Source organism: Erythrobacter sp. MTPC3 (assembly GCF_042854385.1).
Classification (GTDB): domain Bacteria; phylum Pseudomonadota; class Alphaproteobacteria; order Sphingomonadales; family Sphingomonadaceae; genus Erythrobacter.
This window is the reverse complement of record NZ_BTGP01000013.1, coordinates 1-55,304: the sequence shown is the minus strand read 5'-3', so window position 1 is coordinate 55,304 and position 55,304 is coordinate 1. Positions and strand designations below refer to the sequence as shown.

The 55,304-nt window shown below is 60.0% G+C and carries 63 protein-coding genes; 29 read left to right on the top strand and 34 right to left on the bottom strand.

What is annotated here, in order from left to right; genetic code table 11:
- Positions 1-219 precede the first annotated feature (219 nt).
- From ACGHU1_RS15705 to ACGHU1_RS15650, 12 genes are all read left to right on the top strand, one after another.
- A complete protein-coding gene (locus ACGHU1_RS15705) occupies positions 220-2,271 on the top strand; it encodes a hypothetical protein (RefSeq protein WP_390478100.1) in 2,052 nt (683 codons plus the stop codon).
- Positions 2,272-2,428: 157 nt separating this feature from the next.
- Positions 2,429-2,833, top strand: a complete 405-nt coding sequence (locus tag ACGHU1_RS15700; protein WP_390478097.1) for a YybH family protein — start codon at positions 2,429-2,431, stop codon at positions 2,831-2,833.
- The gene (locus ACGHU1_RS15695) at positions 2,830-3,411 is read left to right on the top strand and encodes a VOC family protein (protein ID WP_390478094.1); all 582 of its coding nucleotides are present in this window, start codon (positions 2,830-2,832) and stop codon (positions 3,409-3,411) included. The genes ACGHU1_RS15700 and ACGHU1_RS15695 overlap by 4 nt, the downstream gene beginning before the upstream one ends.
- 57 nt (positions 3,412-3,468) lie before the next feature.
- The gene (locus ACGHU1_RS15690) at positions 3,469-4,440 is read left to right on the top strand and encodes a sulfotransferase domain-containing protein (protein WP_390478091.1); all 972 of its coding nucleotides are present in this window, start codon (positions 3,469-3,471) and stop codon (positions 4,438-4,440) included.
- Complete coding sequence (locus ACGHU1_RS15685; RefSeq protein ID WP_390478088.1) at positions 4,437-7,118, top strand: SMP-30/gluconolactonase/LRE family protein; 2,682 nt, start codon at positions 4,437-4,439, stop codon at positions 7,116-7,118. Before ACGHU1_RS15690 ends, ACGHU1_RS15685 begins: the two co-directional genes overlap by 4 nt.
- Entirely contained in the window at positions 7,115-7,897 is a 783-nt protein-coding gene (locus tag ACGHU1_RS15680; RefSeq protein WP_390478085.1) for an SDR family NAD(P)-dependent oxidoreductase, read from the top strand. The genes ACGHU1_RS15685 and ACGHU1_RS15680 overlap by 4 nt, the downstream gene beginning before the upstream one ends.
- Before the next feature lie 13 nt (positions 7,898-7,910).
- Positions 7,911-8,315, top strand: a complete 405-nt coding sequence (locus tag ACGHU1_RS15675; protein ID WP_390478082.1) for a nuclear transport factor 2 family protein — start codon at positions 7,911-7,913, stop codon at positions 8,313-8,315.
- On the top strand, positions 8,312-9,139 hold the full coding sequence (locus ACGHU1_RS15670) for a GNAT family N-acetyltransferase (RefSeq protein ID WP_390478079.1): 828 nt from the start codon (positions 8,312-8,314) through the stop codon (positions 9,137-9,139). Before ACGHU1_RS15675 ends, ACGHU1_RS15670 begins: the two co-directional genes overlap by 4 nt.
- Positions 9,136-10,530 carry a peptide MFS transporter gene (locus ACGHU1_RS15665; RefSeq protein ID WP_390478076.1) on the top strand — a complete coding sequence of 465 codons (1,395 nt, stop codon included), beginning with the start codon at positions 9,136-9,138 and terminating at the stop codon, positions 10,528-10,530. The genes ACGHU1_RS15670 and ACGHU1_RS15665 overlap by 4 nt, the downstream gene beginning before the upstream one ends.
- Complete coding sequence (locus ACGHU1_RS15660) at positions 10,527-11,849, top strand: MFS transporter (protein WP_390478073.1); 1,323 nt, start codon at positions 10,527-10,529, stop codon at positions 11,847-11,849. The genes ACGHU1_RS15665 and ACGHU1_RS15660 overlap by 4 nt, the downstream gene beginning before the upstream one ends.
- Positions 11,846-13,186: an APC family permease gene (locus ACGHU1_RS15655; protein ID WP_390478070.1), complete on the top strand. Its 1,341-nt coding sequence runs from the start codon at positions 11,846-11,848 to the stop codon at positions 13,184-13,186. Before ACGHU1_RS15660 ends, ACGHU1_RS15655 begins: the two co-directional genes overlap by 4 nt.
- A complete protein-coding gene (locus tag ACGHU1_RS15650; protein ID WP_390478067.1) occupies positions 13,183-13,965 on the top strand; it encodes a hypothetical protein in 783 nt (260 codons plus the stop codon). Before ACGHU1_RS15655 ends, ACGHU1_RS15650 begins: the two co-directional genes overlap by 4 nt.
- A 165-nt stretch (positions 13,966-14,130) precedes the next feature.
- On the opposite strand, the gene ACGHU1_RS15645 is transcribed toward ACGHU1_RS15650, so the two are convergent.
- From ACGHU1_RS15645 to ACGHU1_RS15615, 7 genes are all read right to left on the bottom strand, one after another.
- Positions 14,131-15,054 carry a HEPN domain-containing protein gene (locus ACGHU1_RS15645; RefSeq protein WP_390478065.1) on the bottom strand — a complete coding sequence of 308 codons (924 nt, stop codon included), beginning with the start codon at positions 15,052-15,054 and terminating at the stop codon, positions 14,131-14,133.
- A 128-nt stretch (positions 15,055-15,182) separates the two neighbouring features.
- Positions 15,183-15,659 carry a CopG family transcriptional regulator gene (locus ACGHU1_RS15640; protein WP_390588417.1) on the bottom strand — a complete coding sequence of 159 codons (477 nt, stop codon included), beginning with the start codon at positions 15,657-15,659 and terminating at the stop codon, positions 15,183-15,185.
- Positions 15,656-17,650, bottom strand: a complete 1,995-nt coding sequence (locus tag ACGHU1_RS15635) for a conjugal transfer protein TraG (protein ID WP_390588415.1) — start codon at positions 17,648-17,650, stop codon at positions 15,656-15,658. The genes ACGHU1_RS15640 and ACGHU1_RS15635 overlap by 4 nt, the downstream gene beginning before the upstream one ends.
- Positions 17,651-17,750: 100 nt before the next feature.
- Positions 17,751-18,452: an RES family NAD+ phosphorylase gene (locus tag ACGHU1_RS15630; protein WP_390478058.1), complete on the bottom strand. Its 702-nt coding sequence runs from the start codon at positions 18,450-18,452 to the stop codon at positions 17,751-17,753.
- Positions 18,439-18,870, bottom strand: a complete 432-nt coding sequence (locus tag ACGHU1_RS15625) for an antitoxin Xre-like helix-turn-helix domain-containing protein (RefSeq protein WP_390478169.1) — start codon at positions 18,868-18,870, stop codon at positions 18,439-18,441. The genes ACGHU1_RS15630 and ACGHU1_RS15625 overlap by 14 nt, the downstream gene beginning before the upstream one ends.
- A gap of 169 nt (positions 18,871-19,039) precedes the next feature.
- Positions 19,040-19,816, bottom strand: a complete 777-nt coding sequence (locus ACGHU1_RS15620; RefSeq protein WP_390588412.1) for a sulfite exporter TauE/SafE family protein — start codon at positions 19,814-19,816, stop codon at positions 19,040-19,042.
- Between the two features lie 23 nt (positions 19,817-19,839).
- Complete coding sequence (locus ACGHU1_RS15615) at positions 19,840-20,178, bottom strand: ArsR/SmtB family transcription factor (RefSeq protein ID WP_390478053.1); 339 nt, start codon at positions 20,176-20,178, stop codon at positions 19,840-19,842.
- Between the two features lie 80 nt (positions 20,179-20,258).
- Between ACGHU1_RS15615 and ACGHU1_RS15610 the strand changes: the two genes are divergently transcribed.
- From ACGHU1_RS15610 to ACGHU1_RS15600, 3 genes are read left to right on the top strand one after another with little or no spacing between them, the layout of a single operon-like run.
- Positions 20,259-20,711, top strand: a complete 453-nt coding sequence (locus tag ACGHU1_RS15610; RefSeq protein WP_390478050.1) for a beta-lactamase hydrolase domain-containing protein — start codon at positions 20,259-20,261, stop codon at positions 20,709-20,711.
- Positions 20,712-20,753: 42 nt separating this feature from the next.
- On the top strand, positions 20,754-21,659 hold the full coding sequence (locus ACGHU1_RS15605) for an MBL fold metallo-hydrolase (RefSeq protein ID WP_390588411.1): 906 nt from the start codon (positions 20,754-20,756) through the stop codon (positions 21,657-21,659).
- 58 nt (positions 21,660-21,717) lie between these two features.
- Positions 21,718-22,176: a DoxX family protein gene (locus ACGHU1_RS15600; protein ID WP_390478044.1), complete on the top strand. Its 459-nt coding sequence runs from the start codon at positions 21,718-21,720 to the stop codon at positions 22,174-22,176.
- A 100-nt stretch (positions 22,177-22,276) separates the two neighbouring features.
- On the opposite strand, the gene ACGHU1_RS15595 is transcribed toward ACGHU1_RS15600, so the two are convergent.
- The 20 genes from ACGHU1_RS15595 to ACGHU1_RS15500 form a co-directional block, all read right to left on the bottom strand.
- Complete coding sequence (locus tag ACGHU1_RS15595) at positions 22,277-24,025, bottom strand: relaxase/mobilization nuclease domain-containing protein (RefSeq protein ID WP_390588452.1); 1,749 nt, start codon at positions 24,023-24,025, stop codon at positions 22,277-22,279.
- Between the two features lie 234 nt (positions 24,026-24,259).
- Positions 24,260-24,940 carry a lytic transglycosylase domain-containing protein gene (locus tag ACGHU1_RS15590; RefSeq protein WP_390588409.1) on the bottom strand — a complete coding sequence of 227 codons (681 nt, stop codon included), beginning with the start codon at positions 24,938-24,940 and terminating at the stop codon, positions 24,260-24,262.
- A 4-nt stretch (positions 24,941-24,944) separates the two neighbouring features.
- Positions 24,945-25,277 carry a DUF736 domain-containing protein gene (locus tag ACGHU1_RS15585; RefSeq protein WP_047822807.1) on the bottom strand — a complete coding sequence of 111 codons (333 nt, stop codon included), beginning with the start codon at positions 25,275-25,277 and terminating at the stop codon, positions 24,945-24,947.
- Complete coding sequence (locus ACGHU1_RS15580; protein ID WP_047822804.1) at positions 25,274-25,855, bottom strand: S26 family signal peptidase; 582 nt, start codon at positions 25,853-25,855, stop codon at positions 25,274-25,276. Before ACGHU1_RS15580 ends, ACGHU1_RS15585 begins: the two co-directional genes overlap by 4 nt.
- A complete protein-coding gene (locus ACGHU1_RS15575) occupies positions 25,852-26,541 on the bottom strand; it encodes a DUF2840 domain-containing protein (protein WP_390588408.1) in 690 nt (229 codons plus the stop codon). Before ACGHU1_RS15575 ends, ACGHU1_RS15580 begins: the two co-directional genes overlap by 4 nt.
- On the bottom strand, positions 26,541-27,422 hold the full coding sequence (locus ACGHU1_RS15570) for a replication initiator protein A (protein ID WP_088712515.1): 882 nt from the start codon (positions 27,420-27,422) through the stop codon (positions 26,541-26,543). Before ACGHU1_RS15570 ends, ACGHU1_RS15575 begins: the two co-directional genes overlap by 1 nt.
- Positions 27,423-27,431: 9 nt before the next feature.
- The gene (locus ACGHU1_RS15565) at positions 27,432-27,704 is read right to left on the bottom strand and encodes an AlpA family transcriptional regulator (protein ID WP_010240237.1); all 273 of its coding nucleotides are present in this window, start codon (positions 27,702-27,704) and stop codon (positions 27,432-27,434) included.
- 571 nt (positions 27,705-28,275) lie between these two features.
- On the bottom strand, positions 28,276-28,497 hold the full coding sequence (locus tag ACGHU1_RS15560; RefSeq protein WP_010240235.1) for a hypothetical protein: 222 nt from the start codon (positions 28,495-28,497) through the stop codon (positions 28,276-28,278).
- A 400-nt stretch (positions 28,498-28,897) separates the two neighbouring features.
- The gene (locus ACGHU1_RS15555) at positions 28,898-29,284 is read right to left on the bottom strand and encodes a single-stranded DNA-binding protein (RefSeq protein ID WP_390588406.1); all 387 of its coding nucleotides are present in this window, start codon (positions 29,282-29,284) and stop codon (positions 28,898-28,900) included.
- A 269-nt stretch (positions 29,285-29,553) separates the two neighbouring features.
- Positions 29,554-29,823: a hypothetical protein gene (locus tag ACGHU1_RS15550; RefSeq protein WP_390478023.1), complete on the bottom strand. Its 270-nt coding sequence runs from the start codon at positions 29,821-29,823 to the stop codon at positions 29,554-29,556.
- 71 nt (positions 29,824-29,894) lie between these two features.
- Positions 29,895-30,248, bottom strand: coding sequence for a hypothetical protein (locus ACGHU1_RS15545; RefSeq protein ID WP_010240464.1), 354 nt, complete (start codon positions 30,246-30,248; stop codon positions 29,895-29,897).
- 283 nt (positions 30,249-30,531) lie between these two features.
- Complete coding sequence (locus ACGHU1_RS15540; protein WP_390588404.1) at positions 30,532-30,939, bottom strand: hypothetical protein; 408 nt, start codon at positions 30,937-30,939, stop codon at positions 30,532-30,534.
- Positions 30,940-30,953: 14 nt separating this feature from the next.
- On the bottom strand, positions 30,954-31,625 hold the full coding sequence (locus tag ACGHU1_RS15535; protein ID WP_390588402.1) for a DUF2231 domain-containing protein: 672 nt from the start codon (positions 31,623-31,625) through the stop codon (positions 30,954-30,956).
- Positions 31,626-31,855: 230 nt separating this feature from the next.
- Positions 31,856-32,587, bottom strand: coding sequence for a PepSY domain-containing protein (locus ACGHU1_RS15530; protein WP_390588400.1), 732 nt, complete (start codon positions 32,585-32,587; stop codon positions 31,856-31,858).
- A gap of 27 nt (positions 32,588-32,614) precedes the next feature.
- A complete protein-coding gene (locus ACGHU1_RS15525) occupies positions 32,615-33,133 on the bottom strand; it encodes a YybH family protein (protein WP_390588398.1) in 519 nt (172 codons plus the stop codon).
- A 25-nt stretch (positions 33,134-33,158) separates the two neighbouring features.
- Entirely contained in the window at positions 33,159-34,475 is a 1,317-nt protein-coding gene (locus ACGHU1_RS15520; RefSeq protein ID WP_390588396.1) for a copper resistance protein B, read from the bottom strand.
- A complete protein-coding gene (locus ACGHU1_RS15515) occupies positions 34,472-36,280 on the bottom strand; it encodes a copper resistance system multicopper oxidase (RefSeq protein WP_390588394.1) in 1,809 nt (602 codons plus the stop codon). Before ACGHU1_RS15515 ends, ACGHU1_RS15520 begins: the two co-directional genes overlap by 4 nt.
- 45 nt (positions 36,281-36,325) lie before the next feature.
- Positions 36,326-36,898: an RNA polymerase sigma factor gene (locus tag ACGHU1_RS15510; RefSeq protein WP_390588392.1), complete on the bottom strand. Its 573-nt coding sequence runs from the start codon at positions 36,896-36,898 to the stop codon at positions 36,326-36,328.
- A 6-nt stretch (positions 36,899-36,904) separates the two neighbouring features.
- Positions 36,905-37,339 carry a periplasmic heavy metal sensor gene (locus ACGHU1_RS15505; protein WP_390588390.1) on the bottom strand — a complete coding sequence of 145 codons (435 nt, stop codon included), beginning with the start codon at positions 37,337-37,339 and terminating at the stop codon, positions 36,905-36,907.
- Positions 37,340-37,342: 3 nt separating this feature from the next.
- Positions 37,343-37,639, bottom strand: coding sequence for a hypothetical protein (locus ACGHU1_RS15500; RefSeq protein WP_290845728.1), 297 nt, complete (start codon positions 37,637-37,639; stop codon positions 37,343-37,345).
- 149 nt (positions 37,640-37,788) lie between these two features.
- On the opposite strand from ACGHU1_RS15500, the gene ACGHU1_RS15495 reads away from it, so the two are divergent.
- The 11 genes from ACGHU1_RS15495 (at position 37,789) to ACGHU1_RS15445 (ending at position 46,173) form a co-directional block, all read left to right on the top strand.
- Positions 37,789-38,475 carry a class I SAM-dependent methyltransferase gene (locus ACGHU1_RS15495; RefSeq protein WP_390477998.1) on the top strand — a complete coding sequence of 229 codons (687 nt, stop codon included), beginning with the start codon at positions 37,789-37,791 and terminating at the stop codon, positions 38,473-38,475.
- Positions 38,472-38,939 carry a DUF411 domain-containing protein gene (locus ACGHU1_RS15490; protein WP_022674325.1) on the top strand — a complete coding sequence of 156 codons (468 nt, stop codon included), beginning with the start codon at positions 38,472-38,474 and terminating at the stop codon, positions 38,937-38,939. The genes ACGHU1_RS15495 and ACGHU1_RS15490 overlap by 4 nt, the downstream gene beginning before the upstream one ends.
- Positions 38,940-38,983: 44 nt before the next feature.
- Entirely contained in the window at positions 38,984-39,244 is a 261-nt protein-coding gene (locus ACGHU1_RS15485; protein WP_022674324.1) for a DUF5676 family membrane protein, read from the top strand.
- A 201-nt stretch (positions 39,245-39,445) separates the two neighbouring features.
- A complete protein-coding gene (locus ACGHU1_RS15480; protein WP_390477995.1) occupies positions 39,446-40,192 on the top strand; it encodes a helix-turn-helix domain-containing protein in 747 nt (248 codons plus the stop codon).
- 170 nt (positions 40,193-40,362) lie between these two features.
- Positions 40,363-41,670, top strand: a complete 1,308-nt coding sequence (locus ACGHU1_RS15475) for an APC family permease (protein WP_390478163.1) — start codon at positions 40,363-40,365, stop codon at positions 41,668-41,670.
- 112 nt (positions 41,671-41,782) lie between these two features.
- Entirely contained in the window at positions 41,783-42,532 is a 750-nt protein-coding gene (locus ACGHU1_RS15470; RefSeq protein WP_390588387.1) for a MauE/DoxX family redox-associated membrane protein, read from the top strand.
- Positions 42,529-42,942, top strand: a complete 414-nt coding sequence (locus ACGHU1_RS15465) for a potassium channel family protein (protein WP_390477990.1) — start codon at positions 42,529-42,531, stop codon at positions 42,940-42,942. Before ACGHU1_RS15470 ends, ACGHU1_RS15465 begins: the two co-directional genes overlap by 4 nt.
- The gene (locus tag ACGHU1_RS15460) at positions 42,939-43,466 is read left to right on the top strand and encodes a DUF305 domain-containing protein (protein ID WP_390477988.1); all 528 of its coding nucleotides are present in this window, start codon (positions 42,939-42,941) and stop codon (positions 43,464-43,466) included. The genes ACGHU1_RS15465 and ACGHU1_RS15460 overlap by 4 nt, the downstream gene beginning before the upstream one ends.
- Positions 43,463-43,951 carry a DUF6692 family protein gene (locus tag ACGHU1_RS15455; RefSeq protein ID WP_390477985.1) on the top strand — a complete coding sequence of 163 codons (489 nt, stop codon included), beginning with the start codon at positions 43,463-43,465 and terminating at the stop codon, positions 43,949-43,951. The genes ACGHU1_RS15460 and ACGHU1_RS15455 overlap by 4 nt, the downstream gene beginning before the upstream one ends.
- Before the next feature lie 94 nt (positions 43,952-44,045).
- On the top strand, positions 44,046-44,750 hold the full coding sequence (locus tag ACGHU1_RS15450; RefSeq protein WP_390477983.1) for an NAD(P)-dependent oxidoreductase: 705 nt from the start codon (positions 44,046-44,048) through the stop codon (positions 44,748-44,750).
- A 70-nt stretch (positions 44,751-44,820) separates the two neighbouring features.
- Positions 44,821-46,173: a rhodanese-like domain-containing protein gene (locus ACGHU1_RS15445; RefSeq protein ID WP_390477981.1), complete on the top strand. Its 1,353-nt coding sequence runs from the start codon at positions 44,821-44,823 to the stop codon at positions 46,171-46,173.
- Positions 46,174-46,249: 76 nt separating this feature from the next.
- On the opposite strand, the gene ACGHU1_RS15440 is transcribed toward ACGHU1_RS15445, so the two are convergent.
- Genes ACGHU1_RS15440 through ACGHU1_RS15430 form a run of 3 tightly spaced genes read right to left on the bottom strand, consistent with a single transcriptional unit; the run spans position 46,250 to position 48,157 of the window.
- Positions 46,250-46,711: a DoxX family protein gene (locus tag ACGHU1_RS15440; RefSeq protein ID WP_390477978.1), complete on the bottom strand. Its 462-nt coding sequence runs from the start codon at positions 46,709-46,711 to the stop codon at positions 46,250-46,252.
- Between the two features lie 41 nt (positions 46,712-46,752).
- A complete protein-coding gene (locus ACGHU1_RS15435; RefSeq protein WP_063505479.1) occupies positions 46,753-47,661 on the bottom strand; it encodes an MBL fold metallo-hydrolase in 909 nt (302 codons plus the stop codon).
- A gap of 43 nt (positions 47,662-47,704) precedes the next feature.
- Positions 47,705-48,157, bottom strand: a complete 453-nt coding sequence (locus tag ACGHU1_RS15430) for a beta-lactamase hydrolase domain-containing protein (protein WP_063511301.1) — start codon at positions 48,155-48,157, stop codon at positions 47,705-47,707.
- Between the two features lie 98 nt (positions 48,158-48,255).
- Between ACGHU1_RS15430 and ACGHU1_RS15425 the strand changes: the two genes are divergently transcribed.
- From ACGHU1_RS15425 to ACGHU1_RS15415, 3 genes are all read left to right on the top strand, one after another.
- On the top strand, positions 48,256-48,588 hold the full coding sequence (locus tag ACGHU1_RS15425; protein ID WP_063505481.1) for a helix-turn-helix transcriptional regulator: 333 nt from the start codon (positions 48,256-48,258) through the stop codon (positions 48,586-48,588).
- Between the two features lie 19 nt (positions 48,589-48,607).
- The gene (locus ACGHU1_RS15420; RefSeq protein WP_390477973.1) at positions 48,608-49,408 is read left to right on the top strand and encodes a TSUP family transporter; all 801 of its coding nucleotides are present in this window, start codon (positions 48,608-48,610) and stop codon (positions 49,406-49,408) included.
- 104 nt (positions 49,409-49,512) lie between these two features.
- Positions 49,513-49,992, top strand: coding sequence for an MBL fold metallo-hydrolase (locus tag ACGHU1_RS15415; protein ID WP_390588386.1), 480 nt, complete (start codon positions 49,513-49,515; stop codon positions 49,990-49,992).
- Positions 49,993-50,354: 362 nt separating this feature from the next.
- Here the strand turns inward: ACGHU1_RS15415 and ACGHU1_RS15410 are convergent, their stop codons facing one another.
- The 4 genes from ACGHU1_RS15410 to ACGHU1_RS15395 form a co-directional block, all read right to left on the bottom strand.
- Positions 50,355-50,756, bottom strand: coding sequence for a hypothetical protein (locus tag ACGHU1_RS15410; RefSeq protein WP_390588384.1), 402 nt, complete (start codon positions 50,754-50,756; stop codon positions 50,355-50,357).
- Positions 50,757-51,306: 550 nt separating this feature from the next.
- A complete protein-coding gene (locus ACGHU1_RS15405; RefSeq protein ID WP_390588383.1) occupies positions 51,307-51,969 on the bottom strand; it encodes a peroxiredoxin in 663 nt (220 codons plus the stop codon).
- A gap of 135 nt (positions 51,970-52,104) precedes the next feature.
- Positions 52,105-54,669: an NAD-dependent epimerase/dehydratase family protein gene (locus tag ACGHU1_RS15400; protein ID WP_390588381.1), complete on the bottom strand. Its 2,565-nt coding sequence runs from the start codon at positions 54,667-54,669 to the stop codon at positions 52,105-52,107.
- Between the two features lie 94 nt (positions 54,670-54,763).
- Positions 54,764-55,189 carry a CBS domain-containing protein gene (locus ACGHU1_RS15395; protein WP_390477958.1) on the bottom strand — a complete coding sequence of 142 codons (426 nt, stop codon included), beginning with the start codon at positions 55,187-55,189 and terminating at the stop codon, positions 54,764-54,766.
- Positions 55,190-55,304: the final 115 nt, after the last annotated feature.

Here is a 55,304-nt window from a genome sequence, read left to right as displayed (position 1 = left end):
ATTGCATGTTACCTCGGATCGGATTGAACATCCGGACAAGAATTGGATGCTTCTCGCAGCTCTGCACCTTTCCCGACCAAGAAACCTCTCACGGCTTCTCGCGGCGGGTGATTAGCCGATGATCGACCTTTCATTCTCGCACCACATAGCTACGGTGCTTGACGGGAGATGGGGATGGATACACTTGAGCGAAAGTCCGCCGTCGTAGGCAGTTCGCGCATGCGCATTTCCGTTTTCGGAAGACCTATGCTTACCCATGGTTCCGGCGAGGAAATCGAGCTTTCGAACCAGAGGGCTCGCGCGCTGATCGCGATGCTTTGCGTGGAAAATGGCGAGCCATTAGACCGCGAGCAGGTGAGCAGGATGCTCTGGCCAGGGCGTTTTCCCGCACAGGCTAAAGCCAGCTTGCGTCAGTGCCTCCTAGCCCTGTCAAAGTCGGTTTTGTCGGGCGAACAAAGTCCGATTGTCACATCGCGCACCACGATCAGGCTTGATCGCGCGCTCATTGATTCAGACCTCTTCGATTTGTTCGATGCGCTCTCGGAAAGGCGCAACGCTGATGCCGCAGCACTCCTCGAACAGGTGGGCAACCGACGGCTTCTCGAAGGAATGGCATTTGGCAAGACGTTTGCCGCATGGTTGTCCGAAAGGCTCACTTCAATCGAGAACCGGCTCGAAATCGAAGTGGGTCGCGCTGTTGCAGGACTCAAATCCGCGGGCGAGCACGAGGAGGCCGCACGCCTCGAAAAAGCGTGGCAGGTTCGGCAAAGGCCCCCTCCTCGCGACACAAGCACAACCTGCAGCCTGGCGGTCCTACCTTTCGAACAAAGGGATGAGATCGGCGGCGATTTTTTCCTTGCCGAAGGGGTGACGGATGAGCTTTCGGCCAACCTGGCCCGCATCTCGGGTATCCGTTTGGCCGGTCGCACTTCGGTCGCAGCCGTAACAGAGCGTGGCTCGACCATCCCCGTAATTGCCGAGCTACTGGGCGTGACCCATGTAATCGAGGGTTCGGTTCACCGCATGGCGAACTCGATACGCGTTTCGCTACGACTGGTCGAAGGGGAAAAGGGGACCGAGATATGGTCGAGCCATTTCGATGGAACGATCGAGGAGATTCTGGGATCGCGTCAGCTGATCGGGGCCAATCTGATTGCTGGAATATGCAAGAACCTGGGACTGGACGCCCGAGCCATGCCGCGCCGCAGGATGACCGCCAGCCGGGAGGCCTATTCGCTGTATTTACAGGGTCGCGCTTTGACCTACCGCGCGATTGGCGACGGGGTTTTGCCAAAGGCAGTCGAGCTTCTCGAACAAGCTCTGGAGATTGATCGCGAATTCGCTGAATGTTGGACTGCGCTCGCCGAGGCGCACGTCTTCACCGCCGTCTACACACCTTGCCTTGAACGGGTCGAGGCCTCGCAAAGAGGAGCCGACTGCGCAAAGCGAGCCATCGCTCTCGATCCCTCGCAGGGGCATGCGCACGCCATGCTCGGGATTCACGCATGGACGGAGTTTTCGCCTGTGCGCGCGCTCGATCACGCTTTCGAGGCCTACCGCCTTTCGTCCAATGTTGCGGATGTCGGCATGCGGCTCGGCTCGTTCCTGCTTTATATCGGACGCAGCGCGGAAGCGCTTCCCTATATCGAAGCGGCTATCGAGCAGGACCCCGTGTTTGGTCGAAACTATGCGATGCTGAGCGTGGCCCAGCTCAATCTCGGCGACATCAACGCGGCCATATCTGCCGGACGAAGGATGGTCGATCTGGGTATGCCTGGAATGTGGCTTGCCAATGCCCTTTCAATCGCCGGGAGGCGCGAAGAGGCCGTTGACTTATATTACCGCTCCAGACTGCTGATGAACACGGTCATTCTGCCCCCCGCCGGGACCGAACCCATGGCCGATGAGGCGCGCGACGTCTATTGGCGGATTGCAGCAAATGGATGCTGCAGCGGCAGGGCCGAGGATCGCGAAATCTACTGCCGAATGCTGGACGGGCTTCATGCAACCATGCCCGATCCATTTGACCCTTCGATTGCGTTTCCGGCGATCTGGATGGGACATGCCGAACTCGTCATGAAGCTCTATTCGGGACAGATTCACCCTGCGAACATGTTTGGGCTGATGAGCATGTGGACCGATGCAGACCCGATCAATGCGGTGCGTGGGCACCCCGGTTTCATGGATTTCGCCGAGCGGATCGGATTGGTGGCCGCGTGGGAAAAGTACGGCTGGCCAGATCTCATTCCGCACGATCCACGCACGAATTGACGCTTTTTTGACGGTCGGCCGGATTGACGCAAGGCCGCCTCCTCAGCGAAAAATCTCTTTAGCAAACACGCCAAGAGTGAACCTGCCCTAGTCCTGAAAAGCCCTGCTTTTCGGACCTGGCGGAGCTTTGCCGGGACAGATTTTTGGGGAGTGCGAAATGACTGATACCATGTTGGCAGGCGCGGATCTGCATCACCTCTACGTTGCCGCGATTAACTCGAACGATGCGGCATTGATCGGAGAGCGCCTGAGCGACGATGTCGTCTTCCAGACCCCCGGCGAACCCGAACTGATTGGCAAGGAGGCGGTGGCTGAATGGGCATCGAGCTTCTTCGAGGCATTCGAAGCCCATTGGGACAAGCACGAGCAATCCTTTGAGCAATCGGGCGATCTCGCAATCAGCCGCTACACCTACACCGCGCGGATCCGTTCACGCGAGGATGCGAAAACCTTCGACGAAGCGGGAAAAGGCACCTGCGTCTATCGCCGGGAACCCGACGGCAGGTGGCTGCTCGCCATCGACAGCTGGAGCGTGAACGAGCCAGTGGAAGATGCGGCATGACCGTCCCCACACCGAAGCCAGCCCACGTCGTTTATCGCACGCGGCGTTTCTCTGAGATGCTCGACTGGTATGCCGCGGTGTTCGGCGCGAAGATCGTCTATCGCAACCCGGCGCTCGCATTCCTTGCCTATGACGAAGAGCATCACCGGTTTGCCTTCGCCGATCTCGACGTGATCGCTCCGGGCGGCGATGCCGACGACCGTGGTACGGTCGGCGTCGATCATGTCGCTTACGATTGCCCGTCCATGATCGCGCTTCTCGAGGCTTACGAGCGGCTCAAGGCCGGGGGCATAGCGCCCTATTGGTGCGTCAATCACGGAATGAGCGCTTCGCTCTATTACGCCGATCCGGATGGCAACCAGATGGAATTCTCGGTCGACTGCTTCGCCACTAAGGGAGAATGCAGTGACTATTTTACTGGGTCGCAGATTGGCGACAATCCGGTCGGTGTCGAATTCGATCCCGATGACTGGTTGGAGCGGCTGCGCGGGGGCGGAGACGAGCGGGAGCTGCTTCAACCCGATCCAGCAGGTGACGTCTCTCCGATCCGCGGCGCGCTGGAGATGATTGCGTCGTAACCGGGCTCAGCATCGCCTTTTTCATGCTTCGATAACTGAAAGAACAGGGGAATTTCGATGCTCATAAGGCCGCCCGAACAGGTGATCCGCAACTGGCACAGCGACACGTCTTGCTGGGCCGAGTTCGAACTGCGCGCGGGCGACATTGTGGTGGTGACCCCGCCAAAATGCGGCACCACATGGGTCCAGCGAATTCTCGACATGCTGCTCAACAGCTCGGCTGCGCAGCGCGAGTTCACCATGACGCAGCCGTGGCTCGACGCCTATTTCGTACCCAAGGATATCGTCCTGCCGGTGCTGGAGGCGAGCGAGGAGCCGCGTTCGCTGAAGTCGCATGCCCCGCTCACGGCGCTGCCGCTGCACGACGACGTTCTCTACATCAATGTCGCGCGCGATCCGAAGGATGCGTGCATGTCATTCCATGACCACACCACCGCCTACACTTCCAAGACCCTTGGCGAGCTCGACGAACGCGGGGCGCGGATCGAAAAACTCGGTGCGCCCTATCCGCGGGCGCCGGGCGATGCGCGCGCGTTCTTTCGCCGCTGGCTCCGCGATCCTGAATATGCTCCCTTCGACGATTACACAGCGTGCGAAATGTTTGAGCTTGAGCGCAGCTTCTGGGAGGAACGGCGCCGCTCCAATGTGCTGATGGTGCATTACAACGACCTGAAGGCCGACCGCGACGGCGAGATGCGCCGCATCGCCGAGTTTGTCGGGATCACGATCGACGAGCCGCTGTGGTCCGATATGGTCGAGGCAGCAGGCTTCGCTGCGATGAAAGCGGGGAGCGAAGCGATGCTCCCGAACCTTGCCGAGGCCTTCGAAGGGGGCCCGCGGCGCTTCGTGAACAAGGGCACGAACGAACGCTGGCGCGGTGTGCTGACCGACGCCGACCTCGCCGATTACCGGACGCTTCTCGCGGCAGAGACAACGCCGGACCTAGCCGACTGGCTGGAGAACGGCCGCCTAGCTTCGTTCGATCCCACACCACTGGACAGACATATCGAGCGGGAGGACGTACGATGACTACGCGCACACTCATAAGCACCGTGCTGGTGGCAGGGCTGGCTCTGTCTGTGCCCGCAGCTGCACAGGACAGCGTCGTTGAGAGCGAAGTCAACTACCTCACAGGCGACCCCGCCGATTGGCCGCCGGAGCTGGAGGCGACCGTCGCGGCGCCGGACAATCATAGGATATTGCTTGAAACCGATCAGGTGCGCGTTCTCGAAGTCACACTGGCTCCCGGTGAAGAAGAGCCGTTGCATTTCCACCGCTGGCCCAGCGTCCTCTACATCCAGCAGGCGGGAGATTGGATCGACCGCGACGCTGAAGGGAATGTGATTTTCGATTCACGCGAAGTGCCGCCGATGCAGTTTCCGCTCACTATGTGGAAGGGGCCGGAAGCACCACACTCTCCCGTCAATCTGAGCGATGATGTCGAAGTCCGTCTGATCCGGGTCGAGATCAAGGAAGGTATTGGCCGGTCAGCGGGCGTGATGCAGTCTTCGCTGTCTCCCGCCGGCCGCTCGCCGACCCATGCCGAAGACGCAGCCGGGGAGGCTGCCGCCCTGGAAGCAGCCAACGCTTTTCTCGCCACCCTAAGCACCAAGGATGCCGAGGCCTATGCGGCCATAACCATCCCGCAAGGGCGCGGCACGGGGACCGAAATCAAGGCCGACGGGTCGCGCATTTTCTTCACTTACACATTTGAAGAACTGGTAAGGGCTTTGCCTACAGCAATACCGGATGGCGCTGTGGAGGCGCTCGTCAATCCAATGGTCCGGGTCGATGGCGACATCGCTATGGTGTGGTCCGACTATACCTTCACTATCGATGGCCAGCTTTCGCATTGCGGCACCGACCATTTCGATCTGGTCCGGCGCGATAGCGTCTGGCGTGTGTTCAATCTGACTTGGACCACGCGCCATGACGATTGCGAGAGGCTGATCGCGGCACAAGATTCCCCGATTGAGCAGTTTGCGCGCGACTATGCTCGCGCCTGGTCGAGTGGAAAGCCTGAAGAGGTCGCAGCTCACTACGAGGCCGATGGTCGGCTTGCAGTTAATGACGCCGATCCGGTAATCGGACACGACGGCATTGCTTCGGTCGCACGCCGATTCATGACTGACCTGCCGGACATGAGGGTGAGCTTCGACGGGCTTGATCGCGATGGTCAGCGAATAATCTTCCGTTGGACGTTGACAGGCACCAATACGGGGCCGGGTGGCACGGGTGCCCGAGTAGAGATCAGTGGTGCAGAGGCTTGGCTAATTGGAGCTAACGGTTTAATCGCAGATTCGCTTGGCAGGTTCAACGAGGACGAATACGCGCGACAACTGGCAACCGCATCTGCGCCGCCCTCCCAACCCTTCAGCTTCTTTCCCGCCGACCGATCATTGACCCATGCCGAAGACGGGGTCGTGCTATCTGATGGTCGCCTGTTGGTGGGCGATTGGGATCACGGGCTGGTCACGCTGGATGGCGATGGCAAGAAGGAGCCCTTCGGCGATTTCGCCGCTGCGGGATTCAGAACCAGGCCCGATCCGCTGTGGAACAGCCCGAACGGCGTGTCGTGGGAGCCGGACGGGCGGCACGTCCTCGTCGCCGATATCACGGGCGGACATATATACCGCGTCGATACCAAGACCGAGGCGGTCGCACGGATCTACGATCACCCTTTCGGCGTGAATGCAGTGGTGCGCGATCCGAGCGGCGCGATCTGGTTCACTCAATCGACCGAGAATACTGCGGGCGAAGGGGCCGAAGCGCGCATGTTTGCAGCGGCCGATAAGCCGTTGGGTGATGGCTCGGTCTGGCGCATCGCCGCAGAAGAGGTGGGCAAGGCAGAACCTCGGGCCGTGAAGGTCGTCGACGGCCTCGATTTCGCCAATGGCATTGTATTCGACCCGGCGCGCGGGCGACTCTATGTCAACGAGATTGTGGCCAACCGCATCCTGAGTTTCGCGGTAGACCAAGCAACTGGCGCGCTCTCGAATCGCCGCGTGCTTGCGACGCTCCCGACCCCGGACAATATCGAACTGGACGATAACGGTCAGCTGTGGGTCGTCAGTCCCTTTGCCAATGCTGTCTACACGCTAAATCCAGACTCGGGAGCGTGGCGGGCCGTCTTTGCGCCCGCACCCGAGGCCAGTGAACGGATCATCACCGAGACGAGGCGTCGGCAGAGTGCTGGCGAGCCCATCCTGCCCCTGCTTACACCGGAGATGTGGGGGCCGATGCCGGGTCTGTTGACCGGTGTGATCCTAGCGCCCAATGGGACAGTCTATATCTCGGGGCTTGGCGATGCGCTGGTTAAGCTGGACGGAACTGATCCGCCGGAAATAGACCTTACTCCAATCCTCGCCAACCGCACGCGTGTGATCATCGACGGAATTCGTTCAGGCGATGTGTCGGAAATTATGGCGCTTTTCGGCCCCGGATCGCTCTATGCGGCGGACAGCGAGACGCTGCTGTCGGACCCCGCTTCGATCCGCGAATTCTGGATCAATGTTGCCGCTAGCCCAGCGCATGACGCAACGCTCGAAGTGCTGCGGATCGAGCGGCTCGGCCCCGACGCCTTTGTTGAGATCCAGAAATACGACGTTTTCGACGAAGCGGGCGAACGACTGTTCGGCGGCTACGCTTCGCTGCTGTGGCGCAAGGTTGGAGGCCGCTGGATAATCGCAGCGGATGTTTCGAATTGAGCGGCCCTTCCGCCTTCGACCTCACCGGCAAGGTCGCCATTGTCACCGGGGCAGGCAGCGGGATCGGCAAGGCGACTGCCGAACTACTCGCCGAGCGTGGAGCTTCGGTCGTTTGCGCCGCAAGAAGCGAAGACAAGATCGCTGCTCTTGCGGACAACATCGGCACAATTGGCGGCAAAGCCAGTTACATCCGTACCGACGTTGCCGAAGCCGAAGATGTGCAGCGGATGGTCGCGCACGCGGTCGAGACCCATGGACGGCTCGACATCGCGGTCAACAATGCCGGGATCGGGGCCGAGGTCTACCCGATTGTCGACACGCCCAACGAATGGTGGGACCGCGTTCAGAACACCAATCTGCGAGGCAATTTTCTTTGCCTCAAATACGAAGCGCGCGCCATGCTCGCTGCAGGCAATGGCGGATCGCTTGTGAATGTCGGCTCGGTCAATTCATTGCTTGGTTGCCCGATGGTTGCGGCCTACTGCGTTTCGAAATCGGGGCAACTGGCGCTGACCACCTCGGCATCGGCAGAGCTGGCTTCGCAAGGGATACGGGTACACCTCATGTGCCCCGGCGTTACCGACACACCGCTGCACCACGAGATCAAGGGCAATCTGGGCGTCGAAGCCTTTGAGGCCGTCAAGGCGGGCATTCACCTGCAACGGTTCGGTGAACCCGAGGAAATCGCGCGCGCCATCGCCTTTCTCGCTTCCGACGAAGCAAGCTTCATCACCGGCACCACGCTGACCGCCGATGGCGGGTTTCACCTCACGCTTTGAAGGAAAAAAGCCAATGCGAACCAATCTGGAAACAGTACAAGCGCTCTACGCGGCCTTTGCCGCTGGCGATATGGACGCCGCAGCTGCGGTCATGGCGCCCGATATGGAGTGGCGCGAGGCGGAGAATTACATCTTCGCCGACCGCAACCCCTATGTGGGTGCCGAGGCGGTATTCAACGGGGTGTTTGGACGAACAGCGGACCTGTTCGATGACTTCGCGGTCGAGGTGGGCACCTTCGTATGCGAAGGCGAGACCGTTGCGATGCAGGGCCGCTATTCGGCAATTTCCAAAGCGACGGGCGAGCGGGTAAATCCGCAGATCGTCCACTGGTTCAAGGTCAGAAACGGTCAGATTGTTAGCTTTCAGCAACATCTCGATACGCTCGCCATGGCCCGCGTATTGGGTGAGGTTCGATGAGCAGCGTTACAGGGGACGCCTCGGGCCCGCGCCTCGATGCACACGGCAGCGTTGTCAGCATGATTGACGGCTGGACCTATCTCGTCGGCCAGTACCCAAACCATGAAATCCAAATTGAAGGTCCGGTTAGGTCCTTCATTGCCAATGTCGACAACGCCTTTCTCAACATGCTGCTGGTCGCGGAGCCGGTCAGCGAACCCGCTGTGTTCCGGGCGGCACTGGCGGTTGCTGGAAAGATCATGGCATCCTGCCCCTATCCAACCATGCTCGCCAGCGTGCCGGCGTGGTATCCAGCGGATGGTCCCGACTTGTTCGAACGGCATGGCTTTGCACCGGCGCTCGATATGTGGGGCATGGCGGCTAGCGAAATCCTGCCGTCGCGTCGGTCCGAACCGGATATCGACTGGCGGAAAATCCATGAAGTGCAAGGCTCGGTCGACATCGGGCTCGTCAACGCGGCGGCTTACGACATGGACCCTGCGGCGTTCGCGATGACCGAAAATCTCCACCAATGGTCGGGTCAGCATTTCGCCATTGTCGGTTATGAGGGCGATACGCCGGTGACCGCCGCACTCGCCTATGTGCAGGAGGCGCAGATCTATGTCGGTTGGGTCGCCACCCTGCCGGATCGCTATGGCCGGGGTTTGGGCGAAGCCGCCATGCGCCGCGCCATCGTTGCCGCTCAGGAGGCCGCAGGACGTCCCCTGCCAATCTGGCTCCATGCTACCGAAATGGGTCGCCCCCTATACCGCAACATGGGCTTTGCCGATACGGCACTGATGCGCCTCCATACGTGGCCCGGTGATACGCGGGTGGATGGATGACCACCGAACCTGCCACAGTTCGCACCTTCCTCGGCCATCCGCGCGGGCTCGCCTATCTCGCCTTTACCGAGATGTGGGAGCGGTTCTCATATTACGGGATGATCTCGCTGCTGCTCCTTTACATGGTGCAGGAACTGATGCTGCCCGGCAGTATCGAGAATGTCGCAGGGATGGACGGCCTGCGCAGGACGCTCGAAAGCATGTTTGGGCCGCTGACCGCGCAACAGCTGGGCAGCCAGATTTTCGGGTTCTATGGCGGTCTCGTCTTTTTGACACCCATTATCGGCGGCTGGCTGGCGGATCGGTTTTTCGGCACGACGCGGATGGTGGTGGCGGGCGTCCTGCTGATGACTGCCGGGCATTTCCTGATGACGTTCGATCAGAGTTTTCTGATTGCCCTGCTGCTGCTGATTGTCGGTTCTGGCGCACTCAAGGGAAATATCGCCTCGCAGGTTGGACAGCTCTATCCTCCGGGGGAGGAAAGCAGGCGATCGCGCGGTTATCTGATCTTCTCGACCGGCATCAATATTGGAGCATTGCTCGGCTCGCTGGTGTGCGGTGTGGTCGCGCAGATATTTGGCTGGCACTTCGGTTTCGGCCTCGCCGGATTGATGATGCTGGTCGCGCTTGGAGTATACCTCGCCGGGCGCAGATATCTGCCCGCGCCTCCTGCGCCCAGGAAGGCAACCGCCCCGCGTGAACCGTTGCGGCGCGAGGACAGGCTGACGCTGGTTTTTATCGTCCTGATCCTTGCTATCGCAGCATTCGGTTTCACCGGCTGGGCGCTGGCCTTCAACGCCGGATTCATCTGGACCGAGGCGCATGTCGACCTGACGACACCGCTGGGCGCAGTCCCGATGGCGTGGTTTGTTTCGCTCGACGCGCTGATGAGCATCGCCGCGCCGATCAGCCTGATCGTGCTCTGGCGCGAACTGGCAAGGCGCGGCAGGGAACCGGGCGACCTTACGAAAATCGCCATCGGCTTCCTTCTGCTTGGCCAGTGCATGCTGGTGTTTGCATTCGGCGCACTCTCCGCCGGTGACGGGCGCACCAACATCATCTTTCCGCTCATCACGTTCATGCTAACAGGTGCGGGGTTCATGTGCGCATGGCCGGTGATCCTCGCGCTCGTGTCCCGCCGCTCACCGCCGCAGGTGAGGGCGATGATGATGGGTGTTGCCTATCTGGTCGCTTTTGCCAGCAGCACGTTCGCAGGCGTGCTTTCCGGACAATATGAAACGATGCCGCCCGAGCGCTTTTTCCTTGCCATGGCCGTCATCCCGTCGGTCGCCGGACTTGTTCTGCTGGTGATCCGAAGCCGTCTAATCCGCGCGCTCGACGCCAACGCGCAACCGATTCCCACGCTATCGCCCATGGAGCAGCCCGCATGAGCGATGCCACACTTGCCGACACGACTCTACAACGCGCTTGGCCCTCGCTGGTCGAGAACAAGCCACTGCGTTTTGCGGCGGTCATGATCCTTTACTTCATGCAAGGGGTGCCTTTGGGCCTGTCGCTTATAGTTTTGCCTGCTTGGTTCGCGGCGGCGGGAGCTAGTGCGGTCGAGATCGGCGGATTTGTGGGCTTTGCGGTCCTGCCGTGGTCGCTCAAACTGTTCGCCGGACTTCTGATGGACCGTTTCGCCTATCGCCCGATGGGACGGCGGCGCGCATGGATCCTGATTGCGCAAGGCTGCCTGGTCACGGTCCTTCTTGCGCTGGCTGCGGCCGCGCCGGACGCCAGCCAGATCGCATTACTCGCCAGCTTCTGTTTCGCGCTCAACATGTGCGCGATCTTTAACGACGTTGCGGTCGACGGCATGACCATCGACCTCGTACCTATCGAGGAACGCGGCGCAATCAATGGATGCATGTTCGGATCGCAAATCGTGGGAATCGCAGCAACCAGCTTTATCGGCGGACAAATGCTGGTGGCAGGCGGCACGGCGACGACCGCGCTATTTTTCGCAGCCTTGGTGGCCGTGCCCTCGGTGATCGTCAGTGTGTTTCGCGAACGGCCGGGCGAACGGTTAATGCCGTGGACCAGCGGCAGGCCGTCTACCGAATGCGAGGCGCTCCAGCAGGACGCCTGGTGGCCAATTATCAAGGGTGTGTTTGTGTCGCTCGCCGATTGGCGAATAGTCGCCTACCTGACGGGCTATGCTCTGTTCTGTGCGAACTGGGTTATTCTCGATAGCGTCAGCCCGGTCCTGAGCGTCCAGGAACTGGGCTGGAAAAGCGAGAGTTACAGCAGCTTCGCCGGCACAGCGAACCTCGTTGCCGGGCTGTTCGGCATTGCGATGACCGGCCTCCTTGTAAAATGGATCGGGCTTTCCCGAATGGTGACATTGGTCGCTGTAATCCTGGTATTGCTCGCTCTGACTGGAGGCATCACGTATTCGAGCTGGGATGGAAGCTGGTTGTTTTCGTCGATCCTCGTCTCGCAGACCATAGCCGCGACTCTGCTGACGATCCTTCTCATCGCATGGGGCATGATGCTGAGCAATCCGGCCGTCGCCGCGAGCCAATTCGCGCTGATCATGGCGATTCCCAATCTCTCGCGTTCCATGATGGCGGGCATATCGGGCCAGGTCGTCGAAACGTACGGATATGCCGCCGCCTACTTTATCGCAGCGGCGCTGACGGTCGTCACGATCGCGCTTTGCCTGTTTGCTTCCAGTCGAATCAGTGCGCGAGTAGACGCGGCATGAGCGATCCAGCAAACAAGCTCCAGAAACGCCTCGGCCTACCCTTCGCCATAGCGATTATGGCGGGAGCGGTCATTGGCGCTGGCATTCTGCGCACGCCCGGAGTGGTCGCCAACGAGGTGCCGGTATTCTGGATCGCCATGACGCTATGGGCGCTGGGCGGCGTCTACGTATTCCTGTCGGTCAATGTCGCGTCCGAACTGACGACCGCATTGCCAAAAGCAGGCGGTTTCTACGTGCCTGTGCGCGAGGCTTATGGCGATGGTATGGGGCTGCTCGCCGGTTGGGCGATCTGGGTGGGCTATGCCGCGGGAACGGCTGCGCTAGCGCTTGCCTTTGCAGATTTTCTCGGCACCGCGATACCGTTCGTCGCCGCCAACAAGATCGCCTTCGCCCTGACCGCCCTGCTGGCCGTGACCTTGCTCAACCTGCCGGGCGTCGAAGAAGGACGGGTCTCGAATATCCTCGGCATGGTCATCAAGCTTTCTCTGCTCGCCTGTGTCGTTATCGCGGCAGTGGTTGTCGGTCCGGCGGCGCCGCAGGTAGCATCCGAAGCCACGCCTGCGCTCACGGCTCCCGACGCGGCCATTGGCTGGATCGCCCTAATCACGGGCTTCCAGATCGTGCTGGGAGCTTATGACGGCTGGCAGGGTCCGGCATTCTTCGCCGAAGAGGACAAGGATCCCGCGCGCAACATTCCGCGCGCCTTTTTCCGTTCGGCGGTGATCATTTTGGTGGTCTATCTCGGTATCAATCTGTGCGTATTCACCGTTCTCAACATGGAGTCATTGCGTACGTCGGAGTTGCCGGTGGCGCTGGTGATCGAGGCGCTGCTCGGCCCGGTTGGACGAACCGTTACGGGCATAGCGGCCGCTGTCATGGCGCTGTTCACGCTGAACGCCATCATCATGACCAATCCGCGTATTCTGTTCGGACTGGCGCGCGATGGCTTGTTCGTGAAGGGCGTGGCAAAGGTCAATCGCGGCGGCACGCCTTGGGTAGCCCTGCTTATCAGCTCGGCCATCGCCATCCCGATGATCCTGACCGGCGCCTATGTCTTCGTGTTCAAGATTCAGGTCGCGACCGGTATTCTCGCTGGGGTGCTTTATAACGCGTCCTATTTCACCCTTCGCGCTAAACGGCCAGACCTGCCGCGACCGTTCCGCGCGATAGGCCATCCCGTATTGCCCGCGCTGATCCTGCTCATCACTACTGCACTGTTTTTTGGTGTCATCATCGCCGATCCCGAAGCTGGTCTGTGGACTGCGGGCCTGATCGCAATCTGCGTCCCTGTCGGTATCCATCTTGGCCGCCAGAGGCGACAGGCTACAAAGGCATGATCCTGCGCCGAATCTCCGAGCATCTGCGTATGCAGAACTGGACCGTAGTCATCATTGAGTTCGCCATTGTCGCATCGGGTGTCTTTCTCGGTATCCAGCTTGGCAATTGGAATGACCGGATGCGCGAGAAGGAAAGCGCCGAGATACTGGTCAATGCCCTCGATGCCGAATTTGCTCTGATAGAACAGCGCACTCTCACCAGTATCGAATTTCACCATGAGAACATTGCAGCACTGACGGGTATTCTCGAAGCACTGGAGCGAGAAAAGCTGGCGGAAGAAGACCGAGACCTGTTCGAATCCGGACTGCGGCGCGGTTACATGCGAGCCAGCTATATGGGGTCGACGACGCTGCGCGAGACCGTTTCGAGCGGTCGGCTTGGTCTGATCGAGGATCCGCAACTCTTGCAAGCCTTGCTCGACTATGAGCAGGAGACCGAGCTTGCTATCCGGACGGCGGGAGAAATCCGGGACATTTCAAATCAATATGTTCCCGCTTTCACCGCCCGATATTCCTATGATTTTACCACCGACGCCGAGAATATCTATCGCGCCGACGGCAGGGAAGAGGATGGCGGGGGAGCGGCGATGGGGTTTGGCCTCTCGCGAATTGGCGAATATGACTTCGATGCAATGGTTGCCAACCCGGACTTTGTCGAAGCCGCCGAAGAACTGCGCGAGACCCAGCGTCTTTGGCTCAATCTGCGCATCATCAACCTTGGGCGCATCAGGAATGTTCGAAGCCGGATCGGTGACTATAGATCGCATCGCGGGGAGTGAAGCCGCGGACCGACAAACCGAACGGCATCGACAGTTGCGATCAGTCAAACATGTTACAGACAATGTCCGCTCTTATGGCCCAACTTCCCGAAGCGCGACGTCTTCAATTGGGGCGCATAGCAGTCATCTAGTAATATACGCTCAGACCCAATAGGCGAGAGTCGATCAAGCGCCTGTTTCACTCCTGAGCTTTTCGAGGCGCTCCGAACATATCTCGTGTACTACGCAGCCGAGTTCTTCCACTTGTTCGCCAAGCCATTCAAGCTCCTCCTTGGTGATGCGGTAATGCTTTGAGTAGCGCGCCTTTACGTAAGCTTCCTTGAGCTTCTCGAACCGCGCACGATCACGCTTGGTGTCGCGCGGCCAGACATAGGTCAGGCGAGGGTCGATCCGCTCGGCCTGTGTTCGGAGGAAACCGAGATTGTGTACATGCGGTGTGTAGAAGGTGCAGACCAGAAGTACGCAGTGATAGAGGAATTCGGCTGCCTGGTGAGTATCGAAAGCTGCTTCTTTTAGGCGGCCCTGGCTAGCTGTGTATCGGGCCGTGTCCAATCGGCCAGCACCACCTGGAAACCACTCGTCAAAATACTCCTGCGCCATTGTCAGCGCTTCACCGGCAGTCTTGGGCTTCGGCGTGTGGAGCTCGGTGTCATCGGATTGGTAAAGCGCGATCCCGTCTTTCGCGACATCCATGAAGAAATAGCGTCCGTGCGCGAGACCGTCGTTCACCTCCTGCAGGGTGTGAACGATGAAGTTGACCGGCGTCTTCAGCGCCTTGGTGACGCCGTATTCGCGCATCAATCGGTCATCGAGTTTCGACCAGTATTTCACCCTATCGACCAGCCGCTTGTCGTTGACGATGATGAGCAGATCGTAGTCCGACTGGTAGCCCTTGGCGGTATGCGGTTCATCGACCCAGGTGCCGCGCGCATAGCTGCCGTAAAGTACGACCTTGAGAATGCGACCGGCCTTCTTCCACTCGTGCTTCGCCAGGGCAAAGGCATCGTCGAATTCTTCGAAGATCAGCTGCACCACGCGCTCAAGTTCGCGTTGCTTTTGCGGAGGCAGGTGATCGAGTTCGGTGCGCATTACTGGACCTTTAGCAAGCACTTGGAATGGTTGCACCCTCGCATTCCTGCCGGTGCGCCGGCACATCCAAGAAAGTGTGCCTCTCCTCTGTTCGGTGGGTTTCCCCGCCGGACTATCGAAGACCTCTGTCAGGGCTGCGCCGGAGACTCCGGACTGTTTCCGTCTTCTTTCTCAATCTCATCCAGCCCCGGTTCCGGAGCCGCGCGAATGAGATCGTCAGCGAGATGCCTGCCTGTCTCCATGCGACGCGCGAGCGCTTCGACAAAGAAGTCGAACCGCTTTTCTGCATCGGCACGCGCGGCGGCATTGGCTTCCGCCGGCATAGCCGGGGTCACCGCCAGCCATCGCCTGAGATAGAGCGCGAAAGCCTCGTTCCCGACCTCGATATGATAGTCGAGCTTGCCGATCTGTCGGCTTATGCGATCAAGTCGTCGGCTAAAGGCCGCCTCCATGCGCTCCGATCCGTCGGGTGAGAGGAAAGAGGCAATGGCAGCTTCCACTACCGAAGCCTGCGAGACGCGCTTGCGGCCCGCATAGTCTGCAAGCTGCCTTGAAAGGGCTGGCGGCAAGCGAAACGTGTGCTTGATGCGGTTGCCCTTGCTCATAGCTCGATCCCGTCGCCAGGATCGAGTGCAGCGCGCCGCGCATTGGCCTGCATCCGCTCGGCCATTCTGCGATTGCGGTTTGCCTGCTCGTCGTCCGTGCGGTCGCCAAACTCAAATTCGTTGGGGATTTCGACTGGTGGCGGCGCCACATCCTCGTATTCCGGCAATTCAGGCGATTGGCGGATCCCGCCATCGGACTGGCCATTATCGACCTCGTACTCTTCAGACCCGGCTACGGATTTCTCCAATTGCGAAGGCGGGCTCACATGTCTATCGTGCCATTCGCCCTCGTCCGGCCCGAGTTCCGACTTTTCAATCACTGGTGGACGCTCCACCCGTTTGCTGAGCCGGGGATCGCGGTAGTAGCGCGCTTTCCTGGCGCGGATCGGATGCACGCCTGCGAGCATCACGATTTCGTCGGTATCGGGAAGCTGCATGATTTCGCCTTGAGTCAGAAGAGCGCGCGCCGTCTCCGAGCGCGAGACCATCAGGTGACCAAGCCACGGGGAGAGGCGGTGTCCGGCATAATTGCGCATCGCCCGGGTTTCGGTCGCGGTTCCGAGGGATTCCGAAACGCGCTTGGCGGTTCGCTCGTCATTGGTCGCGAAGCACACTCGCACATGGCAATTATCGAGAATGGCATTGTTCTGCCCGTAGGCTTTCTCGATCTGATTCAATGACTGGGCGATCAGAAACGCCTTGATGCCGTAGCCCGCCATGAAGGCGAGCGCGCTTTCGAAGAAGTCGAGCCTACCCAAAGCGGGGAATTCGTCGAGCATGAGGAGAAGCCGCTCGCGATCGGCACCTTCCTGCAGGTCCTCGGTCAGGCGTCTTCCGAGCTGGTTGAGGATGAGCCGGATGAGCGGCTTGGTGCGGCTGATGTCTGACGGCGGGACGACGAGATAGAGCGTGACCGGCCGGCCCTGTGCCACGAGGTCCGCGATGCGCCATTCGCAATGCCGCGTGACGCTGGCGATGACCGGATCGCGGTACAGCCCAAGGAACGACATGGCGGTCGAGAGCACGCCCGAGCGTTCGTTCTCCGACTTGTTGAGCAATTCTCTCGCCGCGCTCGCGACAACCGGATGGACGCCGTCTTCCCCCAGATGCGGCGTGTGCATCATTGCGGTCAGTGTTGCCTCGATGGATCGGCGCGGATCGGAGAGAAAATTCGCCACTCCGGCGAGCGTCTTGTCAGGCTCTGCATAGAGCACATGCAGAATGGCTCCGACGAGAAGCGCATGGCTGGTCTTTTCCCAGTGATTGCGCCGTTCAAGCGAGCCTTCAGGGTCGACCAGGACATCGGCGATGTTCTGCACGTCGCGAACCTCGTTGATGCCGCGCCGCACCTCCATCAGCGGGTTATAGGCCGCCGACGCCTCATTGGTCGGATCGAACAGTAGCGTGCGGCTAAAGCTGGACCGGAATCCAGCAGTCAGCTCCCAGTTCTCACCCTTGATATCGTGGACAATCGCCGAATGCGGCCAGGTCAGCAGCGTCGGCACGACAAGTCCGACGCCTTTGCCGCTGCGCGTCGGCGCGAAACAGAGCACATGTTCGGGTCCGTTGTGGCGTAGATAGAGATTGTCGTGCTGGCCGATGATGGCGCCCTTGCCTGCCAGAAGGCCAGCACTTGCTATTTCTGAACGGGTCGCCCAGCGCGCCGAGCCATAGGTTGCGCTGTTCCTGATCTCTCGGGCGCGCCAGACCGACATGCCGATCGCGACCGCCACCGACACGAGACCGCCCGATGCGGCGATTATTCCGCCGGTCTCGAAGATGCGCGGTGCATAAGCTTCGTAGCTGAACCACCACCAGAAGATGGCGTAAGGCGGATAGACGGGCGACCCGGAAAGATTGAACCACGGCGCACCCAGTTGCGCCTGATAGCCAAGCGCGTGCGCCGTCCACTGCGTGCCCGCCCAGATGCCTGCGAGCGTGAGGGCAAAGACGACGATTATCTGACCCCACAATATCCGGGTTGCCGACAAGGCAGCCTCCTTTCGTGGAGGGCAGCACGGCGGCTTTGCATCGCATATTCAAGTCAGAAGCTGTGTAAGCGCAGGCTGGCGTAGCAAAAGCGGGAAGCTGCTAGATTGCTTCCCAACTATAGTCCGGATTGCCCGACCAGGTCAGGCGGTACATCGCTCCTTGCGCGACCGATTGCACGACATTGGGCCACAAGGCCGTTATGCAAGTTCCACCCGCATGGCGCACAGAGGGATAGATGATACCGTTATGGCCGACGGCGCGGGCCTGCGCCGCTAGAGCATTGCCGACAGGATAGCCCTTCGTCTTGTCCGGATCGAGGGCCGGGTGACCGGTCTGGTCGCGCAGATCGATAAAGACGCCTGCCATGCTGGCGATCATCTCGCCATATTCGACAACGGCATCGAAATCGCCGGCATCGGCGAGCGCCTGGGTCAGGTGATGGCCAACCTCGGCGATGCAGGTCTCGACATCGAGTGCGGCATACCATGCGCCGCGATTCGCGGGATTGAAGCGATTGGGCTCGCGCGGTTTGGCGTAAGCAAAGCTCGCATTGATGAACCTGGCATGCGGCACGCCGTGAACCAACTCGTCAGCTGTCAATCCTCGAAACCCGCGCTCTTCGGCGATCAGGCGCGAACTCGTCGCCCCCTCGATCTCAGCGAGCAGCGCAAGCTCGTCATCATTGTCGGCCAGCGGAGCCATGACCGCTTCGCGTAAACGCGCGCTGGAAACGAGCCGGACAGTCCGCTCGAACGCTTCGCGGATCTGCGGCGGCTCGCCTGCCTCCTCAGAGCCCGCCACGAAGCGCGTCGATGTATTGTCGGGCCTCTAGCATGCGCGGAATGCCGCCTTCGATCATTGCCCGGATCGGCGAGCGGCGATCGAACACCGGCGCCCTGTTTTCGAGCTTCGGCCAGCGATCGGCCATGTCGTTGGCAAACAGCAGGTGCAGTCCCTTGAACAGGCCGATCAGCGCCGACGCGCGGGTCAATTGGTCCTGACCGAGCGAACCCTCCCAGGTCCCGGCTTTCATCCGGTCCCAGGTGCTTTCGGACACGCCGAGCAGCGCGGCGCCTTCGGCGTTGCTCGCACCCCAGGCCTCGGCAAGGCGCAACACGGCTTTGACCGCAGCGCCAGTAAGGCGGCTGCGATCACCGTCACCTGCAAAGGTCTGGAGCCCCGTGGGAGCTTTGGCATGCTGAACTACCGAGCTAGCCATATCGCATCTCCTGACGCTGATATAAGCATCATGTGATGCTTTTGTCAAGTCTGCTTGTGACTGCGATGGGCCTGATCCTTGAAGATAACAGACAACGCAGAACCACAGTATTCACTATATCCGACCAGCGAATGCAGACTGGCAGCCATATGTCGCGCAGCCTGTCAGCCTACGTTGCGGTGAAGAACAGCCATTGGCCGACAATAAATATTCCAACCGCGATGATCGTATAGGAAAACAGGCGGGTAAGTGTCCGCTTGTGGTCACCCAGGCGACGAGACGCCAGCGAGCCCATGAAACCGCCGATTGCTCCTCCAAAGATAAAGCTCGCGGCGATGTGCCAGTCGACCAGACCGTCGAGCGCATAATTGGCGGCGGTTGTCGCGCCCAGCGCCGAGACCGAGACAAGAGAGGACCCGATCGCGTTCAAGATCGGCATCGCCGTTGCAGCGACAAGGCCGGGGACCACCAGAAACCCGCCACCGATGCCGAAAAAACCAGCGAGAGCGCCGACCAACACGCCGCCCAGCGCAAGGCGCGGAGTAAGCCGAAGCGCTGTTTGCGACGTTAGCTTCACGTCGGGATCGCTGCCACCCTTGTGATCGCGCAACATTGCAAGTCCAACGACGACCATTACCAAGCCGAACAGTCCAAGCAGGAGATCTCCCGAGGTCATTTTACCCAGCGTGGATCCAATCGCCGCACCGATGACGCCGAAGGTGGCGAAAGTTCCGGCGCAGCGCCATTTCACCGTCCCGTTTCTGGCATGAAACGCCAAGTTGAATAGGGCGCTTGCCGTCACTGCCGCAGCGGAGGTCGCAATAGCGACGTGCATATTCCGCACTCCCACAACATACAGCAGCAAAGGAACGGCAAGGATCGAACCGCCGCCGCCAATCAGGCCGAGCGCGAAGCCGACCAGTCCGCCCGAACCTATCGACAGCATATATTGTAGAAACGATGCTTCCATCAGTCAGGCGGCAATTCAGAGGCAGGCGGCAAGGCCTCTCCGGGCTCCTTGCAGTAGAGGTCATAGAGCGTTTCGAGCACTCGGCGCGGGGCATGTCCGGCAAGCGAGTAGTAAATGGTTCGCCCTTCGCGTCGCGGGGTGACAAGACCATCCTTGCGCAGCAGCGCAAGCTGCTGCGAGGCAGCGGCCTCGCGGATGCCCAGCAGATCGGCGAGATCACCTACGCTGCGCTCGCCTTCGACTAGCTGGCAGGCAATCATCAGCCGGTTGTGACTGCCCAGCGCCTTGAGAAGGGCGAGTGCTTTGCCAGCCTGCTCATACATGTCTTCAGGTCTCATAGTTGCATATATGCGCAGATGTGCATATATAGTCAAGTCTGACGGCGCTAAGTTGCGTCATTGCAAACGAAGGCGAGAATATGAACGACGTGAAACAGATCGGTAACCGCTATGCAGTCGGCATGGCCCCTCCCTCGAGCCAAGACCTGTCGCAGCTAGCGCAGGCCGGCTACAAGTCGGTGATAAACCTGCGCTGCGAAAACGAGCCCGACACGCCCATGAATCCCCAGCTCGAGGGTGAGAAAGCCGCTGCGCTTGGCTTGGAATACCGCAACATTCCGGTCGCGGGCGATGCGCTGACCGGTGACCTGGTCGACCGCTTCCGCGATTGCGTCAAATCGCTACCAGGCCCGCTCTTTGTACATTGCGCGTCCGGAAAACGAGCGGGCGCGTTCACGATGATGCATGTCGCGGCTGAAAATAACCTCAGCGGCGAGGCCGCGCTCGCGCAAGCAGAAGAAATGGGCTTTGCCTGCGATCAACCGGCGCTCGCAGAATTCGTACGCGATTATATCGACGCGCAGCGTGGCTAAACGAGCGACAAGTATCTTCTCCTGCACAGAAAGATTATCGACATGCACCCCCAGATCCAGCCATTCTTCGACGAGTTTACGAACACGATAAGCTATGTCGTGCGCGACCCGGGATCGATGGCCTGCGCGATTGTCGATCCCGTGCTGGATTTTGATCCGGCCTCTGCTCGTACAGATACGAAATCCGCTGATGCGATGATCGACTACGTGGAGTCCCACGGACTAGACTGCCGATGGATACTTGAAACGCATGTACACGCGGATCACCTTTCGGCGGCCCCTTACATTCGCGAACGCCTTGGCGGGAAACTCGCAATAGGCGGCCGTATTACCGTGACACAGGAAACGTTCGGTCCGATCTTCAATGCCCGGCAGGACCTTGCCAGCGATGGCAGCCAGTTCGACCATCTTTTCGAAGATGGCGACCAATTCTTTGTCGGCCGCCTATCGGCCCGCGCGATCCACACGCCCGGCCACACACCCGCCTGCATGACATATCTGATCGGAGACGCGGCATTCGTAGGAGACACCCTCTTCATGCCCGACTTCGGCACTGCGCGGGCCGATTTTCCTGGCGGAGACGCGCGCACGCTCTATCGCTCGATCCGCAAGATCTATGCGCTGGACCCCGAGACCCGCCTGTTCATGTGTCACGACTATTTGCCCGAAGGTCGGACCGAACATCGCTGGGAAACGACTGTCGGAGAGCAACGACGCAGCAACGTCCACATGCGCGATGATGTCACCGAGGACGAGTTCGTCGCGATGCGCGAAGCGAGGGATATCCAGCTTGGAATGCCCAAGCTGATCCTGCCCTCCATCCAGGTGAATATAAGAGCCGGCAGGATGCCGCCAGCCGAAGACAATGGCACCGTATACCTCAAGTTGCCCGTCAATGTCCTGGGCACTCCCCATTCGCCTGAAGAAGCCGGCCCCCGGACGCAGTAGTCCCGGTCGTCCGGATTTGCCTCAAATCGGATGCCAATAGCAGGATGAGAGAATACGCATGCTCAGGAAGCTGGACAACACGCTTGCCCGAATGGCTGAGAAGGTCACAATAGTCGATCCGGTTTTCCGTCTATCGATCAGCCTGATCTTCATTATCGGTGGCCTTGGGCATTTCTTCGCTCACCAGCACATGCTCGGCAGAATGCATCTCTCGCCGTGGAGGTCCCACGTCGAATTGATTGGCAACCCCTCGGTCCTATTGTGGCTTTCCGGTGCGATTTTCATAGCAGCGGGGATCACACTGGCCTTGGGTTGGATGACGCGGATTTCGGCAGCAGCCCTTTTTCTGACACTCGTGCCGATTACGGTCGCCGTCCATGTCGCCCCCGGGCACACCGGGCCATTGCTCAAGAACGTCGCGATCCTGGGATCACTTTTCTATCTATTTGTTCGCGGGCCCGGTCGCTGGGCGCTGGACCATCAGCTTCAGCCATTCATAACACACCGCGATAGGTAAGTCCGACCGCCCCGGTGATGGTGATCCAGCTTCGCCGGCTCCTTGCCAATTTGCACAACTATCGTGTTCCTTCGTGATGACATTGCGAATTGTGCCTCCATTAGATCCCCTTTTGCGGAGAGCGCGCAAAGCTCCAATCGATACCGCCGCGCGCATTGGCCTTGCCTGTGATCTCTTCTCCCAGATGCCGCTCTAGGTCGCGCCGCCAAGGCACAAGCTGAAAGCATAGCCCGTCATCGATCATGGCGAAGCGGCCTGAGGCCAGCGAAATGCGCTCGCGGTAAATGCCGGAAATATGATCGCCTTCCGTCACTGGATTGGCCAGATGAACATGACGCGCGGCCAGCGCTTCACCCGCCGCGTCCAGTTCCTGCTTGCGGAGTGTACCCAGCAAATTGCGCACCAGCGTCACGCTCTTGCCATGTCGCTTCGCCAGACCTTCATCAACGAGCCATTCACGGCGCTCGTTAAGAGCCTGCCGGACTTCATTGCCGAAGCCGCCTCCCAGCGGTTCGGCTCGAGGCGACAGCAGCTGCCGATCGAGCCAGGTCGCCCCGCGCGCGTCAATCTGTCGGTCAAGTGGCAGGTCCGAACGCACCAGCAGGCTTTCGCGCCGACGTCCCTGGCGGTTGGTCCATTCGCTTGTCTCGACGATCGCACCCGGAGCTGCATCGCTCGTCTGATCCAGATCGGGAAAGCGAAGAAAATGTGCGCGACCGTCGACTCCTTCGACGATCGCATAGGCCTCGCCCGTCAGCTCATTATGAAGCCCGCGCTCGACCAACCTCCCGATGACTCGCCGGTTCTCGTCTTCTCCGTGCAGCGCGAAGGATGCAAGGGCGCCTTGCGCGCCCCGTCCACTCATCGCCTTGTGCAAGGTCTTGATGATGTCGCTGCGCTCGCCAAGCGCACGCAAGGTCGGTTCGCAATCTGCGGCCAAGGTCCAGCGCGCCGACCCGACCCGCTCAGCCAATCCCATGCGTTCGAGCGTTCGTGCGCGGCCGATAAGGAATGCGCGGTTGCTGCGCGGTGTCGCATCGACCTCGGGGCGCAAATCGACCACGCCGAGATCGTCGCGCTGCTCTTGCAAGCGGCGGTCGAGTGAGGTCCAGCGCTCGGCATCGACCTCGCGGCGAAGCGCCAGCTGAATATCGCGCTCGCTGCGCGGCCCGAGTTCAATATTGACGCGCTCCTGGGCACGGGCACGCATGCCTTCGCTGATATAAGAGCGATCGATCACAAGATCTTTGCCGTCCGAGGCTACGCCGCGGACCAGAACATGGACATGCGGGTTGTCGGTATTCCAGTGATCGACCGCCACCCAGTCGAGCCTCGTATCGAGGTCGCTCGCCATATCTTCAAGGAGTTCGCGCGTGAAAGCGCGAAGGTCAGCCATCTCACTCGCGTCTTCCGGCGACACGATGAAGCGGAAGTGATGCCGGTCGTCTTCGCAGCGCGCGGCGAAGGCATCGCCGTCGGCCTCATCCGAGAAGGCATCGAACATCTGGGCATCCGATCCGTCACGGGTGACGCCGTCGCGTTCGAGATAGGCGATGTGGCGGGCGAGCGAAGCCGCGCGGAAACGGGTGCCGCCGTGACGAACGACGCGCGCCTTGATGATGACCCGCCGCTGGAAAGCATCGGGGCGACCTCGGAACGCAGCATGTTTGCCGCGCCCCAGGTGGCCGGTTCCGCCACCCGCCCGGCCTCGCCCGAGCGGTGTAAAGCCTGACCGGCGCGAGGCCTGCAGCACGCGTCCGACCAGCGTACCGGCCTTGCGATAGGCGCGCGCATCATTGTCTCTTGACCGACCGGGTCTGATCTCGAATTCATCGTTAGCCACAGACAGGAGATCCGCAAGACGGCGCTTCCAGCATTGAAAAGCCTAAAGATTTCGATCCAAGCGCCTGCTGGTCCATCGCAGAGGCGGCGCAGATTGCCGAATAAAACCAACCACCTGCACCCCGACCGACGGCGGTGCTTTTATCTCGCCATCCCTTCCTTCCTTTGATGCCTGGGTCTCCGCTCCTACGCCCGCTTTCGCCAGAGAACGCATGCTCGTGCGAAAGTGCGAGGCTCGCCTTCATCGGGAGGAAGCCGTCGAGACGGGCGCGAAAAGATCGTGCGCGGGTTGTTCCGGACGCGCAAAGGGGTTCGCCGCGGGACCGGCTGTAACCACCTCGTTCAACTCTTGTCGCGCCGCGCCGGAAGGCGGCAAGACGCCGGCCGGAGCATTACGGGTTTGTAAAGGTGCCGCTGCAAAAATGCGCTCAGACTGCAACAGCTGCGCAATCCGGGCGACATAGCGGCGGGTTTCGAGCGGCAGCGAACGCCGTCCGGCAAGCCAGTCTTCGTAGCGTCCCGGGCCCGCATTGTATGCAGCGAGGAAGCCTTGCGCGCCGTAGCGATCGTACATTTCGCGCAAGTAAGACGTACCGGCCAGAACATTGTCGCGCGGGTCGAACGGGTCTTGCCCGAGCGAGAACCGGTCGCGCTGCCGCGCCCAGGTTCCGGGCATGAGCTGCATGAGACCCATCGCGCCTGCGCTGGAAACGGCCCGCACCCGGCCCGCACTTTCGACCCGGATCACCGCATAGATCCAGTGCTCGGGAATGCCGAATTGCTGCGATGCTTCGCTGACATGCGCTGCAATCTCGACGTGAGGCGACAGTCGGATGGGTTGCGGCGATTGCGCAAAGACCTGCGCCGGACTCGCCGCCCACATGGTGGCCAGGAGTCCCTGCAGAAGATACAGGCGGAGCACGGAATCAGCCCTTTGCCGGGCGGCGCGCGCCGCGCGACCATATAAGGACATGGTTCTGGTCGTCAGAACTGAACAGATTGGCGCGCAGGGGCCGAGGCAATACCGGATCGTCGATGACGAGCGTGACAAAACTGCCTGCCTTGTCGCCGACATGTTTCCAGCCTGCACCCACCTCGTAGGTTTCCTCGCCTTCACCTGCCATGATGCGATAGTCAGGGGCGTTCTCGGTGTCGCCGGGGTCGGCGGCCACCAGGGTCAGCGGTGCGTCGATGGTCAGGGTTTGCAGCCGCCCTTCAAAGCCGTCGGGTGTGGCTGCAAAAGTGCCGATACAGGTCATTGTGCGTCTCCATCATTTACGTTGGGAATGGGAAAGTCGGCGGGCGAGGCGAGCAGGACATAGTCCCCGTCGCCCGCTTCGTTGGTCCAGACGGGCCGCGCGCGCCCGATGACATCGGCGCGTGCGACCGGGCCGAAATAACGCCCGTCAAAGCTGCCGGGGGCGCGCCTGTTCATCACGAACAGTTCATCCGCAGCGATAGTCCGGCATCCTTTCCAGACGGGCAGTTCGCGTCCAAGGCTGTCGCGCCGACGCGCCGAGCCCGCAGGTGTCCCATTGATCTCGATGAGCAGGTCGCGCCGGCAGACCGTATCCCCGCCAAGCGCCGCAACCTCCTTGATGAGCGGAACGCCCGCAGGAAGATAGCCGCGCGAGGCGAGGTATTTCTGCAGCCTGAAAGCAGGATCGATCGCGACGCGGTCGCCCCTCTGGAGACCGGTCTTTCCGCCGATTGAGTACAGTCCAACCGGCACGCTGGCCGTCACGTTCCAGACCAAAAGTCGCGAGAGCGGGATTGCGATGCTGGCCAGTGTCGCTGCCGCGACCATGCCTGCCAGAAAGGCGGTGCGCCGCCTCATGATTGCAGCTTTCGCCGCCGCAGCCAGTCGCGATGGCGCGCAGGGGAATAGGAACGTACTTGCATGCCCCCTGCCAGCCTGTTGTGGACATGATGCCAGTGGTCGGGAGCTACATCGCAGGGATCGATGCCAACGTCCTCGATCGCATCGATCAGCGCAAAGACCTGGCGAACCTTTGGCCAGCTTCGCACCGAGAGCAGGATTTGCGCGCCAGGATCGACCTGCGGCAGAGTGGTGAACGGCTCGCCGAAACCGGCGGCTTGGGCGATCGTGAGTGTGGAGCCAACGGTCCCGTAGTCGTTCGAAGCCCACCGAACCAAGGCAAAGACCTGTCCCGGAGCATAGCTTTCGATACGCGTCCGGCGATTGAGGATGCGCTCTGCAACGGGCTTGCCGAACCGAAGCCAGTCTTCCTGCACGCCGCCGCGCCACACCAGCGTGACATGCGTAAGTGGCGGATCACCGGAACCTGCCTCGACCGGTTCCGGAGGCGGAAGCGAAGCGCGCGCTGCGCTTTTGCACAGGCGTGGCTGTGTTAGCAGGAATCTGAAAGATTCCTTGTTAGCATTGTTAAGGGCTTCGCAGGCGCCGCGTTTTCGGCGAGTCGCGCAGGCTCCCGGTTCCCGATAGTCCGGGAATAGGGTTCCCGATCGTCCGAACGTCATGGTTCCCGATAGTCCGAACATCACGCACCCTTTTCCACAGGGGGCAGCCCGATACGGCGCCGCGCGGACGCGAAGGGATCGACAGGCGCTGCAACGAACAGGAGCCGCTCGCGGCCGAACTGGTGCTCAAGAGCGAGATTGTAGCCGGGGAGCGACTGGCGGCGAACGATGGCCCGCACTTCGAAAGCGAAACGCTTCAATGGCGAGAGCGCGCCGGACTTCAAATGCAGGTGCGAAATGTCGAAACTCCACCCGCCCTTCTGCTTCCCGCCATGCTTGCGTACGATGCGATAGAGCCAGCGCTCAAGACCGCCGGTAAGCGCGAAATAGGCCGGGTCGATGGTCAGGACGAGCGCACGATCGAGCACGCCCTCGTAGAGCCAGTCCGGCACGATCATTTCGATGCCGAGCGCGCGCCCGTTGTCGTCGAGCCGTTCGCGCCATTCGTTGATCCAGGAAAATCGTCGGCGGCGTCGCGCCCCGGCCTGCCGGATGGAGGTGGCAATGCTGGTCGACTGCAAGCGGTCGAGCGCCGCCTTCAGGCGCTCGTAGCCAGCCTTTCCGGTTCCGCGCCGGGTGAAGGTAAGGATTTCATGGGGCGTCGCCGCGATAAGGCGCGAGGTGGCTTTGCCGGCATCGCGCGCCTCGACGATCTGGCTCGCTACCCAGATCAGTACATCGGCGTCCCAGATGGTGGCCATGCCATGTTCGGCGGTCGCTTCGACCAGAATGGCGACCTCGCCCATGCGAAAGTCGATCGGCTTCACTCGCTTCGACTTGGCGAGGCTGAAGAAAGGCCAGGCCATCAGATCCTGCGCATCGCGCGCGGCGATGTCGCTGCCCGCGCCGACGAACAGGTCGAGCTGTCCGGCCCCGCCGTCCGATGTCTTCAAGGAGCGCATGGTATCGCCTCAGCGCCGGACCGGACCGGTGTAGCCGTCGATCCGCTTGGCAGGATGAACGACGCCCTTGCCCGGATCGCTGGTCGAACGGCGCAAGCCCTGCTCGGCCCAGGCATCGAGATCTTCGGGCCGATAAACGATGCGGCCGCCGAGCTTGTGGTAGACCGGCCCTGTTCCATAGCATCGGTGCTTTTCGAGCGTGCGCGGCGAAAGCCCCAGATGCACCGCGGCATCTGGGGTGCGCAGGTAGCGGGGACGGACCGGATCGGGAACGGCGGGCATGGGGTTAGCTCCAAGAGGCTCGGGTGGCTGCGGCTAACTGCCGCTGATTGCGGAGGGTGATGGCGCATGCCTTGGCGATGGGGGGAGCGACACGATGGTGCGTTCGGATTTGTCGCCCCTACCGATCATGAGCTCGGCAGCATCGAGGAAGGGCGGCATCCGTGCAGGGCCCGACGCTATTGCGCCGCTCGGCAGACTTTCGGCTGCAATGCCGAAAGGTCCGAAAAAGATGCCGCACCTGCGATAGAGGCAGCGGCCAAGGGCCTGTGGGAAGCAAGGCAAGCGGGGCCTGTCGCGGCCGTAGCTTCCCGCTCGCCCGACCCGCTGCCGGTTCGCAAGTGCGTGCGGGGCCCCGGAACGCATAATGCCGCACCCTCAGGAGCGCATCGCCAGATGCGCGGGACAGAGTGCGTCCCCAGCCCCGCTCGACATATCCCGAAGGCCCGTGGGCCAGGCTGATATTCGGAGAAACGCCGGTTTCTTCTGGATCGACATCTTGACCCTAGCGCTCAGCTACGGAAACACGAGAAAAGGGCAGGAACCGCTGCTGGCCCCTGCCCTGCCGAATGTCTCAGAATTCGTCGAGCATTCCGCCATGGACGGTATGAACGACCCGGATCGCAAGATGCGGGGGCAGCGCATTGTAGTCGCCTTCGTCGACCGCGCGATATCCGAGTTCGTCATCCTCGATAACATGCTGGTCGAAGAAGCTGTGCAAGGCCCGTTGCTCAGCTGTTTCCAGAGCCTCGAAATAATTGCGCGAAGGCAGTGTGCATTTCGTGAAATAGGTCATGATAATCCTCCTGAAATCTGTCGCGAGACGACAGGAGGTTGGCGGATGGGGCTGGGCAGACCGGGTCACAGGATCGCCTGACAGGGCGACCGCGAAGCGGCGCAGGGGGAAACGGTTTTGTCCGGTGCCGGATGCAATCCGGCGGCGGACAAAATGGTGGGGCCCCTGCCGTCCTTGATGCGGGCGGCGCGGGACCATCATGCTGGAAATGCGGTAAGCCAGGCCAATCCAGTCCACCTCGAACGACCGTTTCAGATGATCGCTGCCATAATGGGTCGGGCCCTCCGGGCAGCGCCTGGCTATTCCCCGGAGAAAAGACCGAGCGAAAGGAAGGGTGAACAGCGAAAGAGGCCCTGCCGTTTCCGGCAGAGCCTCCTTTGGCTGGTTCGATGGCGCCGGATCAGTCGATCGGAGGGGCGTCCTGGTTGTCGCCGCCATTGGCCCGCGAGAGGAAATCGACCTTGTCGGCAAGGATCTCCGAGCCATACCGCGTCACACCGTCCTGGTCTTCCCACTGCGTGTAGTGGATGCGGCCCTGGACCGAGACCAGCTGGCCTTTCGAGCAGTACTGACCGACGTTCTTGGCGAGGCCGTTGAAGCAGGTCACACGGTGGAATTCGCTGTCCTTGGCGGTGTAGCCGTTCTCGTCCTTGTAGGTCTTGCCGTCCTTGTCGCGTGCAGGACGATCGGTGACGACAGTGATCCCGGTGACGCTGGTTCCGCCCTTGGTTTCGCGGGTGTCCGGATCGCGGGCGATACGGCCGGTGAGGATTGCGATATTGGTCATGAGATAAGTTCCTTCAGTTCCTCAAACCGGAGACCATCTCCGGCTTGCGAACATTCAGAAGAAGCAGGGCATGGGAGGACTGCACCGCAGGCCTGAAGGGCCGAAGGGAAACCGGTTCATGACGAGTGGTGCGGGCAGGCGGCGAAGCCGCCAACACGGCCGGAAAGGAACGGGTTGCGGCTCCTCAGCTGACCTGGTTCAGGACTGTTCGCGAAGAAAGCCGGATGGGTATCGGGTGCGGGTCTGAAGGTGCCAGGACCCTGCTGCAATCAGCTTACTTCATTGCTTTCCGATGCCGCCAGGAGATCCATGAAGTTGCGGGCTGCTTCCCGGTCTTCCTCGTTCTCGAAGGCCACGTCGAGGTCGGGGGCAGACCCGAGCAGGTAAAGCATGGCCCACAGGGCAAAGCGTTTTCCCCGGTCCTGCTCCAGACCGAGATCGACCTGGCATCGCTCGATCCCCGAGGCCAAGGTTTCTGCGCCAGTCGCTCCAGGATCGGCAGTGCCAAAATAGCGGATGAGAAGCGTATCAAGGTCCATCGCACTCTTTTCGGATCATCGGTCGGGCCGCGGCGAGGAAGGCCAGCATTCGTGGCCCGGTCATGCGTCGCTCAATCAGCGGTGGGTTGCTCGCGAAGCCGCCGGGCGCGCTCGACGAAGTGCTCCATCTGGGTGGCGGCATGCAGGGTAAGCGGATGCGGCTTCGCATCGGCACGCGGGGATATGAATTCCGCGATTTCTTCGATTGCTGCAAGCTGATCGGCGCTGGCCTTCGACAGAAGGCCGAGCACCATGTTCTCAAGGGCGATCACCCTGATGCGCAATTGGATGATCTCGGCATCGGAAAGTGGCGGAATATCCCATTTCTCGCAATCGGCAGCGAGCGCTTCCTGCGGCCCGCAGGGCAATGCCCCGCCTTCGTCTTCCCAGCGCGACAGCGCCCCGGCTTTTCCCGTTTCCGACATATGCGGTTCCTTTCATAACCAACGAGGCGATCGTCTGCACGCTGCTCACATAGCACAAAGCCCTACCGGGATGCGCCTGGCACGGCGACAGCGAAGCCGGGCAAACGGAACCCCGCGCGGGTTGGTCTTCAAGCGGGGTTCCTGAACGACCCCTTGGGGGCACCTGCGACCCGCAGGGCTTCGGGGGGAGGCGGGGCCGTCCTTTCCTGATCTTGCGTTGTTCGTTGCGATTTCTTGCCGAGGGTCTCTCCTGAATAACCGTGTCACCGGGAAACGCGTCCGATCACATGCCTTCCATGTCGTGATCGGCCATCGAGGACATGTCATGGCCCGCATGGGGATCGGCGGGTTGGGTCGCTTCGCTCGCGGGTTGCGTGCGCGCTGCTGGCGCTGCGGGTGTGGCAGTTGCGCGTGATGCGGGAGAGGCAGCAGGCCGTGAGGCGGTCGGCGCGGCGCCATTTGTCGAAAGAGCGTCCTCCCGAGCGGTCGCTGCCTCATCTTCGGAGGGAGAGGCTGCCGGATCGGCAAGACCCGGCTCGCCTGCCGTGTCAGCCACCACCGCAGCCTCGCCCATAGGCGAAACCTCGGTGATCGGTGTGCTCTCCTGCGCCTCGTCGCAAGCAGCAAGAGCGGACATCAAGGGCGCGATCGCGAGAAACCCGATCGCTGCATTCAATCTGGAAGTACGCATGCTCTTCAACTCCTTCAGAGCCAGGAAATACCGAGGTGGTTCGGCCCATGCGCGAGCTCGCCGCCAAGGAAGCCCTGGATGAGAACGAGCGCCGCCATGGAGAATATCGACGCGCGCAACCAGGCGCGGCTCTGGCTCGGCCTGCTCGCGAGATAGGCCATCGCAATACCGAGAACGGCGATCAGCATACCGTTCCATCGATGCACCTGCATGACGGTCTCGCCGCCGAACCACAGGCCGGTGTGAATCCATCCGAACAGGACTGCGACCACTGCGCCGATGGCTCCGCCGTAGACAAGCACGCGCACCGCACTTTCCAGGCCCGCTCCTTTCCGGCGCATAACGAACAATTCGGTGGCTGCAGCCATGAGAAACAAGGCGATCGGGAAATGGATCGTTGCCGGATGCAGCTTCTTCAGTACGGCCATGACGCCGGTTTCGCCCTCATCCGAATGGCCACCGGCCTCGTCATGGCCTGCGCCCGCTTCGTCGTGGGCGCCGGAGGACTCGCCAGCATCCGCAATCTCGCCCATCCGCGCCATGGCCGCCTGGTCATGCGCGTCGCCATTTGTGGCAGCAGGCACGGCGCTCGCCTCTTCGCCGTGTTTTTCGTCGCCATGAGCCTGAACGGGTCCGACGAAGAGCAGGCTTGCGGCGAGCAACGCCAAAAATGAGGGGGCTTTCATGTCTCGTATGTCTCCCGGCCCGGCAGTTGTAGTGCGACCTATGTGCCTGATACGCACGGCAGCCGCCTGCCCCTCACATTAATTTGCTGGTATTGGCGCGACAGAAGTGCGCCCGCGGGGTCACGTCTGCTGCCGGCACGATCGCGATATTCGAACGCATTCGGCTCTTGGCACCGCACAGCTTGCAGAACGGGAATATGAAATGTGCCTGCCCGAACAAGCCCATGGGCTCAGGCGAGCTTGCTCTTCTTTGTGCGACGGCGCAGCCTCGGCATCCGGTTCGCCAGCAGAACGAAACCCGACAGGGCTATGATTGTGCCGCCAATGCCGAACAGGAGCAGCCACCAACTGTTGATGCGATCGCGCTCTGTCCAGTCCATGATGTGGAGGCCCCAGATGAAATCGAACAGGCGCCAGGTATCACTCCGCGCCGCCCCGAGCGTGCCGCTGGTGGCATCGATGTAGATGCGCGTCGAAGCCTCGTCAGCATAGGTAATCTGCCAGGCCGGAAAAGGTCCGCGAAACTCTGTTCCGACCGGCTCATCGACGATCTGCGCTGCCTCGATCGTCGTTCGCGGTCCGGTCCATGCGCGCACGGCGATGGATTTTGCCGTTGCAGCCGAGATGGGGGAGAGTTTCCGCCCAGTCACCGAATCGTGGAGGCTCACGCTGCCGTCGACCTTGCGGACCTCGGTCACGGCATCGCCGTCGAGCGAACGTGTCGTTACCGCCGAAAGGGTGCCGTCATTTGCGACCCAGGCCGGAAGCGGAGCGTCGGCGGGCAGCGCCTCTCGTTCACGCGAAACGACATGTTCGGAGCGAACTTCTTCCAGGTCGAGAAACGACATGAGGGCGCCGGTTCCCATCCACAAGAGAACCTGGACACCGACGAAAATCGCCAGCCATTTGTGGATCTTGCTGCCGAGCACATGCAGGCGCAGCTTCAGCGACGGCGTGGCCAACCGGTGCTACCTCTTCGAAAGCCGTAATCAGTTGCGCGGCGCGCGCGACGAGGAATGGTACTGGACGATTCTCCACCCGTCCGCATCGTGAGCAAGCACCGATGTCGCCACGCCGTCGCGCTCGATCACCCGGCCATCGCTAAGTTCGATGCGATAGCCATACGTCTCATAGGCATGGGCTATGTGCCCCATCCGGGTGACGGTCAGCGTGGGGTCGGTAAAGGTGAAGCTCACGATCGCGTCGAGCTCGGGGCCCAAATGATGCTCCATGTAATTGGCAAAGCTTCCTTCGGCCTTGCCATTCTCGAAGATCGCCGAATCTTCGGCGAAGAGCGCGCGCATCGCCTGTGCGTCGCGCGCTTCAAGAGCGGTGCGATAGGCCTTGAGGGCCTCCTCCGCGCCCGCAACATCGTCGGTCGAGGCGTCCATGGCGTGCATCTGGTGGCCGCCATGGGATGAATGATCCATTTGCTGCGCGAATGCAGCCGTTGGAATCAGCGCAAGAGCGAACGCAGTCGATGCGATCCGTGTGAAAGTCTTGGTCATTTCCTTGTATTCCTTCTCTTTAGATTCAAAACCAGAACCTTACGCCCACGACATAGTTTGTGACGCTGGGATCCTCTCCCTCAGCACGCGCAAAATCCGCGCTGCCGCCGATGCGCCATTCCTGCGAAACGCCGACATAGGGCGCGAACTCACGTGCGAACTCGTAGCGCAGACGCAGGCCTGCCTCGATCCGGTCGAGGCCGGCGCCGATGCCCAGCTCGGGAATATCCTGCGCCGAAAGCGCGATCCCGGCTCTCGGCTGGAGGATCAGTCGCTGCGTGATACGCTGGTCGAGTTCGCCTTCAATCGCCGCCGTCACATCGCCTTTCGTAGAAACGAAAGCTGCGGCATCGACCTCGAACTGGTAAGGCGCGAGCCCTTGGATGCCGACCACCGCATGGGTACGCTCGGGACCGGTCAGATCCTGACGGACACCGGTCTGGAAATCGAAGAAGGGTGCAATGGCGCGGCTCCAGAGCGCCTGGACCTCGGCGCCTTCTATGGGTTCGCCAAAGCTGCCTTCACCCTCGGACTTGAACCAGAATTTGTCGATGTCGCCGCCATAATATCCCTGGATGTCCCACAGATATCCATCCTTCCCCTCGCGGGCGCGGTATTCGAGCCGGTCGCCCTGAAACCAGAAGCGCATTCCTCCGTCAGTCTCGCGGACAAGCTCGCGGCGTGCTTCGTTCATGGCTTCCTCGCCCCAGATGGCGACCGCCGCGCGCGCTGGGCCGCTGCCGGCTTCGGGAGGAGGCGGCAGCAGCGGGATCTCGGCATCCGAGCCCATCTGCATCGCCGAGTGGTCCATGCCCTGCATGTCCTGCGAACCCGTCTGCCCATGGTTCATCTGGCTGTGATCCATCTGCCCATGGTCCATCGACGTACTGGCGGCTTCCGCCTGTCCCATCTCGCCGTGGTTCATCTGCGAATGATCCATCGCACCTTCGGCAGGCCCGCCCTGCGGCATCGAGCCGTGATCCATTCCTTCATGACTTTCGGGCGATGCCTGTGAACGGGCAGCGTCCATCGGCATCGTCACGCCCGAATGACCATCCTGAGCGGTCATCGACCCTTGGTCCGTGGATGAATGATCCATCATCGAGTGGTCCCTGGCAGCTTCAGGATCGGCAGCCGGTTCGCATGCCCCTTCTGTTACCGGGTGCCCCATCGCGAGATGGCGCTCGGCTTCTTCCTCGCACTTTGTCTTGGCGTCAGCCTGCGCTGCGGCACTCTGCTGCGGCTCCGCCGGCGAATGACCGGCATGCTGCGCCGCGGCGGGGGAGGCGAGAACTGAGCCGGCTGCAACCAATGCGAGCAGGCTGGCAATACGAATTTTCATGCTTCGCTCCCGTCGGGATTGGCGACCGTGACGATCTGAAACATCCCGGCATGCATGTGATAGAGAAGGTGACAGTGGAAGGCCCAGTCGCCCGGCTCGTCCGCCGTCAGGTCGAACTGCGCACTGCCGCCCGGCTGCAGGTTGACCGTGTGCTTGAGCGGTTGACGGTCGGCCGGCGCGCCATTGACCAGCTCGAAGAAATGACCGTGCAGGTGGATGGGGTGCGCCATCATCGTGTTGTTGATGAGCTTTACACGCACGCGCTCGTTATATGCGAAGCGGATCGGCTCGTCCGAAACGGCGGAGAACTTCTTGCCGTCGAACGACCACATGTAGCGCTCCATATTTCCGGTCAGATGGATTTCCATCCGCCGCGAGGGCGTGCGGGTCTCGCGATGCGGCGTCAGGGCGCGGAGTTTACGATAGTCCAGCGTGCGGTGCGGGACACCGGCGAGGCCGATCCCAGGGTCGCCCATCCGATCGATCGGGTTCATCGCGACAGAATCGAGGCCGGGTCCGACCTCCACATCGGGAGGCAGGCGCGAAGTGTCGCGCATATTCATACCGGACATGCCCGCCATGCCGGCCATCTCGGCCTCGCCGGACGAACCATGATCCATCCCCGCCATGTCGCCGCCACTTCCATGGTCCATACCCGACATGCCGGCATCGCCAGACGAGCCGTGGTCCATACCGCTCATGCCCATGTCCGCCATGGTGAGGAGCGGCGGATCGCGCAGCGGCGGAATAGCGGCTCGCGCGCCAGGTGCGCTCGCGAGCGTGGCGATGCCCATGCCCGAGCGGTCCATCGACTCAGCGACCAGCGTGTAAGCCTCTTGCGCACCCGGCGTCACGACTACGTCATAGGTCTCGGCCACGCCGATCTGGAACTCGTCGACCTCAACCGGTTCGACATCCTTCCCGTCTGCCTGCACGACAGTCATCGGCAGGCCGGGAATGCGAATATTGAAAAAGGTCATGGCGCCGGCATTGATGAAGCGCAGCCGCACACGTTCGCCGGGACGGAAGAGATACTCCAGATTGTCGAGCGGCCCGTGACCATTCAGCAGGAATGTGTAGCCTGCGCTAGAGATGTCGAGGATGTCGGTCGGCATCATGCGCATTTTCGCCCACATCCGGCGGTCTTCGCCCGAAAGCGGGTAATCGTCAGTCCAGGTGTTCTGATTGTAGTTGAAGTAGCCTTCGCCCTTCTTCAGTTTGTCGAAGATCGTGTAGGGCGACATATCGCTGAATTCGCTCAGCACCACGATATATTCGCGGTCGGCCTGAACCGGATCGGGTCCGGCGGGATCGACCACGATCGCGCCGTAGTGCCCAGCCTGTTCCTGCAACCCGCTATGCGAGTGCCACCAATAGGTTCCTGCCTGCCGCACGGGAAATTCTGCAGTGAAGGTTTCGCCCGGCTTTACGCCGGGAAAACTTACACCTGGCACCCCGTCGAGCTGAAACGGCACGAGCAATCCATGCCAGTGGATCGAGGTGTCTTCCTCGAGCTGGTTATGGACGTTCAATCGGACGGTCGTGCCTTCCTTCAGGCGCAACAGCGGGCCGGGGATCGTCCCGTTGACGGCGATCGCTCCGCCGCGCCTGTTGCCCGTCGCGAAGGCAGACCGCGAGACAGTAAGGTCGATATTCGGTCCAACCAACTCGTCGAGCCCCTTGCGGGCATTTCCCGCAAGGAGGTCACCGCCGCGCGCCCAGGCCGGCATTGCTCCGGCAAGGCCAAGCAGGCCCATCCCGCCTGCTCCCGTACCAAGGAATTTGCGTCGATTTACGGAAATCATTGAATGCGGCTCCTGATGTGACATACACTCACCCTTACGCGCCTGTCAGCTGTACCCCTCAAAGTTTTTGACCCGTTCTCTCAGCCGGTTGCGCGCACGATATATGCGCGTCTCGATCGCCTTCTCGGTCGTGCCGAGCAACGCGGCGGCTTCGGCTTGGCTTCGGCCTTCGACACTTACGAGCACAAGCGCTTCGCGCAGGCGTATGGGCAACCGCCCGATCTCCGCCTCGACGAGCCTGAGTTGCTCACGGCTCGCTGCAAGGTTTTCGGGATCGGGCGTGTCGTCGGCCACCGCCTGTACCTCGTCGGAACTCGGAAAACCGAAGAAACCGACGACCTTCCTTCGGCGAAGTCGGTCGCGACACCGGTTCAGTACAATCGTCGTCAGATATGGGCCGATGGGCTTGGCGGCATCGAGGCGATGCCGGGTGATCCATACCGAAGCGAGGCTGTCCTGGACCACGTCCTGAGCGGACGAGGAGGACCCCAGCATACGCGTCGCAAGCGCAATCAGCCGGGCGACGTGGGCCTCGACGAGAGACGAAAACGCCTGCCCGCTGCCGGCCACTACCTGCGCGACAAGTATTTGTTCTGAATTGCCCCTTTTTGCCGGCATGCGGGATCAGCTGCGCGGGCTGTCGGTAAGAGCCTTGGACACTTGCTGGTCAAATCGTCTTTGCTGATCGGGGTCGAGAATTTCACGCATGTCGAAGACATGACGGACCGTTGATTTTTGTAGATCGCCCATGCGGGCATGAGCCTCATCGATGGCCGCCCCCACCTCGGGTCCGTATTTGTGCTCGGCTTCCATCGCCTGCGCGAGTTGGGCGTTGGCAGCGCGCGCAGAGGCGTCGAGCCTGGCCCGTTCCACAGCGAAGCGCGCTTCGAGTGCTTCAAGGCGTTGCTTCTGCTCGTTGGTTAACGTGAGTTCGTCATGCACGAACGCGTGCAGGCCCGTATCAGCATCGTGATTGGCCCAGCGATCCGCGCCGAGCGCACCTAGACTACCGGCGAGTGCCGCGAGCAGCACAGCGAGGGCAATATGCAATTTCTTCAATGTCTAGCGCTCCACATGCAGCAGCGCGGAGGGCGAGAGCCGCTCTCCGACAATGATGCTATCTGCTATGCCAGGTTGGGAACCAGCAAATTGTGCAGGCCACCCGCTGGTGCCTGCGCCGGCTCCCAGGCCGACGACGAACAGGCCCGCGAACAAGGCCATCCTGCGGCGTCTTTCAACGATTTCGCCAAGCTGGCCTGCCCGTTGCCACACGCCGGTCATGAAATCGTCCGGAACTTTGAAGGAGTCCTGTGTGCCCAGCGTCCCAAGCATCGCATCGAGTGTCTGATTGTTTCGCATCCATTGCTCCTGTCGGTTGCCCGCTTCCTATACGCAATAGAATACCCGAACCCTTAAGTTTCTTTTTTGAGGGCTGCGGCCCGGCTGTGCGTATCAGAACGTGCAACGAACAATAGCGAAGGTTGTCTGAACAGATCGGAAATTATGTGGTGAAAAATGCACGCCTCACAGAAGCGGAACGGGAATTCACTCCCCTGCTTGGCAGGAGCTGGCTTACACCGTTCTATGATCGTGCAATTGGTATATTCACCCGTGAGGCGAAATGGCGCCGGGAGACCGTCAGACAGGCTCGGCTTGAACCTGGCGACCGCGTCATCGATGTCGGGTGCGGCACGGGGACGTTACTGCGGGCGTTGATGGCAGACTGTCCCGAAGCGGGCTTGGTCGGCGTCGAACCCGACCCTGCCGCGCTGGCCATAGCCCGCAGCAAGTTCGGACAGGGTGCCGATCTGGTACGGTGGCACAACGGCTTTCTCGACAGCCTCGTGCTTGCCGATGATTGGCGGCCCAACATAATAGTCAGTAGCCTCGTTTTGCACCAGGTTCCGTTGCCGGAAAAACGCGCGATTCTTGACGAGATCGAGAGGTTGCTCTCTGCGGACGGTGTAGCACTTATCGCGGACTATATGCGGCAGGACCGCCCGCTGATGCGCGCACTGTTCCGGACAACCGTGCAATTTCTCGACGGCGTCGAGGATACTCAGCCGAGCGCTGACGGAGCAGTCGAAAAATTGCTGGATGAAATTTTTGCAAACGCAGAGCTGCTCGCTCAAATCCATACCGCAACCGGAACCATTTCGCTCTGGCGCGGCACCAAGAAAGGAAATGTAAGATGATCAAAGACAACCCATCGAAGCCGCTGCGGCGTTCGCTGACGGCATCGGTTCTTCTCACGCTGGCGGCGTGCTCGAATGCCGCACAGGCCGCAACCTACACCATGTTCCGGGATCCGGGATGTGGTTGCTGCCTGAGCTGGGCAGGACATGTCGAGGGCGGCATGGAAGCAGAAGTGGCTTCGGTCGATACTGACGATATGAGTGCGCTCAAGGCAGCCAGGGGCGTACCGCAGGATCTGTGGTCGTGCCACACAATGGAAGTCGATGGCTACATCATCGAAGGTCACGTACCCGCCGAAGCGATCGCGCGGCTCCTGCGCGAAAGGCCCGAGGGAGTAACCGGCCTCGCCGTTCCCGGAATGCCGATAGGCTCCCCCGGCATGGAAATGGGCGACCGAGTGCAGCCCTATGAGGTCATCGCTTTTGGTCCGAGCGGCCACAAAGTCTTTGCATCCTATCCGTAACCGCCACCCGACCCGTATAATCGCAATTCAAGAGGAGATCGCTCATGCAAGACCGCTCGCTCAAATCGTCGATCCTCGCCTGGGGCTGGACACTCAGCCTGTTTCTGCTCCTCAGCTACTTGATCTGCATAGCTTTCGGCCTGCTCGCGCCCGAACGGTTCCATATGCATGAAGCCTGGGAGCCGCTGCTTCCTGGCTTCGAGTGGTTGACGCTGTCCGGATTCCTTGCAGGCGCAATCGGCAGCTTCTTATATGGGTGGTACATTGCTGTGATCGTGGTGCCTTTGTACCGGTACTTCAGATAACGCTCGAGGAAATCAGACTGGCTTGAAACGGCGCTCTATCGATCGGATCGAGCACTCGATCCGGCGCAGATGTCGGATGCGATAAAAGCAGGCTAGCGGCGCCAATTAGAATGACCCGTCAACAGGAGACGAACAATTTCGCGATATCGATCCAGCGACGATAGACATGGTCTCCTTCTGCACACCGTCATAGGCGCGATCATGGGTTTCGCGATCCTTCATCCGGCGACAACACTTGTCTATTGGTATGAATTCGGCGCTTCGAATACTGCCGCCCATAGCAACGCGCTCGCTTTTCTGCTTGACCGCCTGTCTTCGGCATTCGCGTTCGAAATGATGACGATGAGCGCTGTTTATGCAGTCTTGGGCGCTGCGATTGGGCTCGGATTTGGTATTTATCATAGCCGCCTTTTGGATGAACGCTCGAAAGTTCGTTTCCTTGAACGCGAGCTCGAAGAAGAACTACCTTTGCTCATTGCCCGGGGCGAAGGAGAGCATGTCGAGTTCAAGTCGTCTATGCGTTGGGACCGACGCGAAGAGCGCGTAAACCGGCGCCTGCAGCAGGTTGTCGTGAAGACAATAGCGGGTTTTCTCAACCATGAAGGTGGCACGCTATTGATCGGCGTGGAAGACGACGGGGCTGTTGCGGGCATTGAAGCGGATATGCGAACGCTCAAGCACGCTAACCAAGATGGATTCGAACGACTTTTGATGGATACTACAAGAGACGCCCTAGGCGGGCATGCTTGTGCCTTGGTCCATAGTCGTTTTCATATCCTTGGCGGGCTGACCGTTTGCAGGGTGATCGTCGAGAAGAGCGTACATCCAGTTTACTACACCGACGGGGGTGTCGCTCATCTCATGCTGCGCACCGGAAACAGTACCCGGGAGCTGGATGTTCGCGAAGCTCAGGCGCACCTTCAACGAAGAGAAGCCGGGCCGATATAACTTTAACCCGGTCGCACGCAGACGCCTGGATTCTCACAGATTCTTTTTTGAGGGGTGAAGCCCTGCCAAACGTACTTTTCGGCAATGATGTTTTTCCGACGAGAGGACATCCATAGGGGAATGTGTTGCAAGGACATAGTCGCGATCGAACGGGCAGTACTGCCGGATCCATAACACTGTTGGGCGGTGTTGCGATGGGAACCGGCGTCATGATCGGCGCAGGAATATTCGCGCTTACCGGGCAGATCGCCGAACTTGCCGGTCCGCTTTTCCCGCTGTCCTTTATTGCTGGCGCGCTGGTAACCTCGCTGGCGGCCTACAGTTACATCAAGATGTCGAACAAATGGCCGTCCTCTGGCGGTATCGCGATGATCTTGCAAAAGGCATACGGGCCGGGAGTGGTTGCCTCAGCAGCCGCGCTGATGATGACGCTATCGATGATTATCAACGAAAGCCTTGTCGCACGAACCTTCGCAACCTACGCTCTGCGGCCCTTTGGTCTGGAAAGCACCGGCTGGCTTGTGTCCGCCGCGGCGCTCGCCGCTATCGTCTTTGCCTATCTGGTCAATGCGGCGGGTAACAAATCAGTCAGCGGCCTTTCGGTTATCATGTCAAGCATCAAGATCGGCGGGATCGCGATTTTCGCGATTGCCGCGATCTGGGCCAGCGGACTGTGGGGCGGCGCATTTTCAGAGCCGGTAGAGCTATCAAATGCCGATGCTTTGCTTGCCTCGGTCGCCTTCTCGATCCTGGCCTTCAAGGGTTTCACCACGATCACCAACAGCGGCGCTGAGATGGTTGACCCGCACAAAAATATCGGTCGCACGATTATGATCTCGATTGCAGTTTGCATCGTGATTTATCTGCTTGTCGCACTAGCCGTCGGCTCCAGTCTCAGCATCTCACAGATCGTACAGGCGCGCGACTATTCGCTGGCAGCAGCGGCGCGGCCGGCTTTCGGGCAGATGGGTTTCTATTTCACTGTCGCTATTGCTCTCACCGCTACCATTTCGGGTGTGATCGCGAGTGTTTTTGCTGCCTCACGCATGTTGGCCATGTTGACGGAAATGAAGATGATCCCGCACAGCCATTTCGGCATGAGCGGCGGGACACGCAGCCACATGCTGGTTTATACCGTGGTCATTGCCGGCACGCTCGCCGCCCTGTTCGATTTGTCGCGGATCGCTTCGCTGGGCGCGTTTTTCTACCTCGTGATGGACATGTTGGTGCACTGGGGCGTCTTGCGCCATCTGCGCAAAGAAGTTGGTGCAAGCGCAACGGTACTTCTTGCCGCGTTGGCGGCAGATGGCGTGGTCCTCGCAGCCTTCACCGCAGCCAAATTGCGCAGCGATCCTGCGATTGTAGCCTATGCGATCATCGGGATCGCTATCGTATTCTTGGGCCAATGGATCTTCCTCTCGCGCAATCCCGATGCTCCTGCATCACCCGAGAAAGATCAGTCGGAAGAAACGGGATGAACAGGCTTTTCCTTCTCGATTGTGAAGCTCTCGAAGCGAATTCGTTTCGAAACCACACCCGATTCTCGGCGTTTCCCAAAAGAACAGCCAGACAGACCCAATGGAGCGATTTATGACGACCCGAACAGCGACGGTTTACCGCATGGTGATGGAGGATCATGTCTGTCCCTATGGTCTCAAGACGATCGATCTCCTCAAGCGGCAAGGCTTTGAGGTCGACGATAATCACCTGACAAGCAGGGAAGAAACCGACGCGTTTAAAGACAAGCACCACGTTGAAACCACGCCTCAGACCTTTATCGAAGACAAGCGCATCGGTGGTTACGACGACGTTCGCGAATTCTTTGGCAAGAGCCGCTCGCAGCCCAAGGAAGGCGAAACCAGCTATCAGCCCGTCATCGCGATTTTCGCGGTGGCGCTGCTGCTCGCGCTCGGACTGAGCTGGGCCTTCTTCGACAATCTCTTTACCGTGCGCGCGGCAGAATGGTTCGTGAGCCTGTCGATGACCTTGCTGGCCGTCCAGAAGCTGCAAGACGTGCGCAGCTTCTCGACCATGTTCCTCAACTACGATCTGCTGGCCAAACGCTGGGTCCCCTATGGCTTCGTATATCCGTTCGGCGAAGCCGCCGCGGGTATTCTCATGACCGCTGGCGCGCTGACCTGGTTTTCGGCACCGCTGGCACTGTTTATCGGGACTATTGGCGCCGTCAGCGTATTCAAGGCGGTCTACATCGATAAGCGCGAGCTCAAATGCGCCTGCGTCGGGGGTAGCAGCAACGTGCCGCTTGGCTTCGTCTCATTGACCGAGAACCTGTTCATGATGGGCATGGGTCTGTGGATGGGCGCAAAGGCCTTCCTATGATCATTGCGCTCATTCTTGCCGTCGCCCTGTTCCTCTTGGCTATCGCCTCACACCTCGCGATCCTTGGTGTCGGCCACCGCCTCCTCGGCCGCAGGCGAGACACGCTGGCCAAACTTGGCGTCTCGCTGCTCGTCCTCAGTTCGCATTTTCTGGTCGCAATCCTTTTCGCGGTCGGCTTCTGGCTAGGCGCGGAATGGGATCTTGGAGGGTTCGACAAGGCCCCGACAATGGACTGGATGGACTACTTTTATTTCTCGCTCATCAATGTGACCACGCTTGGTCTGGGCGACATCTATCCGACCGACCATCTGAGGGTGCTCGCCGGCATCGAAGCCCTGACAGGCTTCGCACTCATCAGCTGCTCGGCGCAGCTATTCTGGACCTTGATGCATGAAGGAGAAAAAGCATGACTGAGAAGACGCGCCACTCGGACAAGGGAGGGGGAGGCAGCTACTGGCGGTTCATGGCCATGGTCTCGACCTCAACCGTGATCATGTTCTTCCTGATGTATGCCAACACGTTCACAGTTGACGACCTGTTCTGGAGCGAAACCCGCTTCTGGATGATGTTCGTCATGGGCGGAATGATGATGATCGTGATGCTCCTTTTCATGTGGGGCATGTACAAGGACCAGACCAAGAACTTCATCATTCTTGGCATCGGTGCCGTCGTGTTCGCCCTCGCCCTGTGGCTGGTGCGCAGTCAGACCACCGTCGACGATACCGAATATATGGCCGCGATGATCCCGCATCACTCGATCGCGATCATGACCAGCGAACGCGCAAGCCTGAAGGATCCAAGAGTGCGCGAACTCGCACAGGCTATCATCGTAGCCCAGCGCCGCGAAATCGCCGAGATGAAATATCTGATCGACGACATCGAGCAGAACGGGCCGCGAACCGAAGAACGCCTGCCAGAGGAGATGCAGCAATGAAAAACTTCGCGCTTATAGCGGCCATCGCATTGCCGCTCGCCGCCTGCAATTCCAACACCGCCCCGGGCAATGACCGCGAGGCACAGCTAGATCCGCCCGCATCCGCAGCCCCCATTGAGGATGCTGCCACTGCTCTGGCGAATGTCAGCCCCGGCCTGATGCTTCCCGAAACCATGAATGGCGCAGATATCGCTGCGCTGGGCGCGCAGAATTCCTGCCAGTTTCGTCTGACCGAAATTGCCTTCCCGTCCTTCGTCTACGACGATAGCGGCCAGGGTGCGGTCAAGATCAACGGTACCCTTATTCCGGTCACTGCCGATGGCCCGGACAGTTATTCGAACGGCGAGCTTCGCATCAGGACGCGCCTGCTGGATGATGAAGGCGATGCGGGCCTGCAGATGCAGGAGATAATCGTGGCTGCGCCAAGAGCCAAGGATGAATTCGGCTTCTGGGGTTATACCACCTGCCCCAGCGGCGGAGCCTGATTGAAGCCGGGCGCACGGGCGAGCGATGGCTCGCCCGTGCGCCTGCTCAAGCTGATTTTTCTTGCAGACATCAGATCTGAATAGGAGCGATCCCATGCCCGATACCAGGCCGATCGCCGTCTTCGGTGCCGGCGGCAAAACAGGCACCGAGCTTTTGAAGCATGCCTTTGGCCGCGACGTACCGATCCGTGCCTTTGAACACAATCTGCCCGAACCGAGCGAGCGCATAGGCGAGTTCGAATATATCGACTGCGATGTTCTGTCGGATAATTTCGCACACCAGCTTGATGGATGCCGCGCGGTGATTTCAACTCTCGGTGTCGGGTTTGGTCCGAGCAATGCCATCGATCCGCCACCGCTTTATACCGAAGGAACGCGAAATCTGCTCGAAGCGATGAAGCAAGCCGATATGGACCGAATTGCCGTGATCTCCGCGGCGTTCGTCGAACACCAGTCGAGCGTCCCTGCCTGGTTTGAGCTGACGGCCAAACCTGCACTGTTCAACATCCTGGAACAGATGCGTGCAATGGAGGCGATGCTGAGTGACGCTCCGGGTGTCAGATGGACTGCTGCGCGGCCCGGCTGGTTGCTTGACGAACCCTATACCGGCGAAGCGGTAATTACCGACGAACGGCTGGCAGATGGTTGCTTTAGATGCCGTCACGCGGATCTTGCAGCGAGCCTTCTCGAGTTCGTGGTCGAAGACACCTGGATCAATGCGAAGCCCGCCATCGGTCGGCCCGAAAGCGAGAGCTTAGAGAGACCTGCCGCCATCAAAGCCGAACTTGGGATCGATTGAGCCTGGCACCACCGATTGAAAGCAGTCGGACTGAACGTCACAAATTACGGATAAAACACAAGGAAGCCACATGTATTTCGAGACGATCAAGACCCCGGGCCTTTCGCAACTCTCCTACATTATCGGTGCAGGCGGGCAGGCTGCGGTCATAGATCCGCGCAGAGACTGCGAAATCTACGTCGACAAGGCCCGCGCCGAAGGACTGGAGATCACCCATATCTTCGAGACCCATCGCAATGAGGACCTCATCAGCGGATCGCCGATCCTTTCCGAAATGACCGGCGCGAGGGTCTATCACGGGCCCAATCCAGCGGGCGAAGTCCTGTTTGCCGAGACTGCGCGCGAAGGCGATTGCTTTGAACTGGGTCAACTGAAAATCGAAGTGCTTGAAACGCCCGGTCACACTGACGACCATCTCGCCTTCGTTATCCATGACAGTGAATATTCCGAAGGACCGGTTGGCGTCTTCACCGGCGATGCGCTGTTTGTCGGCGATGTCGGGCGAACCGATTTCTATCCCGAACGCAAGGAGGAAGTTGCCGGGCTGCTGTACGATTCCCTGCAAAAGATTTGCCGTCTCGGAGACCAGGCAATCATTTACCCGGCGCATGGCGCGGGTTCGGTCTGCGGATCGGGTATGGCGGACCGGGAATTCTCCACGGTCGGCCACGAGCGACGCAACAATCCGCGTCTGCGCATCTCTGATCGCGAGGAATTCATTCAGGCAAAAATAGCAGAGCACCATTACCAGCCGCCCTATTTCCGGCTGATGGAGCGACTCAATCTGGAAGGCGCCGATGCTGCGCCGCGCATCATGCGGCCCCGCCGCATTGGGCTAGAGGAAATTACCAAGAGCGGCGCTGACCACCTGATCGACGTTCGTGAGCCGCTTGGCTATGCTGGCGGCCACCTGCCGGGCGCGATGTGCCTTCCTGTGGGTATGATTCCGGCTTTTGCCGGGTGGTTCATCGGCGAGGGCGAGACGATAGCGCTGGTCGCCTCTGAAGAAGACCAGCTTGCCAAGGCGATGGCGCATCTGGTGCGCATCGGTTTTGACAACATCATTGGTGGTTACGTGGGCGTCGTTCCTGCAGCTGCACAGGGCGCGGCGATGCGCAGCGTTCCCATGATCAACACCGATGAAGTCGCGCAAAGACTCGATCAGAACGGCGGCCAATGGACCTTGCTCGATGTGCGTGATCTCGAGGAGCGCCAGCAAACCAGTATCGATGGCTCAGAACATATCTACGTCGGCGAGCTGAATACCCGCTGGAAAGAGCTAAAGCAGGATCATCACTACACGCTGATGTGCGCCAGCGGGATGCGCGCGAGCGTTGCTGCGGGCTGGCTGGCCAGCAAGGGTTTCGAGCACCTCGACATCTATCTTGGTTCCATGGGGGCGTGGAAGAACGCGTCCGGCTGAAGCGCGTAGCTTGAAGCGCGAAACTCTTGCAAAGCACGTCAAAATCTTTTGCGAGATTTTGCTCGTATGTGGCGGGTCAGCGTGCTCGTCGCTCAACTAGCGGCGCGACCGAGCGCCGTATCCATTGAATGACTTCCTGGTCCGCGAACGAAGACAAATGCCAGCGCCCCCAGGATAGCGATATTCTTGAGTAGAGGCCTGTGTGGCCAGGGGCGATATGGATCGCGAAAGTTATCGGAACGAGAGTGAGAAATAGCGCGGTGCATGAGAGCCGAGTCATCCACCCCAAGGCCAGCGATGTGCCTGCACCGATGAACACCAAGCCAGACAGCCACAAAAGGATGGACGCATCACCAATTAAAACAACATGATCTTTCCATGGCGACAATGCCATCCGGTCAAGCATATATTCATGCGCAAGAAAATGCCCCACTCCGCCGATGACGAATATGAGGCTCAAAGAGAGGCGGAAGACCGGATCGATCAATCGCACTTTTGTGGCCCATGTCGCTAGGTTGTTTTCGACATTCCGGATCATAATGTACCCTCCACCCTCAGGTTGATGCATCGACGGCAAACTTACTGGGTGCGTGGACCTGTTTCTTCGGGCGGTGTTTGCGGTTCACCCAAAACGTTGACCGGCAGTTTCAGATAGATCGTGCCGTTTTCTTCTGCGCCAGGCATGTTCCCACCACGAATGTTGATCTGGATTGATGGCAGGATGAGACGTGGCATACCCAGCTGTTCGTCGCGCTCCTCTCGCATGGCCACAAATGCATCCTCGCCGATCCCGGCGTGGACATGGATGTTGCTGTGCTTTTGGTCTTGTACCGTAGTTTCCCACCGATGCTCCGAGCGGCCTTCCGGTAGGTAGTCGTGACACATAAACAGCCGCGTCTCGCCTGGTAGCTCGAAGATCCGGCGAATAGAGCGATAGAGCGTACGTGCATCGCCGCCGGGAAAGTCGGCGCGCGCCGTGCCGTAATCGGGCATGAACAGCGTATCGCCGACAAAGGCGGCATCGCCGATAACATAAGTCATGCACGCGGGCGTATGTCCCGGCGTATGGAGTGCCCGAGCCGATATGGTGCCCAGGTCGAAGCTGTCATTATCGGCAAACAAATGGTCGAACTGGCGCCCATCGCGCGGCAGGTCCACCCCGGCATTGAAGATCGGACCGAAGGTATTCTGCGTGACGGTGATCTGGCTGCCGATAGCGAGTCTGCCGCCTAGCGCGCTGCGAATGTAAGGTGCGGCGGACAGGTGATCGGCATGGACATGGGTTTCCAGTATCCACTCACATTTGAAACCCTTCTCCCGGACGAAATCGATCACCTTATCGGCGGACTTTGTCGCGGTTCGTGCCGCTGCGGCATCGAAATCGAGCACCGGATCGATCACCGCGCACACCTTGGCCGCGGGATCGGACACGACATAGGTCACCGTATTGGTATTTGTGTCGAAAAATGCCTCTACGTCAGGTTTCATCGAAAGCTCTTTTTGTATGCAGGTTGAAGGCGGGTCGGAGTGATCAGTCCTGCGCTCGGTCGACGTAATTACGGACAAAATCTTCCAGCGCCGGTTCATCGCAAACGAAGCCCATATCCGCCGCTTGCTGCAGCGTCGCGTCGCCGCCCATTCCCTGTTGCGCCGCCAGATGCATCATTGTGAAGGCCCCTGCGCGCTTGCCCGAAGCGCAATGGACCAGCACCGGCTTCGGGAGCGCTTCGACGCTGGCCCTGAATTCATCGACGAGTTCATCCGACATGGCGCCGCCCGCCACCGGCAGGTGACGATATTCGAGGCCAAGCGATGCCACAACTTCACCTTCCCGGTCCGGGGCGATTGGCTGATCCGCCTCATCCTGGCAGCGCAGGTTGACGACGGCTTTGTAACCATCCTCCGCCAAGGCGCGCAGGTCGCTCTCGGAAGGCGGAGCAGCCGAGACGGCGAAACTGTCGTTGAGGGTCTTGATGTGGGTCATAAGGAATATCCTGGATCTGGTTCAAAGCTCCCGGCCCGCAATAGCGCGGCGGCAGATTACGATTGACTTTATATGCACACCTTCGCATATATGCAAGTATGCAAGCCGAAGATATTCGCAAACAAGCCGAAAAGGCGGTGACCCTGCTCAAGGCATTGGGCAGCCACAACCGCCTGATGATCGCCTGCCAGCTTGTGGAGGGCGAGCGCAGCGTGGGCGAGCTGGCCAATTTGCTGGAGATCGGTGAAACCGTCGTCTCGCAGCATCTTTCGCTGATGCGCAAGGACGGTCTGGTCGCAGCGCGGCGAGACGGTCGCTCAATCCACTATTCCCTGTCCGGCGATGCGACACGGCGTGTGCTGGAAACGCTTTACGCCATCTATTGCAGTCCGGACGGCGAAGCCGGCAGCGGACCCGGCGAGACAAGTTAATGACGGCTGCGCCCGCCTGATGGATATCGGTCTTGTTCAGGCGTCATTGTCGCTAGCCTCAGGGCTCCTCGTGGGGTTCTCGCTGGGCTTAATCGGCGGCGGGGGATCGATCCTCGCCGTGCCGCTATTGATCTATGTTGTCGGCGTTCGCGACACACATGTCGCAATCGCCACATCCGCTGCCGCCGTGGCCGCGAGCGCCTTGGCCAACCTGCTGTTACATGCCCGTGGCGGAAGTGTGAAATGGCGTTGCGCAAGTCTTTTCGCGGCATTCGGTATTATCGGTGCAGCGGCGGGATCGACTGTGGGGAAGATGACACAAGGCGATCTCCTGCTGGGCCTGTTCGGCTTGGTGATGATCATTGTCGGCCTGTCCATGTTACGCGAAAAATCGGGCGGGTCCGACCCGGATGTCCGCCTTACCGCAGCGACCGCATTGCGGTTAACCCCGCGGCTGGCGGCCGGTGGGTTTATTGTCGGCGCACTGTCCGGCTTTTTTGGTATCGGCGGCGGGTTCCTGGTGGTGCCGGGCTTGGTTGCAGCGACGGCCATGCCGATCCTCAATGCGATCGGCTCCTCGCTGGTTTCCGTAACGGCTTTCGGCGCCACCACGGCCGCCAATTACGCATTGGACGGGCTGATCAATTGGCCGATTGCCGGGTTCTTCATTGGCGGAGGCGCGATGGGGGGCTGGCTGGGAACCCGGGCCTCGCACAGCCTCGCGGCGCGCAAGCGGACGCTAACATACATCTTCTCTGCAGTCGTGATCCTTGTCGGTGTGTTCGTCACCGGTGAATGGGTGACGACGGATTTGTTGTGATCGCCGCCATTCGGCGTCATATGTCCAGACGCAGACTGCGCAGTCTGACAGGGTGCAAGGTCTCTTACCCTGCCGATGACAATATCTCATGTGCGGATGTGGAAGTGAGCGAAGAGGAGCCCCTAGCAGTAGGCGAGCTGACCATCCGCGCGCTGTTTACACCCGGCCATACCGACAAACATCACTGCTACCTGATAGAGCAGGGCGGCCATACGCAGGTGTTCACTGGCGACGCGCTCCTGATCGATGGGTGCGGTCGCACCGATTTCCAGAGCGGCGTTTCCGCCACTCTCTACAAATCAGTCCGCGAAAAGCTGTTCGCCCTCCCGGAAGATACGCTGGTCTATCCTGCACATGACTACTCGGGCCGCCAGGTATCAACGATCCTGCAGGAGCGCACACGCAATCCTCGATTGAACGACGGCATCTCGCTTTCCGAGTTTCAGAGGATCATGGCCGAACTCGACCTGCCCTATCCTAATAAAATCGACGTTGCCGTGCCTGCCAATTTAAAGTGCGGTGATTGCGTCGAAGAAGCTGTCGGGCACATGCATGAGATCGGCGGGAAGTCGCCGCAGGGATAGGTTGTCCTGCCATAGATAATGCGGAAGCCCGCGCCGGTTATCACGAACTGTGCGCACGCCCCCATCATTTGATCGAACTAGGGGACTATCACCAGAACCATATCTGGATGGCAAATCGAACTGGTATGCTTCGGGATCGAGGAGTTTTTCCAAATCCGTCGAAATCAAGATCGCTTTGGTTCCGCTCGATAACAGAAACGCTTCCCCTCAAACCTTGCCAGGCAGCATCAGTCTGAATGACATGCCGGGCCGAAAAGCGGCTGGAACCATCGTTGCGCAATGGCCCATCGTATCTCTTTGCTGGCTTCAGCTATCGCATCAAACGGAGCATAATGCGAGTGTCGATCTCTCAGAGCATGAGACTACATGAATGCTTTCATGAGAGTTGGCTCGAACAAGCCCCAAGCGGCAGCGATGAAGCTCAACGCAGTTGCAACCAGGAGCATAATTATCTGAGGGTTCAAGAACCATTTATGTGCGGCTTGGGAATCGCAATGACATTTGCGCCGATATTTCCGTAGAACAATGAGCCAACTAGTCGCCACCGCAATCATCGAAAGGGCGGTCATTGGCCAGTGAAGCGAGCCCAGAGGCGTCAAAATACTGCTCAAGCCCGCACTTAATCCGGCAGCGGCCAGCACCAACGGCAGAATGCAGCAAGAGCAAGCTGCCAAAACAGCAGCCGAACTGCTTATGACACTCACAAAGGTGGTCTTGCTTTCATTCAAAGGAAATGGCTCGACAGCATTAATCTGTTTAGCCATGAAAGGACTAGCCGCCACGGGCGGCTCTTAACCACATGTGATCTTTGAATAGATCTGCCATAGTACTCTTTCGACCAGAGGTTTCCCAAGTGAGAATTTTTCGTATTCCGCAGTTGTAGCGTAGCCTTCAACGAATTGAAGGTCGAGGTCAATTGCGTCACACTGGCAGCTCCTCAAGCCCGTCACGCAGCTGAGGTGTCCAAGCTCGGCGGACACCGCAGTCCTTTGGCCAAAATAGCTGCGCTCAATACCTATCGTACCAGAAAGACGGAACCCCGCGCCCAGGGTTGGGTCAAGCGCGGGGTTCCTGAACGGCCCCGGGACACCTGCGACCCGCAGGGCTCAGGGGGAGGCGGGGCCGCCATTCGATTAACGAGGAAGAACCGACCGGGACCGGATTTGGTTTTACCGTACACCTAGTCGCTTACGCTTCTTGCCAATCTACATCCAACAGAGAGATCCACTCGCAGGTGTGGCGACGCGCTCAAAACGTAGTATGAGCATGCTACATTCTCGCCGACATGCAATCGCTGGCAACCTGCTCGCTCAATTAGTCGATCGGTTCTGGAATCACGCGCAGATACGGTTTCTTCTCGTCCCAGCCAGCAGGATATTTTGCTTTCGCATCTTCGTCCGACAAGGAAGGCGGAATGATCACATCATCACCCTTCTGCCAATTAACCGGTGTCGCTACACCCTTGCGTTCGGTGAGTTGCACCGAATCAAGCAGCCGGAGCACTTCATCGAAATTCCGCCCGCTGCTCATCGGATAAAGCAGCACGGCGCGAATTTTCTTGTCTGGCCCGATGATATAGACAGCGCGGACGGTGGCGTTATCGGCTGCGGTTCGCCCCTCCGCATTACCCGCTTCGTCGGCCGGCAGCATATTATAAAGCTTGGCGACCTGTAGGTCGCTGTCGCCGACCACGGGATAGTCGATCTTATTTCCGCTCACCTCCTCGATATCGGGAAGCCAATCGCGATTATCCTGGCTGCTGTCGACCGAAAGGCCAAGAATCTTGGTGTCGCGTTTGGCAAATTCCTCGCCAAGCCCGGCCATGTAACCAAGCTCGGTCGTGCAAACCGGTGTAAATGCCTTGGGATGGGAAAAGAGGATTGCCCAGCTGTCACCCATCCAATCATGGAAATGAATGCTGCCTTGTGTGGTCTGAGCTGTGAAATTGGGGGCTGTCGAGCCAATGGAAAGGGTCATGTAAATACTCCTACTTATCTTGTGGGAACTCAGGGCGCATTTCTAGCCATGCTCTGAGAAAAATGCGGGTTCGACTTCGGCTTGACCTTGGTCCTCAAGGATGAACGCCAGAGCCGCTTTGCTCGGGTCAATCGGTCATACGACAAACCGATCCCAGCCCGCATAATGCTCACCGCTTCGCTTACCGCGAGGCAGGCTCAGTCCGATCAAGAGCAGTCCGACCCCAACCGAGGCCACCGTTCCGGCAGCCGAAGCCCCTGCAAGCATGAAGGGCGCTGCGACCAGCCAGGCACCGAATGCAGCGTTGATGAAGCGCAAGGCGCGCGCGACTTCCGCGGTCGCGATGATTGCCACCGTAATCACCAAAGCACCCACCACGTGATCGCTGTTGGCCATCGCCCCCTCGCTGCCAAGCGTTATCCTTGTCAGCATCAGCCACGCTCCCAGAGCCGTGCTGGCCACCAGGGTCCACGGGAAGGTCACGCCGCGCACCGTGTTCGTCCAGATCGAACGCGCGTCGGTCATATAGTCGGTATCGTCGATTTCACCGTTTGACACTGCGCCGCCCTTGAAGAAGGTACGAACGAGCGGTTTTCCTTCCTTTTTCGACCAGTAGAGATACTGTCCCATGGCGATGACTTCATCGAGCGAGAACGGGATCATGATGAGCATCGCAAGCGCAGCAATCAGAGCCGGCGTACTCCACGTCCCGATCATTATCGGCTGAATGATCACGAAATAGATACTGACCACACCGAGCGGAATGACCAGAATGCCGAAGAAGGTAACCATCCACGGCATCGTGCGCCAGCGCGTGCGGGTTCCCATGACCGCCATCAGGATCTCGAGCACATAGCTGACCGCCCCTAGTCCGGCATCCGGGATCGGCCACGCCTTGGATACATCCGACGTGATGATTTCCTCGGTGCCGTTCTTGGGATCGCCAAGCGATCCGGAGAAAAACGGCTCCCACGCCACATCGATATGGCCAAGCTGGTAGGAGGTAAGCATGCGCGATATCAGAAGGCCGATGATGCCCATCGCCACGATCGGGAATCGCTGGGCATCGGTCGAGGGACTGTAGGTCCACCCGGGCGGGATGGACTTCTTGTCCATCATCCCTTCCATGCTCATGCCGGGCATCATTGGCACCAGCACCGAGAATGCGATCGCCAATGTACCAACCAGGAGATTGGTCAGATATTGGGCCGCGCTCGGACTCCAGAAGAACAAGGGCGCGAAAAGCAGCCAGATGCCGACAAAGGCCGTCGCCCACTGCCCCAACCAGGCGGTGCGCTTCGAAAGCGACATCGCGCCGAAGATCATCAATGCGATCCCGCTCAGCATATCGCTTAGGGCAAGAGCATTGGCCCGCCATTCGATCGACGGCAAACCCCGCTCGAGAGTGACCGCTACGACCGAAGCACGCGCAGTATCGGCGGATACGACGTCATAAACACCAGGACTTGCAGCAAGCCACAGGCCAAGCCCGATGACAGCAAACTGCGTCCAACGGGTACCGCGCTGGGGGCCGTCCATGTCGTGCATGTTGCCGTCCATCTGGTGCCCATCATGAGCCATGTCGGTGTCATGCGATGGTAGTCGCGCCGGTTCGGTCTTCGCTGCATCCGAACTCTTTGGATGCCAGGCCACGCGGGACGTGTTCAGCTTGTTCGTTTCGTACCAGTCCTGCGGGTCGGCTTGCAACGCGTCGATGATGGTCGGAAGCGTTTCGCGGAGCGAGTGCTCTGGCTCCCACCCCAGCAGTTTCCGGGCGCGGGAGATATCGAGAATGTAGTGAGCGTTTGCGTCATCGACCATCCATTGCTTGACGAATCCGTCATGACCGAGGACTTCTTCCTCGATCCACGTGCCCAGTTTCGCCACGCTTTTTGGAATGCGCACTGTCGTCCATTCCTCGCCGTGGATCTGGCAATGAACGATGTCTTGAATGTCGGCGTATCCAAGCGTTTCGGGCTCTCCGACAAGTATCGGCATCTCGCCCTCGAGGTCAGTGCGATGAGCGATAGTCTGCTCGACCGCCTTGGTCAGATCGTCAAGATGCAGTGCCGACTGCGCAGCGCAAAGCATCCCCGGATACAGATGCGCCGACACGCGATGCTCATAGACACCGGCAATCTGTTCGGCGAGAAAGGCGGAGTGCCCCTCGTCGTCGTAAACCCCCGCAAATCGCAGGAATACAACCGGAATGTCGCCACGGTTCTCGCGCAGTACCTGTTCCGCATCGGCCTTCGATTGAGGGTAAGGCCAGGTCGGTCCAAGTGGACTGGATTCGTCGATACGCTCGTCGGGCAGCTGTTTGGGCTCGTGAACAAGCATGGAGCTTGCATAGATGAACTGTTCGATGTCGAAGGCCTGCAGCGCCGTGATCAGGCGGCGTGAACCCTCGACGTTGACCTTCTCGTAGAGAGGATTGGACTCACCAGTAATGTCGAAATACGCGGCGAGGTGAATGCAAGCGGCAATTTCAGATCCAAAGTCGCTCCTGACCTGTTCGAGAGCAGTCGCAACAGACGCATCATCGCCGAGATCCATGCGATAGGACGCGGCGAGATCGGGATCGTCCTTCGCCGGAGAGCGGTCGAGACCGATCACGCGATAGGTGCGGCCGAGCCGCTTCGTGAGCGCGCGACCGATAAATCCGCTCGCGCCCGTGATCAGAATGATTTGCTTGTCCATTCAGAAAGCCTCGATGCCGTTTTTGAGTTATCTCCACTTGGTTACGCAGCGGATGGCAGCCACCCCTCAAGGGACGGCTGCCAATTCCTGTCGCTTAGCAGCAACCCGAAGACTTTTCGTCCGCGCGCGCTCGTGAGATTTCCTGAACGAGTTCGGCTGTCTTCGCATCCCTACCGGTTCGGGCGATGTCGGCCTGGGACACCATACCGCAGCATTTTCCGTCATCGTCGATAACCGGTACGCGGCGTACCTGGCTGTTCTCCATCGAGGTCAGGCAGTCCTCGAGCGAGGTATCGGGGGTGACACTCACGACGGATCGGGTCATAACCTCTTCGATCCGCGTTTCTGCCGGCATGCCCTCTGCAACCGCGCGGCAGCACACGTCGCGATCTGTGATTACACCGACAAGACCGCCGTCGTCGTCGACGACCGGGATTTCACCGCAGTCATGTTCGACCATCAGCTTTGCTGCCTCCTGAAGGTTTTCATCTTTCTTGCAGCAAGCTGGATCGCTGGTCATGATTTCGCTGATCTTCAAGTCTCTCTCCATTATGTTTGGCGTTGTGTCCGACACCGAGAAATCTTCGGGCGTGCGCCTCAAGAAGAATTTCCTGTCGAATCATCAGGTCGCAAAC

Bases quoted from the DNA above. Each gene is read 5' to 3' on its own strand.
- ACGHU1_RS15705 (WP_390478100.1), top strand. From the start codon at position 220: ATGCGCATTTCCGTTTTCGGAAGACCTATGCTTACCCATGGTTCCGGC.
- ACGHU1_RS15700 (WP_390478097.1), top strand. From the start codon at position 2,429: ATGACTGATACCATGTTGGCAGGCGCGGATCTGCATCACCTCTACGTT.
- ACGHU1_RS15695 (WP_390478094.1), top strand. From the start codon at position 2,830: ATGACCGTCCCCACACCGAAGCCAGCCCACGTCGTTTATCGCACGCGG.
- ACGHU1_RS15690 (WP_390478091.1), top strand. From the start codon at position 3,469: ATGCTCATAAGGCCGCCCGAACAGGTGATCCGCAACTGGCACAGCGAC.
- ACGHU1_RS15685 (WP_390478088.1), top strand. From the start codon at position 4,437: ATGACTACGCGCACACTCATAAGCACCGTGCTGGTGGCAGGGCTGGCT.
- ACGHU1_RS15675 (WP_390478082.1), top strand. From the start codon at position 7,911: ATGCGAACCAATCTGGAAACAGTACAAGCGCTCTACGCGGCCTTTGCC.
- ACGHU1_RS15670 (WP_390478079.1), top strand. From the start codon at position 8,312: ATGAGCAGCGTTACAGGGGACGCCTCGGGCCCGCGCCTCGATGCACAC.
- ACGHU1_RS15665 (WP_390478076.1), top strand. From the start codon at position 9,136: ATGACCACCGAACCTGCCACAGTTCGCACCTTCCTCGGCCATCCGCGC.
- ACGHU1_RS15660 (WP_390478073.1), top strand. From the start codon at position 10,527: ATGAGCGATGCCACACTTGCCGACACGACTCTACAACGCGCTTGGCCC.
- ACGHU1_RS15655 (WP_390478070.1), top strand. From the start codon at position 11,846: ATGAGCGATCCAGCAAACAAGCTCCAGAAACGCCTCGGCCTACCCTTC.
- ACGHU1_RS15650 (WP_390478067.1), top strand. From the start codon at position 13,183: ATGATCCTGCGCCGAATCTCCGAGCATCTGCGTATGCAGAACTGGACC.
- ACGHU1_RS15645 (WP_390478065.1), bottom strand. From the start codon at position 15,054: ATGCGCACCGAACTCGATCACCTGCCTCCGCAAAAGCAACGCGAACTT.
- ACGHU1_RS15640 (WP_390588417.1), bottom strand. From the start codon at position 15,659: ATGAGCAAGGGCAACCGCATCAAGCACACGTTTCGCTTGCCGCCAGCC.
- ACGHU1_RS15625 (WP_390478169.1), bottom strand. From the start codon at position 18,870: ATGGCTAGCTCGGTAGTTCAGCATGCCAAAGCTCCCACGGGGCTCCAG.
- ACGHU1_RS15620 (WP_390588412.1), bottom strand. From the start codon at position 19,816: ATGCTGTCGATAGGTTCGGGCGGACTGGTCGGCTTCGCGCTCGGCCTG.
- ACGHU1_RS15615 (WP_390478053.1), bottom strand. From the start codon at position 20,178: ATGAGACCTGAAGACATGTATGAGCAGGCTGGCAAAGCACTCGCCCTT.
- ACGHU1_RS15610 (WP_390478050.1), top strand. From the start codon at position 20,259: ATGAACGACGTGAAACAGATCGGTAACCGCTATGCAGTCGGCATGGCC.
- ACGHU1_RS15605 (WP_390588411.1), top strand. From the start codon at position 20,754: ATGCACCCCCAGATCCAGCCATTCTTCGACGAGTTTACGAACACGATA.
- ACGHU1_RS15600 (WP_390478044.1), top strand. From the start codon at position 21,718: ATGCTCAGGAAGCTGGACAACACGCTTGCCCGAATGGCTGAGAAGGTC.
- ACGHU1_RS15585 (WP_047822807.1), bottom strand. From the start codon at position 25,277: ATGACCTGTATCGGCACTTTTGCAGCCACACCCGACGGCTTTGAAGGG.
- ACGHU1_RS15580 (WP_047822804.1), bottom strand. From the start codon at position 25,855: ATGAGGCGGCGCACCGCCTTTCTGGCAGGCATGGTCGCGGCAGCGACA.
- ACGHU1_RS15575 (WP_390588408.1), bottom strand. From the start codon at position 26,541: ATGTTCGGACTATCGGGAACCATGACGTTCGGACGATCGGGAACCCTA.
- ACGHU1_RS15570 (WP_088712515.1), bottom strand. From the start codon at position 27,422: ATGCGCTCCTTGAAGACATCGGACGGCGGGGCCGGACAGCTCGACCTG.
- ACGHU1_RS15565 (WP_010240237.1), bottom strand. From the start codon at position 27,704: ATGCCCGCCGTTCCCGATCCGGTCCGTCCCCGCTACCTGCGCACCCCA.
- ACGHU1_RS15560 (WP_010240235.1), bottom strand. From the start codon at position 28,497: ATGACCTATTTCACGAAATGCACACTGCCTTCGCGCAATTATTTCGAG.
- ACGHU1_RS15555 (WP_390588406.1), bottom strand. From the start codon at position 29,284: ATGACCAATATCGCAATCCTCACCGGCCGTATCGCCCGCGATCCGGAC.
- ACGHU1_RS15550 (WP_390478023.1), bottom strand. From the start codon at position 29,823: ATGGACCTTGATACGCTTCTCATCCGCTATTTTGGCACTGCCGATCCT.
- ACGHU1_RS15545 (WP_010240464.1), bottom strand. From the start codon at position 30,248: ATGTCGGAAACGGGAAAAGCCGGGGCGCTGTCGCGCTGGGAAGACGAA.
- ACGHU1_RS15540 (WP_390588404.1), bottom strand. From the start codon at position 30,939: ATGCGTACTTCCAGATTGAATGCAGCGATCGGGTTTCTCGCGATCGCG.
- ACGHU1_RS15535 (WP_390588402.1), bottom strand. From the start codon at position 31,625: ATGAAAGCCCCCTCATTTTTGGCGTTGCTCGCCGCAAGCCTGCTCTTC.
- ACGHU1_RS15525 (WP_390588398.1), bottom strand. From the start codon at position 33,133: ATGACCAAGACTTTCACACGGATCGCATCGACTGCGTTCGCTCTTGCG.
- ACGHU1_RS15520 (WP_390588396.1), bottom strand. From the start codon at position 34,475: ATGAAAATTCGTATTGCCAGCCTGCTCGCATTGGTTGCAGCCGGCTCA.
- ACGHU1_RS15515 (WP_390588394.1), bottom strand. From the start codon at position 36,280: ATGATTTCCGTAAATCGACGCAAATTCCTTGGTACGGGAGCAGGCGGG.
- ACGHU1_RS15510 (WP_390588392.1), bottom strand. From the start codon at position 36,898: ATGCCGGCAAAAAGGGGCAATTCAGAACAAATACTTGTCGCGCAGGTA.
- ACGHU1_RS15500 (WP_290845728.1), bottom strand. From the start codon at position 37,639: ATGCGAAACAATCAGACACTCGATGCGATGCTTGGGACGCTGGGCACA.
- ACGHU1_RS15490 (WP_022674325.1), top strand. From the start codon at position 38,472: ATGATCAAAGACAACCCATCGAAGCCGCTGCGGCGTTCGCTGACGGCA.
- ACGHU1_RS15485 (WP_022674324.1), top strand. From the start codon at position 38,984: ATGCAAGACCGCTCGCTCAAATCGTCGATCCTCGCCTGGGGCTGGACA.
- ACGHU1_RS15480 (WP_390477995.1), top strand. From the start codon at position 39,446: ATGGGTTTCGCGATCCTTCATCCGGCGACAACACTTGTCTATTGGTAT.
- ACGHU1_RS15470 (WP_390588387.1), top strand. From the start codon at position 41,783: ATGACGACCCGAACAGCGACGGTTTACCGCATGGTGATGGAGGATCAT.
- ACGHU1_RS15465 (WP_390477990.1), top strand. From the start codon at position 42,529: ATGATCATTGCGCTCATTCTTGCCGTCGCCCTGTTCCTCTTGGCTATC.
- ACGHU1_RS15460 (WP_390477988.1), top strand. From the start codon at position 42,939: ATGACTGAGAAGACGCGCCACTCGGACAAGGGAGGGGGAGGCAGCTAC.
- ACGHU1_RS15455 (WP_390477985.1), top strand. From the start codon at position 43,463: ATGAAAAACTTCGCGCTTATAGCGGCCATCGCATTGCCGCTCGCCGCC.
- ACGHU1_RS15450 (WP_390477983.1), top strand. From the start codon at position 44,046: ATGCCCGATACCAGGCCGATCGCCGTCTTCGGTGCCGGCGGCAAAACA.
- ACGHU1_RS15445 (WP_390477981.1), top strand. From the start codon at position 44,821: ATGTATTTCGAGACGATCAAGACCCCGGGCCTTTCGCAACTCTCCTAC.
- ACGHU1_RS15440 (WP_390477978.1), bottom strand. From the start codon at position 46,711: ATGATCCGGAATGTCGAAAACAACCTAGCGACATGGGCCACAAAAGTG.
- ACGHU1_RS15435 (WP_063505479.1), bottom strand. From the start codon at position 47,661: ATGAAACCTGACGTAGAGGCATTTTTCGACACAAATACCAATACGGTG.
- ACGHU1_RS15430 (WP_063511301.1), bottom strand. From the start codon at position 48,157: ATGACCCACATCAAGACCCTCAACGACAGTTTCGCCGTCTCGGCTGCT.
- ACGHU1_RS15425 (WP_063505481.1), top strand. From the start codon at position 48,256: ATGCAAGCCGAAGATATTCGCAAACAAGCCGAAAAGGCGGTGACCCTG.
- ACGHU1_RS15420 (WP_390477973.1), top strand. From the start codon at position 48,608: ATGGATATCGGTCTTGTTCAGGCGTCATTGTCGCTAGCCTCAGGGCTC.
- ACGHU1_RS15410 (WP_390588384.1), bottom strand. From the start codon at position 50,756: ATGGCTAAACAGATTAATGCTGTCGAGCCATTTCCTTTGAATGAAAGC.
- ACGHU1_RS15405 (WP_390588383.1), bottom strand. From the start codon at position 51,969: ATGACCCTTTCCATTGGCTCGACAGCCCCCAATTTCACAGCTCAGACC.
- ACGHU1_RS15400 (WP_390588381.1), bottom strand. From the start codon at position 54,669: ATGGACAAGCAAATCATTCTGATCACGGGCGCGAGCGGATTTATCGGT.
- ACGHU1_RS15395 (WP_390477958.1), bottom strand. From the start codon at position 55,189: ATGACCAGCGATCCAGCTTGCTGCAAGAAAGATGAAAACCTTCAGGAG.